Source organism: Mesorhizobium sp. M4B.F.Ca.ET.017.02.2.1, from assembly GCF_003998955.1.
Lineage (GTDB): Bacteria > Pseudomonadota > Alphaproteobacteria > Rhizobiales > Rhizobiaceae > Mesorhizobium > Mesorhizobium abyssinicae.
In genome coordinates, this window is the sequence record NZ_RZOF01000007.1 from 1 (window position 1) to 48730 (window position 48730).

Genomic DNA, 48730 nt, shown 5'->3' on the forward strand with positions numbered 1-48730 from the left:
ATGGCGGGGCGATCGGCATGGTCAACTTCAACGGCGACATGAACACCGGGCTGACGCTGCGCACCATCCGCATCAAGGACGGCATCGCCGAGGTGCGCGCCGGCGCCACGCTGCTCTTCGACAGCATTCCCGAGGAAGAAGAAGCCGAAACCGACTTGAAGGCATCCGCCATGCTCTCCGCCATCCGCGACGCCAAGACCGGCAATGCGGCCGGTGCCGAACGCGCCACCGCGCACGTCGGCGACGGCGTCAACATCCTGCTGGTCGACCACGAGGACTCCTTCGTCCATACGCTCGCCAACTACTTCCGCCAGACCGGCGCCAATGTCTCCACGGTGCGCACGCCGGTGCCGGAAGAGGTTTTCGAGCGGCTGAAGCCCGACCTCGTCGTGCTGTCGCCCGGACCCGGCACGCCGAAGGATTTCGACTGCGCCGCCACGATCAAGAAGGCGCGCGCCCGCGACCTGCCGATCTTCGGCGTCTGCCTCGGACTGCAGGCGCTGGCCGAGGCCTATGGCGGCGAGCTCAGGCAGTTGCACATTCCGATGCACGGCAAGCCGTCGCGCATCCGCGTCTCCAAGCCGGGCATCATCTTCTCCGGCCTGCCCAAGGAAGTGACCGTCGGCCGCTACCACTCGATCTTCGCCGATCCGGTGCGCCTGCCCGACGATTTCCTGGTCACCGCCGAGACCGAGGACGGCGTCATCATGGCCTTCGAGCACCGCAAGGAGCCGATCGCCGCCGTGCAGTTCCATCCGGAATCGATCATGACGCTTGGCCACAATGCCGGCATGCGCATCATCGAGAACATCGTTGCGCATCTGCCGCGCAAGGCCAAGGAAAAGGCAGCCTAGCAGCGATGGCCGCAACGGAAGACATGGCGGCGGCCGCGGCAAAAGCCGCAGCCAAGCGCAAGGTTGCCAGCCTTGCCTTCTGGTCGATCGTCATCGCCTTCCTGGTGATGGGGCTGAAGTTTGTCGCCTGGCAGATGACCGGCTCCGTCGCCCTCTATTCCGACGCGCTGGAATCGATCGTCAACGTCATCACGGCGACCGCCGCTCTCTGGGCCATCCGCATCAGCCACAAACCAGCCGACAGCGACCATCCTTTCGGTCATCACAAGGCCGAATATTTTTCGGCGGTGCTCGAAGGCGTGCTGATCGTCGTGGCGGCGATGCTGATCATAGCCAAGGTGTGGCAGTCGCTGCAGAACCCGGCACTGATCGAACAGCCCTGGGAGGGCTTGATGATCAACGGCGGCGCTGCTGTGGTCAATGCCGCATGGGCCTTGGTGCTGATCCGCAACGGCCGCGCCGAACGATCGCCGGCATTGGTGGCCGACGGTCAGCATATCATGACCGACGTGCTGACTTCGGTCGGCGTCATCGTCGGCCTTGTTGCCGCGGTGATGACCGGCTGGCGGATCCTCGACCCGCTGCTTGCGCTGCTCGTGGCGCTGAACATCCTCTACCAGGGCTGGAAGCTTACCGGAGAATCGCTGAGCGGCCTCATGGACCGCGCGGTGGATACGCAGGAGCATATGCGCATCCGCGACATCATCTCGGCCAATTCGAAGGGCGCGCTTGAGGTGCACGACCTCAAGACGCGCATCGCCGGCCGCGCCACCTTCATCGAATTTCACATGGTCGTCGACGCCGGTATGACGGTGGGCGACAGCCATGTCATCTGCGACCGCATCGAGGACGCGCTGAAGGCCGAAATCCCCTCGGTCCGCGTCACCATCCATGTTGAGCCGGACGATGAGGCGAAGCTGCCCAAGGGCACGACGGCGGTGCCGTTCGCTTGATCTCGAGCAAGGTCTGTTGATGCGAGAACCGGGGCGGAGCGTACTTGAAGTACGTGAGCACCGGAAGCGCAGGAAGTTGCCGTTCGCAGGCCGGCATCACCTGAAACGACAGACCTTACGGTGCGCAGGCCGACTGCGGCATTGGGTTCAGCCGATAGACCTTGTCGTCGGACTTCGTCTTGCCATCCGCCGCCTGCGAGCAGAGATCGACGATGGCGAGCGCGCTGTTGGGGTTGGCCAGCATCATCGTGCCGTTGGCGCCGCGCTTGAGGAAAATCTCCTTCTGCGAGACGTCGCAGGCAAAATCGCTCATCTTCGAGCTTGCCGCGCAGCGCCACTGGTCGGCCTCGCCCTGGCAGGAATAGGTCTGCGTGACCTTGCCCGTTTTCAGCCTGGTCGTCACCGAAACGGCGATGTCGGCACCGTCCGGCCAGTTGGCCACATCGCCGCCTGAAGCGTAGGAGGCGAGTTCGACCGGCCCGCGGAAAACCCGGATCGACTGAGTCACCTGGTCGGGGTGCGATTTCAGATGCGCGGCATCGTAGTCGCGGCCATAGCAGAAGGCCTGGTCGGGCTTCAGCCGCTCCCGCAACGGCGCCCCGAGCGCCGGATCGATCGGATCGATGCGCGCGAATTCCGCCTTGCAGGTCGCGGCCGGCATCGGGTCGAGGCGGAAATTGTCGTCCTCGCTGCCCAGCGCCTGCTTGTTGTACTGCGCCGTGCCGAGTTCCTCCTCCGCGCCGGCGTCGAGATAGACATCGGGCTGTACGTTGGAGACGATCAGCCGGCCTTTGTCGTCGACCTTGAGCGAAGCGAGCGTGCGGTCGCATTCCATGCCGCAATGGATCTGGCCGCTCTTGCCGTCCTCGGATTGACGCTTGCACCAGCCTGCTGCCCATTCCGGCTTCTTGGTGCCGCGCACCGTGGTGGTGAGAAAGCCATCATAGGCGGCGCCGCCAAACGTGCTCGGCTCCTCGTTCGGCCGGCTGACCGGATCGTGGCCATAGTAAAAGAAGATGCGCGCCACCTTCTGCTTTGGATGCGCCTTGAGGTGCGCCGCGTCGTAGACGCGTCCGAAACAGGCATCGGCGCCGTTGGGGCTGAGTTCCGTCAGCTTGGGAGTGTCGTCGGCAAGAGCCGCGCCGACAACGAACAATGCAGCGCCAAGCGCCGCGCCCACCGCTATCCTCGACGTCATGTGACCCTCCTCCCACCGACAGGACGTGACTGCGATTCATGCTAGTCTAGGAGCAGTTCCGGGAAAAGCGTGTAACGGTTTTCCATAGGGAATTGCGTAGAAACAAATGGTTAGCGAGGCCGGGGCCACGCAAGACCATAGTGCCCGGCTGGTGGAGGAAGAGCGATGCTGCGCCGAGATATTTTCCGTGCCGGTCTTGCCGGGGCCGCCGGCCTTTTCGGACTGCGCCAGGTCAAGGCGGCTACCGCGGAGGAGGAAAGGCTGAAGGTCGCCTATCACCTCAGCGACGTCGACAAGGCCAATTTCGTCCTCGGCAACATCAAGAACCACTACGAAGGCACCGGCGGCAATGTCGACATCGTGCTTGTCGTGCATGGCCCGGCCCTTGCGGCCTTTAAGACCAAGGCCGCATCCGGCGCCACGTCCGGCCGGTTTGCCGGGCTGGTCCAGCAGGGGCTGGTTCCGCAAGCCTGCGGCAACACCATGCATGGCATGGACATCACGCTTGCCGACCTGCTCGCCGGCTTCCAGGTCGCCGACAAGGGCGGCGTCGTCAAGCTCGCCGAGCTGCAGCGCCAGGGCTATGTCTATCTCAGGCCCTAGAGTCCCGGGATTACGACCGGAGGCTTGAATACCGGGGCGGCGAGGTCCTACCAAGGACGGGCGAAAATTCGGAGGATCGAAATGCCGGCGACCGCTAGCTCTGCCCTTGTCATCCCGGATCTCGCAGATAGAGCGGTGCTGGTCACCGGGGCATCGACCGGCATCGGCGCCGCCCTTGCACTGGCCTATGCGAAGCAGAAATGCCGCGTCGCTCTCCACTACAATGCGAGCCGCGAGGCCGCCGAGAGGCTCGCCGGCATCATCCGCGACCGCGGCGGCGAGGTCTTCCTCACCCGGGGTGATTTCTCGGTGTCCGCCGATGTCGAGCGTGTCGTCGAGGAGAGTGCCAGCCATTTCGGCCGCCTTGACGGGCTGGTCAACAATGCCGGCGGCATGCTCGGCCGGGTTGCCTATGCCGAGCAGACCCAGGCGCATTATGACGCGGTGATGGACCTCAACGCGCGGTCCGTGCTCACCGCCTCGCGCAAGGCGATACCCTGGCTGAAGCGCCAGGGTGGCTTCATCGTCAACACCTCCTCGATCGCCGCCCGCAATGGCGCCGGCGGCGGCGCCGGCCTCTACGGCTCGGCCAAGGCCTTCGTCTCCAACGTGACCCGCGGCATGGCCAAGGAACTGATAGGCTTCGGCATCCGCGTCAACGCCGTGGCGCCGGGCACCATCGCCACGCCCTTCCACGAACGCTATTCGACCGATGAACAGATGAAGGGCATGGTCGCCACCATTCCGCAGGGGCGCGCCGGCACCGCCGAGGATTGCGTCGGCGCCTATCTGTTCCTGTCGTCCGACCTGTTGAGCGGCTATATCACCGGCCAGGTGATCGAGGTGAACGGTGGCCAGTTGATGCCGTGAGGCGCCGACTGCATACTCTTGTCGCGCAACCGTAAGGAGACATGGGCAAATGTACGGACTGATCGGCAAGATGCGGGCGGCGCGCGGTCAGCGCGATGCGGTCATGGACGTGCTGCGCGAAAGCACCGGCGCCTTGCCCGGTTGCCTGAGCTACATCATCGCCACCGACCCCGCCGATGCCGACGCGATCTGGGTCACCGAGGTGTGGACCGACCAGGCGAGCCACAAGACGTCCTTGCAATTGCCCGAAGTCCAGGCGGCGATCGCCAAGGCGCGGCCCTTCATCGCCGGTTTTGAATTCCAGGTGGAGACCCATCCGGTCGGCGGCTTCGGCTTGCCCGCCGGCAACACCGGCTGACGCCCTGGAGCAACGCAAATCAGGACTTTTGCGCGGGAAATGGGTTCGCATTTGTCCCCGCCCGGTCTAAGAGCCGGGTATGGACTCCTCGCCGGAACAACCGCCCGTTGAACGCATGGCGCAACTCCGTCCGCCGCGGCAGTGGCTGGTGCTGCTGGCGCTCTCGCTGCTGTTCGCCGGCGCGCTGGAAGTCGCCGCCCTGCCGGCGGCGCTGCTGATCGGACCGATGCTGGCGGCGATCCTCGCCGGAACCAACGGCGCCACGGTGCGCGTGCCGCGCCCCCTGTTCGGCTCGGCGCAAGCCGTCGTCGGCTGCCTCGTCGCCGCTTCGATCTCCGCCGACATCTTCCCCGTCTTCTACAAGGAATGGCCGCTCTTCCTTGGCGCCGTGATTGCGACCGTCGCCGCCTCCAGCCTGCTTGGCTGGCTGATCAGCCGCTGGCGCATATTGCCCGGCACCACGGCAGTCTGGGGCTCGTCGCCGGGAGCGGCCACGGCCATGGTGCTGATGGCGGGCGCCTTCGGCGCCGACCAGCGGCTCGTCGCCTTCATGCAGTATCTGCGCGTCATCTTCGTCTCGATGACCGCGGCACTGATCGCCCGCATGTGGGTCGACACATCGGGCATCGAAGCCCCGGCCATCGTCTGGTTCCCGGCGATCGAATGGATGGCCTTTGCCGCGATGCTCGCTGTCGCGCTTGTCGGCGGCCTGCTCGGCCGGCTTTGCCGGCTGCCGTCGCCGTTCTTCCTCGGCACCTTCATCTTCGGCACCATCGTCCATCTCGGCTTCGGCGTGGAGATGCAATTGCCGCAATGGCTGCTCGCCGTCAGCTACGCCCTGATCGGCTGGTCGATCGGCCTGAACTTCACCCGGCCGATCCTGCGCCACGCGACCCGCGCATTGCCGCAGATCATCGGCTCGATCGTGGCGCTGATCGCCTTTTGCGGCGGCATGGCATTCGTCATCAGCCGCGTGCTCGGCATCGATCCGCTCACCGCCTATCTGGCGACCAGCCCCGGCGGCATGGACAGCGTCGCCATCATCGCCGCCGCGGCGCAGAACGTCGACATTTCCTTCGTCATGGCGCTGCAGTCGGCCCGCTTCCTCGTCGTGCTGCTCGTCGGCCCGAGCGTGGCGCGGCTGGTGGCGAGAAGCATCAAGGAATAGGGCAAAGCGCCCGAACCTGCCTGGAAAGGCCCTTGTGCCGCCGGCATCGGCAAGCTTCGCAAAACCGCGGACCGGGTCGGTGCGGTTCAATCCAGCCGCTTCATCAGGTCCTCGTCCAGCCAGCGGCCGAAGAAATAGACCAGCTGCTTGTGCCACCATGGCCAGTCATGGCTGACATCGCCGCCCCAATAGTCGACCCAGGCGGGGATGGACTTGTCGCGCAGCACCTGTTCCAGTTCGCGCGTTTCGACCAGCATGCGCTCTTCCCAGGCGCCCTGCCCGCAGCAGAAGATCAGCCTCAGCGCCCGCAGCCGGCCGAGCAGCTTCTGGTCCACGATGCCCGGCAGGTAGTCGAGCGGCGAGTTGAAGAAGATGCTGCCCTCGAGCGTCCGGCCGAAGAAATCGCGGGTCGAATAGACGCCGGACAGCGCAATGACGCCGCTGGCCAGCTCCGGAAAGCGGAAGACGAAGTTCGACGAATGATAGCCGCCCATCGAACAGCCAGAGAACAGCGGCTTCAGATTGCGCCCGCCATTGGCCTTGGCGGCAATCGACTGCAGTTCCGGCAGTGCTTCCTCGCGCACATAGCGGAAGTAGGCTTCATGACGCGCGATGCGCTGCGCAGGATCGCCATGTTTGTCGAAGAAGGATTCGGAATCGATGCCGTCGAGCGTGAACAGCTGGATGCGGCCTGTATCGATGAATTCGGCCAGCGCCCCCACCCCGCCGGAATCCTCGAACTGGTAGAAGCGCCCTTGCGAGGTCGGGAACACCACGACCGGCCGGCCGGCGTGGCCGTAGCGCTTGTACTCCATGTCGCGGCCGAGATTTTTGGCAAACCCCTTGTGGTAGGAGACGTCCATCGCTCACGCCTTTTCCGCGTGGATGTAGTCGACCGCCTGGCGCAGCGCCGTCTGGTCCTTCGAACGCATCTGGTAGGCGTAATTCCCCATGGCGCGGCTGAAAACCTCTTCGATTGCCTGGTGATGGACGATCTTGTCGCCATGGGCGGCTAGCACGTCCGCATGGCTGTGCAAATAGTCGAGGTGGCGTTTGCGGCTGGCGTAGGCGGTGAAATACTTGCCTTCGTAGGGTCCGCCGGCGGCGTCCTTGACCACCATGTCGGCCCATGCCGCATAGACGTCGACGTCGAACGTGTAGTTGATGGCATCCGTCATCCAGGCGCCCGGCGGGCGCATGTTGACCTCGAGCGCGATGACGCGCTTGTCCTTGGTCTCGAACAGCTCGATGTGGAAGAACCGCTCGCGGACGTCGAACGCCTTGAGGATTTTGCGGCCCGCCTCTTCCACCGCCGGGCTGATTTCGGGAAAGCAGGTGTAGCTCATGTGGCGGTCGCGGTTGACCACCTCCATGACGCTCTGATCGTAGCGGTGGCTGGCCGCCAGCACCACCTCGCCGTCGCGGTTGACCAGACCGTCGAACGTCACCACCAGCCCCTCGATGAATTGCTCCATGACGAAGGTCACGCCCTCCGGCTTGTCCCGGAAGAACTGGTCGAGCTCCTTCGCATTGGAGATCTTGAACGTGTTCGAGGCGCCCGAGCCGGAATCAGGCTTCACCACCACCGGATAGCCGACGCGGCGGATGAAGGTCATGGCGCCCGCCCGATCGGAGCATTTGCGCTGCGGAATGGTCTCGACGCCGCTCTTGCGGAAAAAGGCGCGCATGCGGCTCTTGCGCTTCAGGTTCTTCACGAAATCGAGCTTGGTGCCGAAGATATTGAAGTCGGTGCGGATGTTGGCTTCCAGCTCCAGCCAATGCTCGTTGAGCGACTCGAAACGGTCGATGCGCCCCCATTTGTGGATGAAATGGCCCATCGCCCGGAACACCGGCTCGTAGTCCTCCATGTCGGCGACGCGGTAATATTCCGACAGCGCCGCCTTCAGTTTTCCGCTCAGCGCCTCATAAGGCGCATCGCCGATGCCAAGCACGGTGGCGCCGGCCTTCTTCAGCCGATCGCAGAAGTCGGCGCCATTGGCCGGAAAATGCGGCGAGAAGAACACAAAATTCATGGATGGGCCTCCCCCGGCGTCGCTGCCTCGTCCGGCGAGTTTGGCGCATTTGCCGGACGTGGGGAAGAGCCTGGCCGCGCCGGCACTTGCCTCTCGAATGCTGCTCCTGTATGAGAACCGCCATGAACACGCGCGCCTCCTCTGTCGCTTCCCGTCCGACCGGCTTTGCCGGCGAGACCGTGCGCGCGCTTGCTTCCACTCTGCTTCTTCTCGGCCTTATCGGCGATCGCCGGGTTCGCTGAAGGAGCGCCCGGCGGTCGAAATCGCCGCTTACGCGCACGCTCCTTGGCCAGTTGGCAAGTCACATCAAGCGAACGAAACTTTGGTAAAGGCGCCGCTCGGCACCAATCCGTCTGAAGGCGGATCCGCGAGCCGCCGGGAGAGATGACGATGAACGCACGAGAAGACATTCAGGCTGACCATGCCGAGAAGGGCATGACGGACGCCGCCCGCAAATACCAACCCTACCCGACCGTCGGCCTCACCGATCGCACCTGGCCGTCGAAGGTCATCGACAAGGCGCCGATCTGGTGCTCGGTCGACCTGCGCGACGGCAACCAGGCGCTGATCGACCCGATGGGCCATGAGCGCAAGGCGCGCATGTTCGCGCTGCTGCTCGACATGGGCTTCAAGGAGATCGAGATCGGTTTCCCTTCGGCCTCGCAGACCGATTTCGATTTCGCGCGCTGGTGCATCGAGGAAGGCAACGTGCCGGCCGATGTCTCGCTGCAGGTGCTGGTGCAATGCCGCCCGGAGCTGATCACCCGCACCTTCGAGGCGCTGAAGGATGCCAGCAACCCGATCGTGCACTTCTACAACTCCACCAGCGAATTGCAGCGCCGCGTCGTCTTCGAAAAGGACGTTGCCGGCATCAAGCGCATCGCCACCGACGCCGCCAAGATGATCACCGACATGGCGGCAAAGGCCGGCGGCGGCTATCGCTTTGAATACTCGCCGGAGAGCTTCACCGGCACCGAGCTCGAAGTCGCGCTGGAGATCTGCAACGCGGTAACCGAGATCGTGAAGCCGACGGCTGAAAACAAGCTGATCATCAATCTGCCTTCGACGGTCGAGATGTCGACGCCCAACATCTACGCCGACCGTATCGAGTGGATGTGCCGCAATCTCGACAATCGCGAGAACCTGATCGTCTCGCTGCATCCGCACAACGACCGCGGCACCGGCATCGCCACCACCGAGCTCGGCCTGATGGCCGGCGCCGACCGCGTTGAGGGCACGCTGTTCGGCAATGGCGAGCGCACCGGCAATGTCGACATCGTCACGCTGGCGCTCAACATGTACACACAAGGCGTCGATCCTGAGCTCGATTGTTCCGACATCAACCGGATGAAGGACGTCTATGAATATTCGAACCAGCTGAAAATCCCGGAGCGCCATCCATATGTCGGCGAGCTGGTCTACACCGCCTTTTCCGGCTCGCACCAGGACGCCATCAACAAGGGCATGAAGGCGCTGAAGAAGGCCAACACGCCGCTCTGGGAAGTGCCCTATCTGCCGATCGACCCTGCCGATGTCGGCCGCACCTACGAGGCGATCATCCGCATCAACTCGCAGTCCGGCAAGGGAGGCATCGCCTATGTGCTGCAGGCCGACTACGGGCTCAATCTGCCGCGCAATCTGCAGATCGAGTTCAGCCAGGCCATCCAGGCGATCACCGACGCCGAAGGCAAGGAAGTGCCGGCCAAGCGCATCCATGAGCGCTTCCTCGATACCTATGTCGACCAGCCCCGCGCCCGGCTGAAATTCATCGACCACCAAACCTATCCCGACACCGAGGTGAAGGGCCGGCGCGTGATCGAGGCGGTGATCCTCGACAAGGGCAAAGAGGTGACCATCACCGGCACCGGCACCGGCCCGATCGATGGGTTCGTCGATGCGCTGTCGCGCCATGTCGGCGTCGAGATGTCGGTGCTCGACTATTCCGAACATTCGCTGCAGCGCGGCTCGAATGCCTCCGCCATCTCCTATGTCGAGATGGAGCACCCCGGCGGCAAGCTGTTCGGCGCCGGCATCAACACCAACATCGTCGCCGCTTCGCTGGAGGCTGTGGTCTCGGCCGCCAACCGCATCGTCGGCCGCAAGGCGGGCTGATCAATGCCTACCCGGAGCGTCGCACGTCCGCGGCGCTCCGCACGCATTGCGATACCGGCCCCGTTAACCATGGGCAATTATCCGGTGGCTTACGCGATAGCATAATACAAGTATGCTTGTGCGGCAGTCCCATCACTATATGATCGCGCCCTAACCTGTGCCGACTTCGAGAGGTTCGACACTTGCAGCATGCCACGCCTGCCGCCCCCGCAGTGCGCGAGACACTTGAGCGACTGCTTGCCAGCGAAACATTCGGACGCTCGGAGCGTGCCCGAAAGCTGCTGCGCTATCTGGTCGAGCGCGAGCAGGCCGGCGAAGGCGACCGGCTCAAGGGCTTCTCCATCGCCATGGATGTTTTCGGCAGGGACGGCGACTTCGACCCGTCGACCGATGCCGTGGTGCGCGTGCAGGCGGGCAGGCTGCGCGAGCTTCTGCAGCACTATTTCGCCAATGAAGGCATTGCCGAACCGGTGCGTATCGCCATCCCGCGCGGCGGCTATGTTCCCTCCTATGAGCTGAATGCCATTCGCCTGCCGGACGAACAAAGGCAGGCGGAGAGCGCCGCTTCGGCCATCGTCGCGCCGGGATTGCCCGAAGAACCCGGCCTTGCTCAGGCGCCGCTGATGTCGCCGCCTGCGGCTTCCGCGCCTGCTCCTTCGCTCACACGCCACCTGCGCTTTTTCTGGGGCGCGTTCGCCCTCGTCATCGCCATGCTGGGCGTGCTCATCCTTCGCCAGGGTGGCGATGCCTTGCTCGGCGGCGCGGATACCGCCTCGACGGTCGAGACGACGGCGACCAGCAGCGTCGCTTCGCCGCCGGCGGAGAACCTGCCTTTGATCTACATCGCCGTGAAGGCGGGCAGTCCGGAAGCTGCACGCGTCGCCGCTTCGCTGCGCTCCGGCCTTGCCGGTTTCGACACCATAGACTTCATTGGACGCGACGCCGACGGCACCCACGATCCGGCCGCCGACGCCACCAGCTTCGTATTCGACATCGTGCCTGGACCCACGCCGAGCGACGTAACGATCGAGCTGCAGAACGTCGCTACCGGCAGGGTGCTTCTGTCGCGCAACCTGACGGCCGAGGACAATGCGCCAGACGCCGTCGAGGACAGCGTCGCCAACATACTGACCTCGACCATTCCGGCCTCCGGGCCGATCTACGGCTATATCGATCAAGGCGGTCTCGGCACCGGCCTGACGCAATGCCTGGTGCTCAACGACAGATACTATCTCGATCAAAGCGCCACGACGCATGAGGCCGCCTACCGTTGCCTCGAGGATCTGGCCCGCCAGGGTGCACGATCGTCACTCGTCTATTCAGAGCTTGCCTCCCTGCATCTCGAGGCCGTCACCGATCACTACGCCTACCCCTCCGGCGCCACGATCGAGCAGGCGATGTCGTTTGCCCATCGCGCCGTGCAGATCGGGCCGACCAGCCCCTATGCGCATCGCGCCTATGGCTATCTCAATTCGCGCCTCGGCAATACGGATGAAGCGATACGCTGGATGCGCAAGGCCCACGAGCTGAACCCTTACGATCTCGGCATGGCCGCGGCCTACGGCTACGGCCTGGTCTTCGCCGGCAGGTACAGCGAAGGTACCCCTATCATGGCGCACGCCGTCGAGACCTTCAGCGGCCATCCGACATGGTGGGACTACGGACTTTTTGTCGGAGCATTCATGCTGGGCGATACGAGGCAAGCTGCCATCGCCAGTGAATCGTTGCGCACGACCGCAACCAAGTCGCATTATCTGGCCGCGCGCCTGATCGGCGCCAAGCTTGCCGGCCGCGACCAGTTGGCCGGCCAGTTGGTCGACGAACTCGTCGCCAAATTCCCGAAATTCGCCGCCGATCCGCGCGCGACCTTCGTCGACCGGAAATACCCCGCCGATCTCACCGACAGGTTGGTCCAAGCTTTGCATGCAGCAGGCCTTGGTAACCCCAGCTAAATTGTACTAGACTGGCGCGACTGATCGCAGAAAATTTACTGGCTGTTGCTCTGGACAAAGAGCAATCGAGCCACAATTTGACTACGGGCGCCCGTTCGGTCGCTTGGGCTTGGGCAAACTCATATTTTCATGGATTCTTCCGTTTATGCCGCCGAACGGGGCGCCGGCTCGAAGGTTGTCGTTTTCCTGCACGGCTTTGGCGGGTGCCATGATGTCTGGCGCCGGGTGATCTCGACGCTGTCTCCCGGTCTGCGGACGCTTGCCTACGACCTGCCCGGCCACGGCCATTCGCTCGGTGTCCCAGGCACATCGGCGCGCTCCGCTGCCAAGGCCATTCTCGCCGACCTGGCGACACGCGGAAGGAAGAAAGTGCATCTCGTCGGCCATTCGATGGGCGGCGCGGTCGCGACCCTGATGGCGTTGAGCGAGCCCGAAAGGGTAGCCTCGCTGACGCTTCTGGCGCCGGGTGGATTTGGCACGGAGATCAACGGGCCGCTGTTGCGCCGCTATGCGGCTGCCGCCGGCAGAAACGAGGTCCGTACCTGTTTGGCCGCCATGTCCGGACCAGGGGAACTGCCCCCGGAAGACATTGTGGATACGCTTGCCGAGATGCGCGAACGCCCCGGTCAGGTGCAGAAGCTTGTCGAGATCGCCGCCGTGATGACCAAGGACGATCGGCAAGGCGCCATTCCGCGCGAACAGTTGGGCACGCTCGCCATGCCGGTGATGGTGGTCTGGGGCACGGACGACGCCATGCTGCCGGTTGCCCAGGCTGACGACTTGCCGGAGCATTTTCACCTGCATCATGTGCTGGAAGCCGGCCATATGCTGGTCGAGGAAGCATCCGATCTGGTCGCTTCCGCCGTGCGTCGCAACACAAGTCGGCGCCCCAGGCGCTCGGCCATGGCGTAAGGGCGGCAAGGCTGAACCGCCATCTCGGCAGTGCATTTTGCCGGCGACTGTGTTAACCCGCTGTTAACCAACCGCGAGGCAGCCGCCGATGAAGGACGCAGGCGAGAAAACCACCCCGATCGAGGCGTCGCACAAGCTGTCCGACGCCATCCGCGACGTGAAGAACGCTTTCGCCGATCGCGACGATATCGTCGTCGACATGCGCGATGCGCACCGCATGCGGCTCGATCTGCTTGCCGCCGAGCTCGCCCCTGTCTTTGCCGAGGTGCCCACCGACATGGACAATTTCGACTTCGCGGTCTCGTCAGGTCTGCAGCCGCGCCTGTGGATCGATGCCGTCAGCCACGTCGCCATGGGCCGCGACCGTCGCACCTATCGCTTCCTCAGGGACACGCGCATCGGCCGCGTGGTCCTCGCTGAATCGAGCGAGATGAAGGTCGTCGCCGATCAGGTGACACGCTATGTGGCAGAGCGCGTCGTCGAGCGACAGCGGATGATGGAAGGCGGTGCCGAACATGCCATTCCGAGGCTGCAGCGCGCCTTGGTGACGGAAGCCGAACCGCCTTTGCGGGCGGCCCGGCGCGGCAGGGCCTGGTCGGCTGTCCTGTCCGGTCTCGGCCTGATTGCGGCCGGCGCACTGGTCGGGCTAGCCGTATCGCTCGTACTGTTCTGGGATCGTCTCGCGGCGATGAAGATCAGCTTTTGACCAATGGGCGCGATGCCTCGGCATCGGCTCCCAGTTCGATCACCTGCAGGTCCGACGGCGGCATTGCCGGTCCAGTCAGCCCGCGCCGGGTCAGGCGGACCTGCCAGTCGCCCTTTTCGCCTTCGATGTCGACCAGATTGTACTGCGCCGCCGGGTGCCTGCCGCCGAGCCCCTGCCCGGCCGCGGCGACACCGACGACCGGGATCCTGACACCGCGAGTGCCGATGAAGAACAGGCTCGGATCGTGCGAATGGCCGTGCAGGACAAGCTCGGCGCCATGCCGATTTACCGTCCGCTGGAAGAGCTCGATGCCGAACAGGCGCTTGTTTTGGGAAACGGCGCCGCGCACCGGCGGATGGTGGATCATGACCACCCGGAAAAGGCCGCTGCCGGCCGTTGCGTCCAGTATCTTGCCGAGCCTTCGCGCCTGGCCTGCCCTGAAGAAGCCGTTGGCCATGAACGGCGCGGTGGCGCGCGCCGTCGAAACGCCGATCAGCGCGACATTGCCGCGCACGCGCAGATAGGGAAAGGCATTGCGGTCGACCGGCCCGCCGGTGCCGTCGCCGCTCATCCACGCCGCCCATGACCGGCAGACCTTGTCGAAGGCGCCCGGCACATAGGCATCGTGATTTCCGGGCACGACCGAAACGTTGTCGGGCGAGCCCAGCGTCTCCAGCCAGTGCCTGGCCATCTCGATCTCGCCGTCGAGCGCCAGATTGACCAGGTCGCCGGTGACGGCGAGGTGGTCCGGCTGGCTGGCCTTGAGGTCGGCGACGATCGTGTCGATCACCGCGTCATGCATGTGGCGGCGGCGGTTGCGCTGCCAGTTGACGTAGCCGACCACGCGCTTGGAGGCGAGTTCGCGATAGGTTACACCGGGAAGCGGCCCCAGATGGACATCGGAAATATGCGCGAGCCTGAACATAGCTTCTTCATAAGCGAGCCGCTGCCTGCTTTCCACTCATGGTTTTGCGCCGGCTCGCGGTTCTCCCGGTGACGGAACCCCTCGATCCGGAACAGGCCATGCGTCAGACCGGCTGGCCGGGGCTCAGGGCAAGACTGTTCCATCTGTTGTTCCTGCTCAGGCGGCCGATGACGCTCGGTGTGCGCGGCCTGGTTCACGATCGCGCCTCGAACAGCGTCTTCCTGATCCGCCACACCTATGTGCCGGGCTGGCAGCTGCCGGGCGGCGGCGTCGAGGTCGGCGAAACGCTTCTGGAGGCCCTGGCGCGCGAGCTGGCCGAGGAGGGCAACATCACGATTGCGGCCGCGCCTGTGCTGAAGTCGGTGCATTTCAACCGTCGCTCCAGCAGGCGCGACCATGTCGGCTTCTATCTGATCGAGAGCTTCAAACAGACCGCGCCGAAAGCGCCCGACCACGAGATCGCCGAGGCGGGTTTCTTCCCGCTCGACCGTTTGCCGGAAGCGACGACGCCTGCAACGCTACGGCGGATCGCCGAGATTTTCGCGAAGGCCGAGATCTCGCCTTATTGGTAATTCTAGGCAGCCTTCCCGAACCACGCCCGATCGTGCGGCGCGCCATAGTCGAGCTCCGGCCCGACCGGTACGATGCCCGTCGGGTTGATCGTCTTGTGGCTGCCGTAATAGTGCGCCTTGATGTGATGCAGATTGACCGTCTTCGAGACGCCGGGCACCTGGTAAAGGTCGCGCAGATAGTTCGACAGGTTCGGATAGTCGGCGATACGGCGCAGATTGCACTTGAAGTGCCCGACATAGACCGGATCGAAGCGCACCAGCGTGGTGAACAGCCGCCAATCCGCCTCGGTGATGCGGCCGCCAACGAGATAGCGCTGCTTTGACAGCCGATCCTCCAGGTTGTCGAGGGCCGAAAACAGCTCTTCGAACGCCTCCTCATACGCGGCCTGCGTGGTGGCGAAGCCGGCGCGATAGACGCCGTTGTTGATGGCCGGGTAGACCAGCGCGTTGACGCGGTCGATCTCCGCGCGCAACGCCACGGGATAGAAATCGACGCTCTTGTCGCCCCATTCGTCGAAAGCCGAATTGAGCATGCGGATGATCTCGGAAGACTCGTTCGAGACGATCGTTTCCTCCTTCCTGTCCCACAGCACCGGCACCGTCACCCGGCCCGAATAGGCCGGATCGGCCTTGCTGTAGACCTGGTGCAGGAAATCGAGACCATGCAGCGTGTCGCCGGTGGCGCCGTCCTCGGCAAGGAAGGTCCATCCGTGCGCACCCATGAAATGGTGCACGATGGAGACCGAGATTGCGTCTTCCAGGCCCTTCAGGGCGCGGAAGATCAGCGTCCTGTGCGCCCACGGACAGGCGAGCGAGACATAGAGATGGTAGCGGCCGGGCTCGGCCTTGAAGCCGCGCGTACGACCTTCTGCCGGCGCGCCGTCGGGCGTGACCCAGTCGCGCCATTGCGACTGCGCCCGCACGAACCTGCCGCCATTGTCGGCCGTCTCATACCAGCGATCCTGCCACCTGCCTTCGACCAGCAATCCCATGCAAATCTCCTTGACGCTTGAGCTGCATGTAGGCGCGCGGCGGCGATCCCGAAGACGCGATCTGCTGAACAGACCGTCACTTTGCCGGAATCGAAGAACGAAAACGGCGGATTGCAGCGGCCGGAAATTGATGCTAGCGGAAAATCCGCATGTTGGACTTTGCCACAATCCGGTTCGACCGACGACGAAAGGGCGCCCGCGCTTGATGAAGCGCTGACTGGCGAACGCTGCCGCTTGCAGCAAACCTTTCCTCGCATACCGGAACGCGAAGACCATGAGCCTTGCCGACGTCGAATACCTGCCGGAAACCCCGGCGCATGACCCCGAGATCGAAGCCATTAACGACGAGGCCTTCGGGCCGGGCCGTTTCGTGCTTGCCGCCTACAAGATCCGCGAGGCCGGAGGGCATGATCGCGCGATGTCCTTCGTCGCCGTCGATGGCGACACCGTCGTCGCCTCGGTGCGGATGACGCGTATCGCCGCCGGCGCCGGGCGCGCGCTGATGCTCGGACCGCTTGCGGTGCGCCCCGCCTTCAAGAATCTCGGCATCGGCCGCCGGCTTGTGGCGATCGCGCTGGAAGCCGCCGCCAAGGCCGGCGCACCGGCCGTGATCCTGGTCGGCGACGAGCCCTATTATGGCCCGCTCGGCTTCAAGCGCTTCCCGCGCGGTCAGATTTCCATGCCGCGCCCCGTCGATCTCGACAGGCTGCTTCACCACGAAATCAAACCGGGCGCCGTGGCCAAACTGACGGGCGAGGTCGGCCATGCGGATCAGGCGCGTTTGCCCGAACAAATTCCGGCAATAGCCTGATCCACGGGTCAATCGACACGATTGATCCCGGTCAATCGGCACGATTGATCCCGGTCAATCGGCACGATTGATCCACGGGTCGATTGGCGCATGCCAATCGATCCCGGGTCAAACGGCGCATGCCGATTGATCTCGATTGAAACTTCGATTGACCCCGTCTGCCGTTGCGCCTTCGCGGCGTCCTTCGTAGCATGACCGGAAAAGCGTGGAGGATGCCGGCATGAACCCGAATGGCCAGATAGCGATCGTCACCGGCGGCGGCTCCGGCCTCGGCGAGGCGACGGCGCGTGCCCTCGCCGCCAAGGGCGCCAGCGTCGCCATCCTCGATGTCGGCATCGACCGCGCCAGGAAGGTCGCCGACGATATTGGCGGCATCGCCGTCCAGTGCGACGTCAGCAGCGGCGACAGCGCCGCCGCCGCGATCGCGGACGTGTCGCAAAAACTCGGCGAGCCGCGCATCCTCGTCAATTGCGCCGGCATCGCCATCGGCGTGAAGACGATCGGCAAGGACGGCCCGCACCCGCTCGGCCAGTACCGCAAGGTGATCGAGATCAACCTGATCGGCACCTTCAACATGATCCGCCTCGTTGCCGACCGCGCCGCCAAGCTTGATGCGCTGGATGGCGGCGAGCGCGGCGTCATCGTCAACACGGCATCGGTCGCCGCCTATGACGGCCAGATCGGCCAGGCCGCCTATTCGGCCTCCAAGGGCGGCGTGGTCGGCATGACGCTGCCGGTCGCCCGCGACCTCGCCCGTTCCGGCATCCGCGTCTGCACCATCGCGCCCGGCATCTTCCGGACGCCGATGATGGCCGGCATGCCGCAGGAAGTGCAGGATTCGCTGGGTGCGGCGGTGCCGTTCCCGTCCCGCCTCGGCGAGCCTTCCGAATATGCAGCACTTGCGCTGCACATCGTCGAGAACCAGATGCTGAACGGCGAAACCATCCGCCTCGACGGCGCCATCCGCATGGCCCCCAAATAGCCGCGATGGACACCGGCATTTCCGCTGCCGGAAAGACCGGTCCGCTGGCCGGTCTGACGGTGATCGAAATGGCCGGTCTCGGCCCGGTGCCGCTGGCGGGGCTGATACTGTCGGAAATGGGCGCCGAGGTGCTGCGCATCGAGCGCATCGGCGCAAGTCCGCCTTTGCTGGATCTGCCGGCCGAATACGATCTCGACCGCCACGGCCGCTCCGTCCTGCGCATCGATCTCAAGCGCGGCGAAGGCAGAGAACTGCTGCTCGGTCTGGTCGCAAAGACCGACATGCTGATCGAGGGCTATCGGCCCGGCGTCATGGAGCGGCTTGGCCTTGGACCGGATGCGGCGCTGGCGCGCAATCCCGCGCTGATCTACGGCCGCATGACTGGTTTTGGCCAGGACGGGCCGCTGTCGGGCCGCGCCGGCCACGACATCACCTATCTGGCCTATTCCGGCCTGCTGCACGCCATCGGCAGGCAGGCAAGCCCGCCGGTCCCGCCGCTCAACCTCGTCGCCGATTATGGCGGCGGCGCCATGATGCTGATCGCCGGCCTGCTCGCCGCCTTGTTCCAGCGCTCGCGTTCCGGCAAGGGCCAGGTGATCGACGCCGCCATGGTCGAAGGCGCTTCCATGCTGGCAACGCCGGTGCACGCCTTCATGGCCGCCGGCCTGTGGAGGGACGAACGCGGCGTCAACCTGCTCGATTCCGGCGCGCCCTTCTACGACACCTACGAGACGGCGGACGCGCGCCATGTCGCGGTCGGCTGCCTCGAGCCCCGCTTCTTCGCCGAATTCGCCAGGCTGTTGCCGCTCGACCAGCGTTTCGCGCATGGCCAGTACGACAGGAGCATATGGCCGGCGATGCGCGCCGAAATCGCCGCGCGCATGAGGCAGAAGACGCGCGACGACTGGGAGACGGTCTTCGCCGCGACCGATGCCTGCGTCGCGCCGGTGCTGTCCTTGCGGGAAGCCAGAGACCATCCGCACAATCGCGCCCGTGGCGCCTTTGTCAGATCGGGCGACCTCGATCGCCCCGCTCCGGCGCCACGCTTCTCGCAAACGCCGTCGACGATCGGCGCCGCGCCGACCGATCGTGATCTCAAGCCGGAGACGGTTCTTGCGCGTTTCGGCGTCGCCGGAAGCGAGATTGCGGCCCTTGTCAAATCCGGCGTGATCGGATGATAAGCGCAGCAGAAAAATCAGCTTAAACGGTGAGCGCTCTTGGTAGATCGTAAAAAGGACGTCATCCGCGAGACCGATGCCGAAGCGGTGAGGCTGGCGAAGACGCTGATCCGTAGCGCTCGCTTCGGCGCGCTGGCGGTGATCGAGCCCGGCACCAGGGCGCCGCTGGCGAGCCGGGTCGGCGTTGCCACCGACAGTGACGGCGCGCCGCTGATCCTGGTCTCGATGCTGTCGGCGCATACCGGCGCGCTGCTTGCCGACCCGCGCTGTTCGCTGCTGGTCGGCGAACCCGGCAAGGGCGATCCGTTGGCGCATCCGCGCATAACGCTGGTCTGCCGGGCGAGGCGGCTGGAGCATGGGGCGGAAGAGCACCAGCGCGCCGAGCGGCGCTATCTCAACCGCAATCCCAAGGCAAGGCTCTACGCCGGGCTTGGCGACTTCTCCATTTTCCGGCTCGAGCCCGAGCGTGCCAGCCTCAATGGCGGCTTCGGCAAGGCCTATCTGCTCGATCGCGCCGACCTCATCATCGCCGGACCGATTGTCGAGGACCTGGCCGCAGGCGAGCAATCGGCACTCGACCACATGAATGCCGACCATCTCGACGCGATCGCCGTCTATGCGCTTCATTTCGCCAGGGCCGAGGGTGACGGCTGGGTCGCCACCGGCTTCGACGCCGAAGGCATGGACCTTGCGGCTGGCGATAGCGTATGCCGGGTGTTCTTTCCTGAACCGCTGAAGGCCGCGCGCGATCTGCGAACGGTCCTGGTCGACATGGCAAAGACCGGTCGCGCCGCCGGCTATTCACAAGGGCGATAGTTAATCGCCTAGAATCAAAAGCAAGTCTTGAGATTTGGAAGAAATGTTCTACCCTTTTGGTGTGACGCTGATTCACGAGCGCGCACCCACACGTGAGTTTATGGAATCAGACGCTATTGCCCCCATAGCGTCTGGATGAGCTGAAAAGCATGGGGCATCGATGATCTCGAGCAAGCTAATCGCAAACGCCGAATCGGCAGCCACGTTTCTGACGCTCATGGGCAACGAGAAACGGCTGTTGATCATGAGCTATCTGGTCGACGGCGAAATGTCGGTCGGGGCCATCGCCGAAAAGGTCCAGCTGAGCCAGTCCGCCCTGTCTCAGCATCTGGCGAAGCTGCGCGGACTCGACCTCGTCGAGACCCGTCGCGACCGGCAGATGATCTACTATTCCTGCAAGTCGGAAGCCGCCCGCGAGTTGCTCCGCATGCTGGACGGCATTTTCGGCGACGGCGATCTATCGCGGATGGCCCATCGCCTGCGTCGCGCCGGGGCTTGACCGGCGCGTCCGATCACCCCTTACCTCGCTGACGAATTTTCGCCGGCCGAGGCACGCATGGACATTATCCGCATCGACGATCCGCGGGACCCGCGTGTCGCTGCCTATCTCGATATCCGCGAGCGCGATCTCGTTGGCCGTCACGGCCGTTTCGTCGCCGAAGGCAAGGTGGTGCTCGACGTGCTCTTCTCGGCGGGCCGCTTCGCCGTCGAATCGGTGCTGGTCCTGGAAAACCGGCTGGCTGGTCTCGAGAGCACCTTGCGCAAGGCTGCTCCTGCTCTCCCCGTCTATGTCGCCAGCGGCGAGATCATTGACAGGATCGCCGGATTCCACATGCATCGCGGCATTCTGGCGATCGGCAACAGGGGCGCCGGACAACCCGCCGAGAGTTTGCTGGCTACCCTGCCCGCCGGCGCGCTGGTCGTCGTCCTCGTCGGCATCGCCAATCACGACAATATGGGCTCGATCTTCCGCAACGCCGCCGCCTTCGGCGCCGATGCGGTCTTGATGGACGCGACCTGTTGCGATCCTCTGTACCGCAAGGCGATCCGCGTCTCGGTCGGCGCCGCGCTGAAGGTCCCCTTCGCATCCTTCGGCGACGCCGGCCACATCACCGCCCTGCTCGACCGGCTGGGCTTTGGCCAGTTCGCCCTGTCGCCGCGCGGCGAGACCGACATTCGCGATGCGCAGAGGACGGACCGGCTGGCGCTCTATCTCGGCACCGAAGGCGAAGGCCTGCCCGAGGCTCTGCTCTCCCGCTTGCGCACGGTGCGGATTGCCATGGCGCAAGGCTTCGACAGCCTCAACGTCGCAGCCGCCTCGGCCATCGCGCTGCATCATTTTTCGCGCGGCGGCTGACGCATATCGCCCATGAGGGACAGTCTGGTCGAAGGCTGACCTGGTTTCGGAACGATGCGTGTCGTGTCGATCTCACTCGGCGCGGCCTCAATCCTGAAGACTTCCATGTCATCTGCCAGCGGTACTGGAGCGCCGGTTGCCCTCGATCGCGCATCGCGGGCTGTTTCGGTGATATCCCACAGCGACGTCGCGACATCCAACAGCGCGGAAAGCAGCGGACAAAAGAGCCAGAGAGCGAGCAGGAAAATCGCGGCGACCGCACGGGAGATCATGGCATCGGACATGGTGATGCCCAGCCCTGAGTGCAAGCAGGTTGCGGCGTGCGCTACTTTCCGTTCGGCGAATGCGCCTTTTGCAGCGCCCGCACGCGATCGGCAAGGCTGGTGACGCCTTCTCCATTGGCCGGCCGCCCTTCGCGGGGCGGAGAGGCCAACGCCTTGGCGATGGGCGAATCCGGTCCGTCGAGCTTCATCGTCAGGCTGACGACTTCCGCCGCCAGTTCGTTCATCTGGTCGCGCAGCGCAGCGCTTGCGCCATGCGCATCGCTGCGAGCCCCGGACCTTGATGTCTCGTGGGCGGCAAGGTCGGTCTTGAGGCGCTTGTTCTCGCGCGCCAGCGCCGTCAGCCGCGCCTCCAGTCGCTCGCGCTCGCCGTCCAGTCTGGCGATCGCCTTGTCGATGTCGTTGCCGCTCACGCCGGCCGTCAGGGCCACGGGAGCGGGCGCCGTGGTCTCGCCCTTCGCCCGCTCGCGAAGCCGCGCCAGTTCCTTCTCACGGCGGTCGAGCTTCTCCTCGCGATCGGCAAGCGTGGCGAGTAGGCGCTCGACCTTCTTGTCCAGTTCGCCGGTTCTCTTCTTCTCCGACTTCAGCGCCTCGCGAGCGGCCTTGCTTTCGGCCGTCATCTCCTGGTTGCGCCTGTCCGCTTCCTTGCGCTGGGCGCGCAGCACGGCAATGTCGTTGGCGAGCTTGTCCAGCTCGGACTCGCGCGCCACCAGCTCGATCTGGCGGTTGCTCGAGGCGAAGCTTGCATCGTCATACATATGCTCCAGCTTTTCCAGCTCGAGCGCGCGCTTCTCCAGCATGCGTTCCATATGCGCCAGTTTCTCGGACAGCTGGTGCAACTGCTCCTCGCGCTGGTGCAGTTCCCCGGTCCTCGCCTCGAGGTCGGAAAGCGCCTGGTTCTTGTCCTTCCGCTCGACCGCCAACCCCTTGAGCGCCTCGTGGCCGCGCCCGATCTCGACCAGCTGCTCGGCTGCTTTCTCCTGCAGGGTCTTGACGCTCATCTCCAGGCGTCGCGTCGACATTGCGAACTCGGCTCTGACCTGATCCTTGTTCGCCTGGATTTCGGCCAGCGTCAGCGGCATCGAAGCCTCGACCCGCCTGCGCGTCAGCGCGACGGCCCGGCGCCAGATGGCCGGAGCGATCAGCAATGCCAAAAAGCCTGCGCAAAGAAAGCCGAGGGCGAAGAACAGGATCGACTGGACCAAGGTGACTATCCGCTATGGATGGCGGCTACCGCCAAAGCTCGACTTTGCCATCTTGGCATGACGGAAATCCAGTGCCGCGGCAAGAGCATGCCGCGGCAAGACCTGCAACAAGCAGTTCTGACGTTGGATTGGCACCGTCATGACCTTGTCAGAACGGATTCCAGGTCGGCCGCTGCGTGAGTTTCAGATAGCCGAGATTGACGCCCAGCCTGGCGCCGACGCCGGTCCGGATCGGGACGAGCAGGACCCTGTTGTTCTGCAGCACGTTGAAGCCGACGCCCGCAACGACATAGGCGGAGCCGGCGACACCGCCGAACCGGTTATAGAGATTGCCTATGTCGTCGAGGTTATAGACGAGCATCATGACGCGCGATCCCTCGCCGCCGAAGTCCCAGCCGAGCGAAGGGCCCTGCCAGAACACCTTATGGTCGCCGGCATTCTTGGTGTAGAGGGTGCCCTCGCCATAGGTCAGGCCGCCGATCAGCGCGCCGGACCCTTCCTCGCCGAGCAGGTAGCCGTTGGGCAGGCCGTAGGAGGCGAAGATCTTCTCGACGACCGTGGCCAGGCCGCCGGAGGTCGCGCCGAAGAACTTGTGGCCGGAATCGATGATCTCCTGGGCGGTATATTCCTGTGCCCGCAGCGCGGAGGTTGAGAAGACGAGAGCGCCCATGAGGGCAATCGCCATGGAAATGACACGGAAAAGATTCCGGTCGTAGAATCGGGAAAACATGCTTCCAATCTCCGTCAGGGAGCACTTTCGCCGACGCCTCGCACCCCCCACGGCTCTTGGCGGCCGCTCGAGGTGACTATCACTGGCAAACTATGCCGTAATCCTTTTTCAACCATTAAGCTCTCACATGAAGATGGCGGTTCGAAGGCCGGGGAACCCAGCTCTGGCCCCGAAACGCTGCGCGGGGCCCGGCATTTCCGCGCGAATCCACCATTTTCGCCGACGACAATTTTGGATTTGTTGCTGCACGCTCGGGCGCTGTGTATTCAGGGTGCCCAGGGAGAGCGCGTGATTCGTGCGGGCGGGGCGCGACGACTGATCGCTCGGCCGTGAATAACTTTAGCAGGGACTTCGCCTATGGCCGAGCTTTTCACCCTTTCCGCACCCGACCTTGCCGCGCTGCTCTGCAGCCGGGTCTGCCACGACATCATCTCGCCGGTCGGCGCCATCAACAACGGCCTTGAATTGCTCGACGAGGGCGGCGCCGACGAAGACGCCATGAAGCTGATCCGCCAGAGCGCCAGGAATGCCTCGGCCCGGCTGCAATTCGCCCGCATCGCCTTCGGCGCCGCCGGCTCGGCCGGCATGATGATCGACACCGGCGACGCCGAGGCGGTCGCCATCGCCTTCCTCAAGAACGAGAAGCCGGAACTGGTGTGGAACGGGGCCCGCGCGCTGCTGCCCAAGAACAAGGTCAAGCTGCTGCTCAACCTCATTCTCGTCGCCAACGCCGCCATTCCACGCGGCGGCAAGCTTGTCGTCACGCTGGAGAATCTCGACACCGAGCCGCGTTTTGCGCTGTCGGCCGCCGGTCCGATGCTGCGCGTGCCGCCGAAATTCCTCGAACTGCATTCCGGCCACAAGCCCGAGGAACCGATCGACGCCCATTCGGTCCAGCCCTATTACACGCTGCTCTTGGCGCGCGAGGCCAACATGACGATTTCGATCCACGCGACGGCCGAGGAAATCGTGCTGTCGGCCGCTTGAGCGGCCTGTTCTGTCGGCAAGAACAGATCAAGTATTTATTTCAAATAATATTTGCGGCTGGGCCTGCATTTCAGGCGTAGAAAGTTTTGTTGGCCTGACCAAAACCGAGTTCGCGACGAAAGGGGCGAACTCGCCGCATCTTTGCAAAAACTTTACCTAACGGCTTTTCCGCTTCTTTACCAGATTGAACTATGGTGGCTGCGGTTGCCCAGAGGTTGCCGGTTCGCCAGATGGCAAAGAGGACCCGGAAATGAAACGCTGCCTGTTCGTCGACGATTCGAGCGTCATCAGGAAGGTCGCAAAACGCATCCTCGGTGGCTCCGACTTCACCGTGATCGAAGCCGCCAGCGGCCTTGATGCCGTCGAGGTGTGCGCCGCCGAGATGCCTGACGTCATCGTGGTCGATGGCGGCCTGCCGGACATGCAGGCGGTCGACTTCATTCGCCGGGTTCGCGCCATGGAGAGCGCGGTCAAGCCGCAGATCCTGATCTCGCTGGTCGAAGTCGATGTCGCCTCGATCATGCGGGCAAAGCGGGCCGGCGCCCAGGGCTATCTCTTGAAGCCGTTCAATCGGCCGCAATTGCTGGAACGCTTTCGCGTCCTGAAAATCGCCGCCTGACGGCCGGCCCGGATCGGCAACAAAAAACCCGGCTGAAGCCGGGTTTTTTGTGTTCAAAAACAATCGACAGGGCGTGTCAGGCGCTGACGCGAATGTCTTCCGGCTCGCGCAGCACGTAACCGCGGCCCCAGACCGTCTCGATGTAGTTCTGACCACCCGACGCCGCATCCAGCTTCTTGCGCAGCTTGCAGATGAAGACGTCGATGATCTTCAGTTCCGGCTCGTCCATGCCACCATAGAGGTGGTTGAGGAACATTTCCTTGGTCAGCGTGGTGCCCTTGCGCAGCGAGAGCAGCTCCAGCATCTGGTATTCCTTGCCGGTCAGGTGCACGCGCTGGCCGCCGACTTCGACGGTCTTGGCGTCGAGGTTGACCACCAGGTCGCCGGTGGTGATGACCGACTGGGCATGGCCCTTGGAGCGCCGCACGATGGCGTGGATGCGCGCCACCAGCTCGTCCTTGTGGAATGGCTTGGTCATGTAGTCGTCGGCGCCGAAGCCGAGGCCGCGCACCTTGTCCTCGATGCCGGCCATGCCGGACAGGATCAGGATGGGCGTCTTCACCTTGGACAGGCGAAGCGTTCTCAAGACTTCATAGCCCGACATGTCGGGGAGATTGAGATCGAGAAGGATGATATCGTAGTCGTAGAGCTTGCCGAGGTCGACACCTTCTTCGCCGAGATCGGTCGTATAGACGTTGAAGCTTTCCGATTTCAGCATCAATTCGATGCTTTGTGCGGTTGCACTGTCATCTTCTATCAGCAGAACACGCATTTCATTCCCCTTTTCTGCTGCCGGACCATGTCACGACCCGTCCGGGACCCGGAGCAGTGATTGCCTGAACAGAAGGTGCCATTGAATGGTTAACAAAACCTAATTTCGTGCCGAGGACGATACCAGATTTTTTAACCCCTTTCTACACCCTCTTGAATCTAATAATGAATCACAGACCAAAACCGCTAATGCACCACATTAATAAGTCAGCCTAAGTGACTCCAGGGACTCGCTGGTCGGCTTCCCGTCGAAAGCCGGAATTTTTACCCGGCCTTAAGTCCTCGGCCGTATGATTAACAATGCCCGTAAACGAATGGTTACCAACGGCAAAAAACTTTAGGAGTTTGTTTCCCATAGTGGGGGGAAAGCCAGGGGATACGGGCAGCGCTTGGGCCTTTCCGGGCGGATTGGACGATATGTGCGGGTGTGCGTTTCCGGGAGTACCGAATCATGAAGTCACGTGAAAACCTCGTTCGGCTGAAACAGTTTCAGGTGAATGAGAAGCGGCGGCAGCTGCTGCAGCTCGACATGATGATCGCCGAGTTCGAACGCATGGCCGTCGAACTGGAGGTGCAGATCGCCGCCGAGGAGAAGAAGGCCGGCATCACCGACATCAACCATTTTGCCTATCCGACCTTCGCCAAGGCGGCGCGCCTGCGCCGCGACAACCTTAGAAATTCGCAAAGCGACCTCGCCCAACAGCGAAGCGCTGCCGAATCATTACTCGGCGAAGCTGAAGCGGAGCTTTCCAAGGCAGAGATGCTGGAATCGCGTGACACCAAGATTCGCGACGCCGAACTCGGCGGCCGCAGCGCAATGATCGGGTAAAGCCGCCGCCCAGCGCTACCTCCGCGACGCAAGCCGGCGAACCGCCGGCCAGGAGCCTGGCGGCCGCTCAGCCCAGCGTCGCAAGATCCGCTTGAGGATCCATCGATGCCCGGATGCGGGCCGCCTTGATGTCGGGCGCGTGCTCTTCCGACCAGGACCGTATCTGATTGAGCAGTCCCGCCAGGTTCCGGCCGAGATCGGTCAGCTCATATTCGACCCTTGGCGGGATCACCGGAAAGATCTCCCGCCGCACCAGCCCGTCGCGCTCGAGCACACGCAGCGTCTGCGTCAGCATTTTGGGCGTGATGCCTTCGAGCTTGCGGGCCAGCTCGCCATTGCGCATCCGCCCGCGGCGCAGCGCGCAGACGGTCAGGTAGACCCATTTGCTGGCCAGCATTTCGAGCACGGTGTGCGAAGGGCACGTCCGCCGGTACGCGTCATAGCCGAAGGGGGAGTCGTTATCGCTATCCATGAGGTGCCTATATATAGAAAAGGTACATACTGGACAAGGGAATATTACTATCCAAATGATAGCGGCACACCAACTTACGAGGAGCCTCTCATGCGTGCCGTTACCCAGAATACCGTCGGCGGTCCCGACGTCCTTGTCATCGCCGACCGGCCGGACCCGGCGCCGAAAGCCGGCGAAGTGCTGGTCCGCGTTAGCGCGGCCGGCATCAACCCTGTCGACGGCGCGGTGCGCGGCGGTCACTATCCGCTGCTCGGCGAGCCGCCCTTCATCCTCGGCTGGGACATTTCCGGAACCATCGAGGCGCTTGGCCCCGATGTGAGCGGCCTCAAGGTTGGCGATCAGGTGTTCGGCATGCCGCACTTTCCGAAGCAGGCGGCGGCCTACGCCGAACTAGCCGTGGCTCCCGCCGACGAGATTGCGCCAAAGCCCGACAGCATCGATCATATCCACGCCGCGGCGCTGCCCCTGGCCGGCCTGACAGCCTGGCAAGGCCTCGTCCGCCATGGCGGCCTGAGAAAGGGTCAGCGCGTGCTGGTGCACGCGGCGGCCGGCGGCGTCGGCCATCTGGCGGTGCAGATCGCCAAGGCGCTCGGCGCCCATGTCATCGCCACCGCCAGTCCCGACAAGCTCGACTTCGTGCGATCGATCGGCGCCGACGAGGTCGTCGACTACACCGCAGGCGATTTCACCGAAAAGGTCGGCGATGTCGATCTGGTGCTGGACGCAATCGGTGGCGATCATGCCGATCAGTCGCTGAAAGTCGTGCGAGACGGCGGCGTGCTGGTTTCGCTGCTCAACGTTCACGACGCCACCAGGGCAACGGCCGGCGCCCGTGGCATCCGCGTCGAGCGCATGTCGGTGGTGCCGGATCGCGACGGTCTCATTGAACTCGGCAAACTGATCGACGCGAAGAAGCTTGCCGTGCATGTGGCGGAGAGCTTTCCGCTGGCGCAAGCCGGCGACGCCCATGCCTTCCTCGCCGCCAGGCCGATCGGCAAGGTGGTGCTGGCGGTCTGAGCGCGGGACGATCCGACAGAAAACGCGAAGGGCGCGGTTTACCGCGCCCTTCGTTTAGCCTGAACAGGCATCAATGCCGGTATTGCTGGATGCGCGTCGTGCGCAGCCCGGCAAGGCCGTATTCGTCGATCGACGCTTGCCAGGAGAGGAATTCCTCGGTGGTGAGCTTGTAGCGCTGGCAAGCCTCTTCGAGGCTGAGCAGTCCGCCACGCACCGCGGCCACAACTTCCGCCTTGCGCCGGATAACCCAGCGCCTCGTATTGGTCGGCGGCAGATCGGCAATCGTAAGAGGGCTGCCGTCAGGCCCGATAACATACTTGACTCGCGGTCTAACCAGATCGGTCATCGTACTCTCTACAAAAAACTCAAAGACCCAATCCCCGCCACAGTACCGCCACAGCTTTAAAAATTGCCTAAGCGAACCCTAATGACTAGGTAAGGATCGTGAACGTCGCGTTAGCGTTTTCCTCGGCATTTGAGAGATGCGCCGCCGGGCATTGATTTTGCAGGCAAAAAATCGACCCGTCCGGGAGACGCTGGCGCCACGCGGGTGCTTGACCTATATTCCGGCCATTGGCATTCAGACGCCACGCAGAACGAAAGAACCATGAACAGCCTCGACCTTCCCGGACGCCCCGAAAACACCCGCGTCGTCGTCGCCATGTCGGGCGGCGTCGATTCCTCCGTCGTCGCCGGCATCCTGAAGCACGAAGGCTATGACGTCGTCGGCGTCACGCTGCAGCTCTATGACCATGGCGCGGCGACGCATCGCGCCGGCTCGTGCTGCGCCGGCCAGGACATCGACGATGCCCGCCGTGTCTCCGAGACGCTCGGCATCCCGCATTATGTGCTCGACTACGAGGAGCGCTTCCGCAAGGCGGTCATCGATCCCTTCGCCGATTCCTATGTTGCCGGCGAGACGCCGATCCCCTGCGTCTCGTGCAACCAGACGGTGAAGTTCGCCGACCTTCTCGCGACCGCGCAGGACCTTGGCGCCGATGCTCTGGCCACCGGCCACTACATCCGCTGCGGCGCCAATGGCGCCCATCGCGCGCTCTACCGCCCGGTCGATGCCGACCGCGACCAGAGCTATTTCCTGTTCGCCACGACACAGGCGCAGATCGACTATCTGCGTTTCCCGCTGGGTGGCCTGTCGAAGCCGCAGGTTCGCGCCATCGCCGAGGAGATGGGACTGACGGTCGCCGCCAAGCAGGACAGCCAGGACATCTGCTTCGTGCCGCAGGGCAAATATTCAGACATCATCGCCAAGCTGAAGCCTGCCGCCGCCAATCCGGGCGACATCGTCCACATCGACGGCCGTGTGCTCGGCCGCCATGAAGGCATCCTGCGCTACACGATCGGCCAGCGCCGCGGCATCGGCATCGCCTCCGGCGAGCCGCTCTATGTCGTCCATCTCGACGCCGACCGTGCCCGCGTCATCGTCGGCCCGCGCGAGGCGCTGGAGACGCACAAGATCTATCTGCGCAACATGAACTGGCTTGGCGACGGGCCGCTCACCGACGTTCCGGCCGGCGGGCTGGAACTGTTCGCCAAGGTCCGCTCGACGCGCCCGCCGCGTCCGGCGGTGCTGCATCACCGCGACGGCATCACCTCGGTGGAACTGGTCGACGGCGAGTCGGGCATCGCGCCCGGCCAGGCCTGCGTGCTCTATTCCGACGACGGCAACGAGGCGCGCGTGTTCGGCGGCGGCTTCATCGAACGCTCGGAGCGCGGCGCCGAGGCCGAGGCCATGCTGACGCGGCTTGCCGCCCGCCCGGCGCAGATCCCCGCCGAATAGCGACGCGCTTCGCCGCGATTTCCGGACGTCAAAGGCGTTTAGCCCGGGCTAGGGCCGGAGTGGGTGACGGTGCCCGCCGTCAGGATGCGCAGCACCCTGATCGCTTCCTCGCCGCTGGTGCGCGGTTCGGCCCGCGTTTCGATGCATTGCATGAAATGCGCCAGCTCGCGCGTCAGCGGCATGCCTTCGCCGACCGCCACATAGGACGGCTCGTTGGCGGTGAAGGCCCACTGTCCGCTGTCCTGCCACACCGCATGGCGGTAGACGGCGAGCTTGCGCTCCCACGGCTCGACATCGTCGAACACCGCCATAGCTTTGGTGCCGACCACCGTCAGCCGCCGCTCGCGATAGGGATTGAGCCGCGAGGCGAAGAGATGGCCGCGCAGCCCGTTGGGAAAGCGCATGTGCAGATGCGCGAAGTCGCTGAGATTGTCGAGCAGCGCGGCGCCCTCGCCCCTCACCTCGATCGGCTCCGTGCCGGTGATCGCCAGGATCATCGACAGGTCGTGCGGCGCAAGGTCCCACAGCGCGTCGTTTTCGGTGTGGAACTTGCCGAGGCCGAGGCGATGCGAATGGATGTAGCGCACCTCGCCGAGCTCGCCATTGTCGATGAGGCCCTTGAGCGTCTCGAAAGCCGGGTGGAAGCGCAGCACATGGCCGACCATGAAGACGCGGCCGTGGTCCCTTGCCGCCTGCACCGAGCGCTCAGCGTCGGCGACCGTCAGCGCGATTGGCTTCTCCACCAGCACGTCCTTGCCGCCCTCGATGGCGCGCACCGCCATGTCGGCGTGGAACTGCGGCGGCAGCGCCATGACGATGCCGTCGACGTCGTCGCGCTTGAACAACTGCTCAGGTTCGATCGCCAGACAGTCCTGCTCGCTGGCAAAGCCTTCCGCGCGCGCGCGATTGAGGTCCGAAACCGCGTGCAAGGCGCCGAGCGCCTTGAGAGTGCGGATATGGTTGCTGCCCCAGTATCCGCAACCGAGGACTGCAATGCGCGGCTTCATTCGCTCAAACTCTAGAATTTCGTGGCCGAGACATAGCGACGTGCCCCGTCGAACTCAACCCCGCGCCCCAGATCAAATGCCTGTCCGGCAAAGCTTTTGCTGCAGCGCAAATAAGCCGGGCGGGCGGTCGCTTCGAAGCTTGACAGGCTTGCCCTCGCAACCTTATATCCGCGCCGACCTTGGTGAACGCTCCGACATGCCTTTAGATTTAGGTGGATTTCGGGCTTTTCGCCGCCCTGGCGGGGTAGCTCAGTTGGTTAGAGCACGGGAATCATAATCCTGGGGTCGGGGGTTCAAGTCCCTCTCCCGCTACCAAATCATCATAAGCCATTGAAATCATAGCGAAAACGGGTAGTTGTGGTGGCGCCCCGTCCAAGAATCTTGAATGATTTCAAGGGTTGAGGCGTCCGCCTGGTGCCGCACATTGCCTAACGTTTGTTTCTGCATGCCGCTTAGTCCGACTTGGCAAGTGCTTTCAGGATAAAGCCAATCTGCTCTCGCAAGCTCGCCTCGGTGTCTTCGCCGTGTTGGACGCAGTGCTCGATCAGAACCGGATGGAAGAACGACATGAACGCGGTCTTGACCGCGCGCGCCGCCTCTGCCGGGTCGCTGACCTTGAATTCGCCCGCTCCAATGCCCTCGCGGATGATCGCCTCGAAGATCGTGACCATCCACTCAATATGAGCTTTGACGATCTCCCGGTCCTCCCGCATGACCGCGACAATCATGTCGTGCATGTGCTTCTGCTCGATCAGTGTCGCCTTGCCATGATTATGAATTGCGATCAAAAGCCGACTGATTTTTTCCGACGCCGTGGCGTTCGTACGTGCGATCGCAAAGGCGATATCGGCAGCCTCGTCCAGGATCCGCTTGCAGATGAACCCGTTGATCGCATCCCTAGAGGGAAAGAAACGGTAGACATTTGCCCGGCTCATGCCGAGGTCTGAGGCGATGTCGTACATCGACGTCTTATGGGAGCCGATGCGGCGAAAGTGCTTCTCCGCTACCTCAAGAATGCGCGCGCGCACCGAGTCGAGATCAGTTCGCACTCGGATCGGGTGATTCATTGATCTCTCCGGGACTGATCAATCGGATCTGCAAGACTTGCCCGTCGAGCATCTGGAAGCGGGCACGATCGTCCCGCCCGCAAGGCAAGTCCTTTGGGCCGGCCTCGACCCCATTTCATCCGGCACGAGTCCTATTCCGCGGCCATTGCCAGCCGCAGTTGCGGTTCTGGCTCTTGCGTTGGGGCGGCCTCATGGTTCTCGTCCGCGGTCGGTTTGATCCGGAACCACGCGGTATAGAGCGCGGGAAGGAAGAGTAGGATCAATACCGTGCCAACCGCCGTGCCCCCGATCAGCGTATAGGCCATCGATCCCCAGAAGACGGAGTGCGTGAGGGGTATGAAGGCCAGCACTGCGGCAAGCGCGGTTAGGATCACGGGCCGCGCGCGCTGCACTGTGGCCTCGATGACGGCGTGATAGGCGTCGAGGCCTGCGGCGCGGTTTTCCTTAATCTGTTCGGTCAGGATCAGCGTGTTGCGCATCAGGATGCCGGCCAATCCTATCAGGCCCAGAATGGCGTTGAAGCCAAAGGGCTGGTGGAAGACGAGCAACATCGGCACGACGCCGACGAGGCCAAGCGGCCCCGTTAGCACGACCATGAACATCGTCGAGAAGGATCGCACTTGGAGCATGATGACGATCAGCATGGCGGCGATCATGGCCGGGAAGATCTTGCCCAACGCGGTGTTGGCCTTTTCAGCCTCCTCGATCGATCCGCCCATTTCGATGCTATAGCCAGCCGGAAGGGATGCGATCAGCGGCTGAAGGGCTTTCACGACCTGTTTTGAGACCTCCGGAGGCTGGGTCGCTTCGTTGATGTCGGAGCGGATTGTGATAACGGGCGTGCGGTCGCGGCGCTTCAGGATCGGCTCTTCAAGACGGATTTCGGAATGGCCGATCTGGTCGAGCGGAATCTGCCGGCCGTCGCGGCTCATCAATGAGAAATCCGCCAGGTGCGCCGGATCCAGCCGCTCGCCGCCGGCGCTGCGCGCCACGATAGGGACATTGCGGATGTCCTCGCGGACCTGCGTGACCGGGATGCCGGTAAGGAGGAATTGCAGCTGCTGAGCCACCTCGGTCGGCGACAGGCCGATGAGGCTCAATCTATCCTGGTCCGGGACGAAGCGAAGCACGGGCGTGCGATTGCCCCAGTCGCGGTTGGCCTGCCGCACGTCCGGGACGCCCCGCAAGATGCCGAGGGCCTTCTCGGAGATACTGTAGAGTTGCGCAGGATCAGGTCCCATGACCCGGAACTCGACCGGGAACGGCGTGTAGGGGCCGAACACGAGCTGCGTGACGCGCACATTGGCTTCCGGCGCGAGGCCCTGTGCCACCGCCTCTCGAAGCCGGTGCTTCAATTCCTCGCGCGCCTCGGCATTCGGGGTCAGAACGACGATCTTGGCAAAGGCGGGATCGGGCAGCTCAGGCGCCATCGCGAAGAAGAAGCGCGGGGCGCCCTGACCGACATAGCTCGTGACGATCTTGGCTTCGGGCTGTCCGTCCAGCCAGTGCTCGAGCTTCTCGACCGTGGCGGTCGTCGTCTCGATGCTGGTGCCTTCCGGCAGGCGAACCTCCACCAGCACTTCCGGGCGGTCGGATGTGGGGAAGAACTGCTGCTTGATGGCACCCATGCCGACAACGGAGAGCGTGAAAGCGATGCCGACAATACCGGAGGTCACGAACTTGTGGCGCACGGCAAAAGTGATGAGCCGCCTCAGGCGCCGATAGTTAGGCGTGTCGTAGATCGCGTGGTGACCGCCTTCGATCGGTTTGATGGCGGGCAGCATCTTGACGCCGAGATAGGGCGTGAAGACCACGGCGACGATCCAGGAGACGATGAGGGCGAAACCCACAACCCAGAAGATGTTGCCAGCGTATTCGCCGGCCGTCGAGCGAGCGAAGCCCACCGGCAGGAAGCCGGCTATCGTGACCAGCGTTCCCGACAGCATCGGTGCCGCCGTGTGGCTCCAGGCATAGGCCGCCGCCTTGATACGGTCCATGCCCTCTTCCATCTTGACCACCATCACCTCGATCGCGATGATGGCGTCGTCGACGAGAAGACCGAGCGCCAGGATGAGCGCGCCGAGCGTGATGCGATCGAAGAACCGTCCCGTCTCCAGCATAATGAGGAACACGGCGGCAAGCGTCAGGGGGACGGCGGCCGCCACGACGATGCCGACCCGCCAGCCCATGCTCAGCAGGCTGATCAGCAGCACGACGCCCAGCGCCATCGCGAACTTCATCATGAACTCGTCGACCGCCGAGGTAATGTTGACCGCTTGGTCTGACACCTTGTCGAGCGTCATCCCGAGCGGCAATGTCCGTACGATGGCCGCCGTCCTGTCCTCCAGCGCCTTGCCGAGTGCGCGACCATCCCAGCCCTCCTGCATAACGGCCGCGAGCATGATCGTGGGCTCACCCTGGCGCCGGATGAGATACGTGGGAGGATCTTCATAGCCGCGGCGGACCTCGGCGATGTCGGAAAGTTTGAGCGTCCGCCCGGAGGCAACGATCGGCGTGTCGGCGATCGTCTGGACACTGTCATAGGCGCCATTGACCCTGATGAAGACCTGCGGCCCGTCAGTGTCGATCGAGCCCGCCGGGGTGACAGTGTTCTGCCGCTGCAAGGCGGCAATGATATCCTGGGCCGACACTCCGAGCGTAGCCAGCCTGGCGTAGGAGAACTCGACGAAAATCTGCTCGGGACGTTCACCGAGGATGTTGATCTTCTTGACGCCGGGCACGTGCAAGAGGTCCTGGCGGATCGCCTCGGCCTGCCTGGCCAGCTCACGCATCGGCATGCCTTTGGCCTTGAGCGCATAAAGAGCGAAGCTGACATCCGAGTACTCATCGTTGATGAAGGGCCCGTAGACGCCGGGCGGCAGGTTGCGGGCTTCATCCCCGAGCTTCTTGCGGGCCTGGTAGAACTCTTCCTGCACGGCGGATGGCGGCGTGCTGTCCTTCAGCGTGACCGTCATATACGCATAGCCCGGCCGCGTAGTCGTCTCCACCCGGTCGTACCAGGTCAGCTCCTGAAGCCGCTTCTCCAAGGGTTCGGCGACGAGGTCCTGCATCTCGCGCGCTGTCGCGCCTGGCCATGTCGTCGTGACGGTCAGGGTCTTGATGGTAAAGTTGGGGTCCTCCGCTCGGCCGAGCATAAGGAAGGCGTAGGCGCCGGCAGCCACCAGCAGGAGGATGAAGAACAGAGTGACGGCCCGTTCGCGAACGGCGAGCGCTGAAAGATTGAGGGTCATCCTCAGTTGCTCCCGATTTCAGAGGCAGTCCTCACGCGAGCACCCTCTTGCAGGAGATGAGCGCCGAGCGACACGATGGGAACACTGGAGCTTAGTCCGGAGATCACAGCGGTTTCGCTGGCTACACGAACAAGCTGGACGGGTTGAAAGTGCACGGTCGACGTGCCCTTGTCCAAGACCCAAACGCCAGTCTTCCGGCCGTCGTCGAGCACGGCTCCCAACGGCACCTGGACCTCAGGCTGACTCGCCTGGGTTGCAACCCGAATGGTCACCGTCGCGCCAAGCGGTGCCGCCGCAGCCTCACCGTCAAGCACGTAGCGGGCCTCATAGGTGCGGGTCTGGGTATCGGCGGAGTTGGATAATTGTCGCAGATGTGCCGCATGGCGGTGCTCATCGCCACCATACACGCTGGCCTCGGCCGCCGAGCCGATCGCCGGCCTGATCGTTTCGGGAAGTGATACCACCGCTTCGCGGAGGCCGGCCTGGGCGATCCGGACCACTGTCTGGCCGGCGGAGACGACCTGACCCGGCTCACCGAGCGTATCGACCACCGTTCCATCGGCGTCCGCCACCAGGACTGCGTATGTCGCTTCGTTCTCCGCGACCTTCGCTTCCGCTTCGGCGGCGGCGAGCTGGGCCGTAGCGGTATCCAGCGCGGTCTTGGCCTGTTCGTATCGCTGCGGAGTTGCAGCCAATCCGTCTTTCACCAAAGCCGCATAGCGTTTCTCGTCTGCTGCCGCCTGGATTAGGACAGCGTGTGCCGCGGCGACTGCGTTGCGCTTTGCCGTGAGCGCAAGTTGTAGATCGGTCTCGTCGATCCGCATGAGCGGCTGTCCAGCCTTGACCTGATCGCCAGCATCCACGAGGCGCTGGACAATCTTGCCGGGCACGCGAAAACCAAGGTTGCTCTGCACTCGCGCCGCGACAATGCCGGTAAAACTGCGCGCAGACCCGGTGACTTGCTCTCCCGTCACCAGTCTGACGATCGGAGGTTCCTGCCTCGGGTCGGCAGCGACGGCGGCTGCCTGCGTGCGGTCAGAAAGTGTCACGAATGCCAGTGCCGCTGATCCTGCGATCAGGATACTGCCCAGCACAATTAGGGGTCTCTTTTTCATGCCCATCGCCTCACGTCAAAATAGATTGCATTCACACTCTATAACTGGCATAGATTACGAACGCAATCTAAAAAAGGAGATCGATGATGCGCGTGAGTCGCACTCAGGCTGCGGAAAACCGCGAGACGGTGATCGATGTGGCAAGCCGCCTTTTCCGGAAGCATGGCTTTGACGGCATCGGCCTTAAGGATCTGATGAAGGGCGCCGGGCTGACCCAAGGCGCTTTTTACAAGCAATTCGCATCAAAGGAGGACTTGGAGGCGCTGGCCTCCAGGCGGGCACTGGAGCACGCATCGCGTCGATGGTGGGACGCGGCCGCGAAAAATCCCAAGGACCCGCTTGGTGCAGTGATCGAGTTCTACCTCAGCGCCGGACATCGCGAAGAAAGGATGGACGGCTGCCCGGTCGTGGCGCTGGGCTCGGATGCTGCCAGGCAGGGCAGCGACGTAAAAGCATCCTTCGAAGCCGGGATCAGGGAATATCTCGGGCTGCTCGACGGATGGGTTGGCGATGCCCACGGCGAGGATCCCGATGGAAAGGCCATGGCCGTCCTATCGACGATGGTCGGTGCGGTCGTCCTTTCACGGGCCGTCAACGACAAGCAACTGTCGAACCAGTTTCTGCAAGCCGCAGCCGAGAGCGTGCTGCAGCGATCATCGTCCAGCAATGCTCAGGAAGAGCCGCCCCTATGACGGTGGTTTCTCCAAGCGGGATGCACTTCTATCCACCTCTTTAGGCTGATGGGTAAGCGGCAATCCAACGTCCGTCAGGATTGTGCCAGCGCGTGGGGCAGAGCCTCGCGGCGCAAGCGATTTGATAGGTGAGTATATGCGACGCATAGTCGTTACAGGCATGGGAGCGGTCACGCCGCTTGCTGCAAACGTCGAGGCAACCTGGACGCGGCTCCTGAGCGGTCGCTCGGGCATCACGAGGCTTGCGGACGAGGTCGTGGGAGAGTTGCCCGCAAAGGTCGGCGGCGTGGTTCCCTCCCTGGAAGACGATCCCGAGGCCGGCCTCGATGCCAATGCCTTCGTGGCTCCGAAGGACCAGCGCAGAATCGACCGATTCATTCTTTTCGCGTTGGCCGCGGCGGAAGAGGCGCTTGCCCAGGCGAGATGGGAGCCGAGTTCGGAGAGCGATCGGGTTCGCACCGCAACGATCATCGCTTCAGGTGTCGGAGGTTTTCCGGCCATCACGGAGGCGGTGCGGACAGTCGACCAGCGCGGAGTACGGCGTCTTTCACCATTCACGGTCCCATCCTTTCTGGTCAACATGGCGGCCGGCCACATCTCGATTCGCTACGGATTCAAGGGGGCGCTCGGCGCGCCTGTGACGGCCTGTGCGGCAGGTATCCAAGCAATCGGCGATGCCGCCCGCCTCATCCGGGCCGATGACGCGGATGTCGCCGTGTGCGGTGGCACCGAAGCTTGCATGAACGTGGTCAGTCTGGGCGGCTTTGCGGCGGCACGCTCGCTTTCGACCTCCTACAATCATCGCCCCGACCAGGCCTCTCGTCCATTCGACATGTCACGGGACGGCTTCGTCATGGGCGAAGGCGCTGGCATCCTGGTCATCGAGGAGTTGAGCCATGCACTGGCGCGCGGCGCGGAACCGCTCGCCGAGGTCGTCGGCTACGGCACGACGGCGGATGCGTATCACGTCACTTCAGGTCCCGAGGACGGCGATGGCGCGCGCCGAGCTATGGAGATTGCAATCGCTCAGGCAGGGATTTCGGCGCGCGAGGTCCGTCATCTCAATGCCCATGCAACCTCCACGCCGGTGGGCGACCTTGGTGAGATCGAAGCGATCAAGAGCGTGTTCGGGCACGATTTCGGGATAGCCGTCAGCGGAACGAAGTCGGCGACAGGCCACCTGCTCGGCGCCGCCGGCGGGCTTGGCGCGATCTTCACGATCCTTGCGCTCAGGGATCAGGTGGCACCGCCTACTCTCAATTTGAATACCCCGGATCCAGCGGGTGAAGGGATCGACTTCGTCGCAAACCGGGCTCGGCGAATGGAGATGGAGTACGCGATCTCCAACGGTTTTGGCTTCGGAGGGGTCAACGCCAGCGCCCTATTCCGGCGCTGGGACGGAGAAGGTGCCAGGCGTGAACGCTGGAGCCCTTCATGATTGACGCTTTTGCTCCGGTCTTTCTGCCTTTCTCCACTCTACTCCAACCCAAGAAAGTGATTTCCATGAACAAGATCAATCCTGGCGTTGCCATCGTCACAGGGGCATCCTCGGGCATCGGACATGCAACGGCCAACGCCCTACAGGGCGCGGGCTTTCGCGTATTCGGCACCAGCCGTCGCGCGGTCTCTGGAAAAAGCGGCGGCGTAACCATGCTGACCTGCGATGTGACCGACGACACGTCCGTATCGCAACTGGTCGACGAGGTGCTGGACGAAACGGGGCGCATCGACCTGCTTGTCAACAATGCCGGCATGGGCCTGTTTGGCGCGGCCGAGGAATCCTCGACTGGTCAAGCCCAGGCGCTGTTCGACGTGAACGTCTTCGGCGTTTTCCGCATGACAAACACGGTCCTGCCGACGATGCGACGCCAGGGCGAGGGCAGAATCGTCAATGTGAGTTCGGTGCAGGGGTTCATCCCCGCTCCCTATTTCGCACTTTACGCCTCGACCAAACACGCGATCGAGGGCTACTCCGAATCGCTGGACCACGAAGTGCGCCCGTTCGGAATTCGCGTGGCATTGGTCGAGCCCGCCTATACCCGCACGTCATTCGAAGAAAGCCTCGCCACCCCGGATCAATTGCTCGATATCTACAACTCGTCGCGGGCCGGCATGAAAGAGGCGGTTCGGAAAGCGATGGAAAAGGGTGATACGCCCGAGGTGGTGGCCAAGACAGTTCTGGCGGCTGCGACCGACCCAGACCCGAAGCGGCGCTACACGGCCGGAAAAACAGCTCGCCAGGTCAGTTTCCTGCGCCGTTTCGTTCCCGCGTCCGCATTTGACAAGAGCCTTCGAAAGCAACTCGGCCTTCCGGTCTGATTCGACGGAGCAGGAACCGTCGATCTGGTAGGTGGGGGGGGGAAAGGCGGTAGCGCTCTCCCGCTACCAGTCCACCGACAGATGGGCCGGTGCCGAATGTTGAAGCGGAGAGAACGGTCCTCCGCCACCACCGCTAACAACACCTAGGCTTCCGAAGCCTCTCGCTGCTACCCACCAGTTGCCGCGGATCGAGCGCCTCACAGACGCCACCGGAAACCAATGCGCCTTGCGACGCTGTAAAAACGAGCGGCACGGGATACAATTGCCGGAGCGAATGCGTCCTCGGGATGGCTCAAATGTCCTCCGTCGATTCTCTCGCCGCGAGACTATTGTCGGCGACATTGATGTTCGATCGTGCGTCGTTGCTGGCGCTCGAGGCTTTGGCCGCCGAATCCGACCGTCTAGTCCTAAGGCGCGGTGAGGTCCTGGTTCGCGAAGGCGATCCATCGGACAGGTTCTTCGTCGTGCTGTCCGGTCGCTTTACGGTACACAAAGGAGATCGGATTGGCTCGGTCGCCGAGATCGCACAGGGCGAACTGGTCGGCGAAATTGGTTTCTTTGCAGGGCTGCCCCGTACGGCCACTGTCCTTGCAGCGCGCGATTCGATCGTCCTTGAAATCAGTCGCAATCATTTCGAGAAGGCGGCCGAGGCTCTGCCGAACCTGAGAGAGGCGGTCACAACATCTCTGGCGCGCCGGTTCGCCACGCAATCTCCGATTTTGTCACGTCAGAAACCTGCCAAGATCCGAACGCTTGCCATCATCGCAGCCGGCGGAAGCCGCATCTCACCGGTTTTCATCGGGCACCTACAGCAAGAGTTCGGTGCGCTCACGCACGCTCAGTTCGTTTCCCGGCATGACGTCCACGCGAGGTTCGCGGGTCGTCCGATCGACGACCAGCCGGTCCTTAACTGGTTGAACGAACTCGAGGCGCAAGCTGAATTCGTTGTCTACGTCGCCGATGAAGAACCTAATGAATGGACACGAGTCTGCATTCGCCAGGCCGATACCGTCCTGCTTGTAGCGAACGCATCCTCCTCGCCTCGCTTGAACACGGCCGAGGAATTGGCGCTATCGGTCCATCCACCATCGACCGGTCGGCTTGTCCTAGTTCACGACAATCGCTCGGCTGCGGTCTACGGAACCTCTGCGTGGCTCGATGAGCGTCCCCATGTCGGCCAGCATCATCATGTTGCGCTGGAGGACGTGTCTGATATCCAGCGCCTGGTCCGATTTATTTCCTGCAAGGCCCGTGGCTTCGTGGCGGCGGGGGGTGGGTCCCTGGGCAGCGCCCATCTGGGCGTCTACAAGGCCTTCGTCGAGGCGGGCGCGCGCTTCGACTATCTCGGCGGGACGAGTTCCGGAGCCGCGATGATGGCCGGCTTCGCAAGAGGGTTGGACGCGGAGCAGATCGACCGCGGCACGCACAACGTATTTGTTAAGAGCAGGGCGTTTCGGCGCCCCACCTTGCCGCGTTTCGCGCTTCTAGATCACAAAGCCTTCGATCGAGCCCTTCGGGAAGAATACGGCGACGTCCTGATCGAAGATCTTTGGCTTCCGTTCTTTGCGCTTTCGACCAATCTGAGCAGCCGTCAGCCCCATGTCCACCGTCGTGGGAAACTCTGGCAAGCCGTTCGGGCATCCGGCTCGCTCCCGGGTGTCCTGCCGCCGTTCTTTACGGCTGACGGCGATATGCTGGTGGACGGCGCCATCATGAACAATTTGCCGCTGGAACAGATGAGGGAACTCAAGACCGGCCCCAATGTGATCGTGAGCTTTGGGTCCAATGGACCGCAAAAATACCACGTCGACTATGACCGCATCCCCGGAAGATCGGAACTGGCGGTCGCCCTGCTGAACCCTTTCGGCCGTGCCCGCCTGCCGCAGGTTCCGAGCATGCTTCAGGTTATTGCCGCGAGTATGCTGGCACACGGGCCGCAGGACATTGCCGTCGGCGACGAGGATGTCTTGGTCTGTCCGCAGGTCTCGAGCACCTTCATGGATTGGAGTCGGCATTCCGAGCTGTTTTCGGACGCCCACGGCCGCACGGCGCAATGGATCGAGGAACGTCTCCGCCAGAACGACTCAGGCCTCCGGGCGATGCTAGGTAACGCACATACTTAGCGCATCACCACTAGACTTTGCGCCTTCCGTTGCTGCCCTGCATCGCGGTCCCCATTGCCGAACTTACCGGCCCGGCGACTGAGCGATCATGTTGCAGTCGGCTGTGCGGTCGGAACGCGTCGTGTAGGCGGCGTGGATCACCTGACCCATGTTCATGGAAATTTCACGCACCAGCTTTAGCCGGACCGCGGTAGCGAACATGGCGGCCTCGGTGACGCCGATCGCAAATGCGTCTGGTCCGCCAATGACGCAGCGTTCGAAATAGGATTGCAGATAGGAACGGTCGTAGATCGCAAACCCGCCGGCCCAGCCGATGCGGGGCAGTGCGATCGGCAACCCGTTGATCGTCACGCCTTCCGCCAGAAGGACCTGCCGGATGGGATCAAGCGGCGCTCCGGCATTGTTGGGTCCATCGCCGGATACGTCAACAACCCTGCGCGGGCTTCGCAAGCCACTCTTCGCGAACAGATCATGCGCCGCCCACAATGCGCCGGAGATCGACGTTCCGCGACCTACGGTCAACGGCAGCGCCGCGAGCCTGTCTGCCAAGATCAGGGCGTCCTCGCGGCCTTCAACAATTGTCCACGGCATGATGACTGTTTGCTGGTGTGGCCCTGCCCACTCCAGATAAAGCACTGCAATTCTGCCCCGCTCTCCCGACTTGATGGCCGTCGCGATGTCCGCGTGGCGGAAGGCACTGACGTAGCCGTCGCGTTGCACTCGTTGCTCAACGTTGCTCATCGAAGGCGAAACGTCCACGGCCAGGATCAATTGCAGATCGACTTCGGCCAGGTGGTCAGCGGGACGGTCGGTCGCGTGAGCCTGCGACGCCATCGCGAAGAACAGCAGGCAGACGGCCGTGAGCCGCAGCACCGGTCTTGCACCCGCACATCGAGCAATCCGCACCAGGTCGTCCATGGCGAGCCTCTCGCTGACATGCAATTGTCGGTCCGAGGCGTCCCGCGCGTCACGAACAGCTTCCGATCATTCGCCGAAATCTGCGCTCCGCGCCCGTCGGATGGTGATGACGCTTCGCAGTCCGTGCTAATATCGAAGCATTGGACTGCGGCCTCCTGCGTGAGGAAACCGGCTTGGATAGCTCGCCGCCCACGACGTTCGTACTCAACGGCATTACCGCCGACGTGAGCAGCGAGACCTTGCGCGACAAGTCCAACAGGACGATCGCACTTCGCCAGCAGACCTTTGCGGTGCTTCGTCACCTTCTGGCGAACGCGGATCGCGTCGTCACCAAGGACGACCTGATGAGGGCGGTCTGGAACGGGATAGCCGTCACCGACGACAGCCTGGTGCAATGCATTCACGAGATCCGTGCGGCGCTCAACGACAGCCGGCAGACCGTCGTGCAGACAGTGCCGAGGCGCGGCTACAGGCTGGTCCTTCCCGCAAATGCCGGACCGAGGATGGCGACCATCCTGGCAGCCGAATTGGCCTCCGAGAGCCGGCCGACAGTCAAGCGGATTTCCGCCACATCTCTCCGGGAGTACCAGCAGATCATCGATCGGCTGCTGGTCCAACATGCGGGTCGCGCGTTCTGGAACGGCGAAGGGAGCCTGGTCGCCGAGTTTGCCGGCCCTGTCGAAGCGATGCGGTGTGCGAGCGAGATCCAGCATGAGGTCGACAGGCGGGACTGCGAAGTTCCCGAGACAAAGCGCCTGCGCTTCCGCATCGGCGTTCACCTGGCCTATGTCGTCGCCGAGGGCGACCACCTCGCAGGCGAGGCCGTCGAGGTCGCCGCGCATCTGCAAATTCTGTCACGACCGGGTGGGATTTGCGTCACCGAAGCGGTCCACGCCCAGGCGCAAGACCGGCTCTCGCTGGAATTCGTCGATCTCGGCGAGCACAAGCTGAAGAGTGTCGCGCGCGCCTTGCGCATCTACCGCGTACCGCTTGCTTCGGAGGAACCGGTCAAGTCGCCATTTCGCGGCCTCGATGCCTTCGAATTCGAAGATGCCGACCTGTTCTTCGGCCGGGCGCGGGCGATTGCTGCCTGCACTGCAAGACTGGAGCAGCAGGCAGCCAGCGGCCCGGCATTCCTGCTCATCTACGGGATGAGCGGTTGCGGCAAGTCTTCCCTGCTGCGCGCCGGCCTGATGCCGTCTTTGACGCGGCCTGGAGCCGTGGCGGGCATATCCCTGTGGCGGCGCTGCCTGATCCGCCTATCCGAAGGACCGGATGCGTTCGCTGTGCTGGCTGCGGCCCTGCTTGGCGAAGCTGCTGTGCCGGAACTGTCGCGCGACGTAACAGCCGCGGAGCTGGCGCTGCTCTGCAGGAACGCGCCGGACCGGGCGCTGGCGATGATCCGGCAGGCACTTGGCAAGGCCGCCGGATCGGCCCGCTCGCAGATCAGATTGCTGGTTGCCATCGATCAGCTCGAGGAGCTTTTCACCACGCAGAAGCAGCCGGCGACGCGCGAGGCCCTTGTGCGGCTCATGGCGGTGCTGGCCGCGAGCGGACTGGTCTGGGTGATCGCGGCGATCCGTTCGGACTTCTTTCACCGCTGCGGCGAGGTGCCGGGCTTCTCGGCGCTCAAGGACGGTCTCGCCAGCTACGAACTCCTGCCGCCGACCGGCCCGGAGATCGCGCAGATCATCCGCGAGCCCGCGGGCGTTGCCGGGCTCCGCTTCGAGCAGAATGCCGAGTTGGGGCGGCTCGATGATGTGCTGCAGGAGGCAGCTGCTGCCGATCCCGGATCATTGCCGCTTCTCGAGTTTGTGCTCGACGCGCTGTACGAGGCCGGTCGCGAGCGCCGGCTCCTCACCTTTTCGCATTATCGCGCGCTCGGCGGGCTCGAAGGCGCAATCGCGCGCCGCGCCGATGAAGTCGTAGATCTGCTGGCGCCCAAGATCCAGGAGGCCTTGCCCGCGGTGCTGGGCGCCCTCACCACGGCAAATCCGGGCGATGAAACGGTGACGGCGCGTCCTGCCCTGCTCACCGAAGTTGCAGGCACTCCCGCGCGATCGGCCCTCGTCAGGGCCCTGATCGACGCCCGGCTCCTCGTCAGCGATGAGGACGCCGCAGGCCATGTCGTCGTCCGCGTAGCACATGAAGCACTGCTGAGCCGTTGGCCGCGCGCCGGTGACATTGTGAACGCAAACCGGAACTTCCTCGAGACACGCGACCGCCTCAGGGCCGACGCTCACCGTTGGCACCTGGAGAACAGGAATAGAGAGCTTCTCCTTCCGTCCGGCAAACGCCTCGCCGAAGGCGAAGAGCTGATGCTGTCACGACGGGAGGAGGTCGACGATGCCGTCCTTGAGTACATCGAAGAGTCCTTGCGTGCCCATCGGCACAAGGAGGAGAAAGACCGGCACGCGGAGCTGGCGCTGATCGAGGCCGCCGAAGAGGCAAAACGCGAGCGCCTGGAGCGCGAGGCCGAGCGCCGGAGCCTCGCGGCTGTCGCAGCAAACCGGCTCGCCCGACGGACGCGCAATGCCGCGATCGTGGCGATCGCGCTCGCTCTCATGGCGGGCGCAGGCGCGCTGGTCGCCTTCAAAGCGCGGGAGGAGGCAAGGGGCCAACGCGATCAGGCGCTGCGCAATCAGTCTCTTTCGCTCTCGTTTCTTTCGGAGCAGTCCGCGTCGAGAGGCAACACCGAGGCTGCGATCCTGTTGGCGCTCGAAGCACTGTCCTCGAAAGACCAGCCCAAGCGGCCCTATCTCTTTGAGGCTGAGACAGCCCTCTACAAGGCTCTGCTGGCGCACCGACAGATCAAAATCTTCCGGCATGGGGCCGGCGTGACGGATGCGGCATTCAATCCGGCCGGCGATCGCATCGTCACCGCATCCCACGACAAGACTGCAGCCGTCTGGGACATCTCCAGCGGCGCCGAAACCGCAGTTCTAAAAGGACATGAAGAGGCCCTGGAGAGGGCTGAATTCAGCCCGGATGGGAGCCGTATCCTGACGGCCGCGAGGGATGGCACTGCACGCCTTTGGGAGGCCACATCGGGAGAACAGCTCTTCATCCTGCGGCCTGTAAGCAACTATCCGACGGCAATCTTCAGCCCGGATGGCACCCGGGTGCTGACGGCGGGGGAGAACAGCGATGCAACGCTCTGGGATGCTCGGACCGGAAAGAAAGTCCTAGGTGTAAGGAGCGACGCATATACGCGTGCTGCTTTCAGTTCAGACGGCCGCAGCTTCGCGACGGCAGGCAGGCATTTTGTTTCGATCTGGAATAGCGCAGACGGCGCGCTGACGCGGTCAATCCGAGTGACCTCCTGGCCCTACAGCCTGGCGTTCAGCCCGGACGGAAGCCGGATGCTGGCCGGCCCGTGGGGTTGGCATTCACACCGCGACACTTCCAGCCTTTTCGATGTGTCGAAAGGAACGGAGATCGCAAAGTTGGCCGGCAGCAAGAGCGACACGCAATTGAACGGCGTGATTTTCAGTCACGGGGGTCAGCGAATCGCCACTGTATCCCTCGATGGCACTGCCCGGATTTGGGATGGAGTGTTGGGAACGCTGGATGATGTGCTCGGCCAGGAGGTTTCGGGATTGAAGGCAGACATCGACACGGATGAACGTGATGTGGAGATGACCGGTGCTTTCACCCCGGACGACCGCTTCCTGGCGACCGCCTCGGTCAATGGGCCGATCCGCATCTGGGACGTTGAACGCGCCTCGTTGGTGACGACGATCGCCGGCCATGAATCTTTGGTCGAGCATCTGGAATTCAGCCCGGTTGACAGCAACATTCTTCTCACTGCTTCACACGATGGCACCGCTCGGCTGTGGGATGTCGACGGCGCCCTCACGACCGCGCTCTCGCATGAATACCGGCCGACTTTCGCGGTCTTCAGTCCCGACAATGTCCACCTGCTGACCGGCGGCGGCGACAGCGCGGCGCACCTGTGGGATGTCGTGAGCGGGCGCGAGACAATCCGGCTCGATACACATGAGATCGTTCAAAGCGCGACGTTCAGCCTAGATGGAAGGCGCGTCGCGACGGCATCGCTTGGGGGCCAGGTCCGAATTTGGGATGTGGCCACGGGACACGAGACCACCCAGTTCCGATCACATGGCGGCCTGATCCAGATCCAGTTTGGTCGCGATGGCAAATCGCTTCTCTGCGCATCGATGAACGGCACCGCGCAGTTGTGGGACGCGGCGAACGGCACCAAGCTGGCCGTGATCAATACAAGCAGCAATCTGCCGCAGGCCATTCTCAGCCCTGACGGAAATCTGATCCTCTCGGCCAGGGAAGACAATGCGGGCCACTTGCTGACGACGGGCGGAGCCGAGCTCAGGGTTCTTGTGGGGCATCAGGATCGCATCACGGCAGCGGCCTTCAGCCCGGACGGTCAAATGGTCGCCACGGGCTCACTCGACCACACGGCTCGCATTTGGTCGACCGCGGACGGAGCAAACGTCGGAACGCTAGTGGGACACACCGGCGCGCTAACGGTCCTCGCCTTCAGCCCCGACGGTCAGTCGCTGCTGACCGGCTCGCGCGATGGAACCGTCCGCATCTGGGGCGTCGCTGGCGGACTGGAAAGGGCCGTTCTAAGGGGCCACAGCGGCGCCGTCGACAGCGCCCAGTTCAGTCCCAACGGTTTGTATGTCGTGACCGCGTCCTCGAAAGATCGCACGGTGCGGCTATGGGCGACGCAATCGGGGCGCCAAATTGCCGTCCTTGGCAGCCACGACGAAGCAACCGTTCTACTGGGCTTTACACGCGCAGCTTTCAGTTCCGACGGCACCCGCGTCGCAATTGTTGCCGGCGAAAAAAGTGTCCCTATCGTTCGTGTCTTCCAGGCGCCCAAGGACCTCATCGACTTCGCCCGGCGCACCGTGCCTCGCGAGCTCACCGCTTGCGAGCGGCGAAGCTTCTTCCTGCCTGCGGACCCTGCAACCGGCACCTGTCCGGGCTGATGTCGGCAACGGGCCAGATGTTGCCGCTTGAGCCGTCCGAGTGGCTCACAGGTTGCCGATGCAGAGATATTTGATTTCCAGATAGTCGTCCGCGCCGTGGCGGGAGCCCTCGCGGCCGAGGCCGGACTGCTTGATGCCGCCGAACGGCGCCGCTTCGCTGGATATCAGGCCGGTGTTGATCCCGACCATGCCATATTCCAGCGCCTCGGCCACCCGCCAGACCTTCTTCAGGTCGCCGGCGAAGAAATACGCCGCAAGTCCGAATTCGGTGTCGTTCGCCTGCGCGATCACGTCCTCGACGGTGTCGAAACGGAAGAGCGGCGCGACGGGGCCGAAAGTCTCCTCGCGCGCCACCTGCATGCCGCTTGTGACGCCCGTCAGCACTGTCGGCGAGAAGAACGTGCCGGCGCCTTTGATGCGCTTGCCGCCGGTCAGCACCTTGGCACCCTTCGATACCGCGTCCTCGACATGGCTCTCGACCTTCGCCAGGCCCTTGTCGTCGATCAGCGGGCCGACCATCACGCCTGCCTCGAAGCCGTCGCCGACCGGCATCGCCGCCACCTTTGCCGCGAGCCTGGCGGCGAAGGCGTCATAGACGCCGGACTGGACGTAGAGGCGGTTGGCGCAGACGCAGGTCTGGCCGGCATTGCGGTACTTGGAGGCGAGCGCGCCTTCGACCGCGGCGTCGAGATCGGCATCGTCGAAGACGATGAACGGCGCATTGCCGCCGAGCTCGAGGCTGACCTTCTTGATCTGGTCGGCGCACTGGCGCATCAGGATGCGGCCGACCTCGGTCGAGCCGGTGAAGCTGATCTTGCGCACCTTGTCGTTGCCGCACAATTCCTTGCCGATGGCCGGACCGTCTTCGCCGACGATGACGTTGAAGACGCCCGCCGGCACGCCGGCCTGCTCGGCAAGGACGGCCAGCGCCAGCGCCGAAAGCGGCGTCTGCTCGGCGGGCTTCGAGACGACCGTGCAGCCGACGGCGAGCGCCGGCGCGACCTTGCGGGCGATCATCGCGGCGGGAAAGTTCCACGGCGTGATCGTGCCGACGACGCCGACGGGCTGCTTGATGACCATCATGCGCTTGTCATTCGACGGTGCGGGGATCGTCTCGCCATAGATGCGCTTGGCTTCCTCGGCATACCACTCGACATAGGCGGCGGCGTAGAGGATCTCGCCGCGCGCCTCGGCGAAGGGC

The 48730-nt window shown here is 63.6% G+C and carries 44 protein-coding genes and 1 tRNA gene; 28 read left to right on the top strand and 17 right to left on the bottom strand.

Translation table 11 applies throughout. The annotated features are described in order from the left end of the window. Positions 1–854 (top strand): gamma-glutamyl-gamma-aminobutyrate hydrolase family protein (locus tag EN738_RS02030; protein ID WP_189605712.1); only part of this gene is annotated, 854 nt, incomplete at its 5' end. A gap of 5 nt (positions 855–859) precedes the next feature. Further along, a complete protein-coding gene (locus EN738_RS02035; protein ID WP_127282246.1) occupies positions 860–1807 on the top strand; it encodes a cation diffusion facilitator family transporter in 948 nt (315 codons plus the stop codon). A gap of 115 nt (positions 1808–1922) precedes the next feature. On the opposite strand, the gene EN738_RS02040 is transcribed toward EN738_RS02035, so the two are convergent. Then, positions 1923–3005 (bottom strand): hypothetical protein, encoded by a 1083-nt coding sequence (locus EN738_RS02040; RefSeq protein WP_127282247.1) that lies wholly within the window; start codon positions 3003–3005, stop codon positions 1923–1925. Between the two features lie 165 nt (positions 3006–3170). On the opposite strand from EN738_RS02040, the gene EN738_RS02045 reads away from it, so the two are divergent. From EN738_RS02045 to EN738_RS02060, 4 genes are all read left to right on the top strand, one after another. Then, complete coding sequence (locus tag EN738_RS02045) at positions 3171–3608, top strand: DsrE family protein (protein WP_127282248.1); 438 nt, start codon at positions 3171–3173, stop codon at positions 3606–3608. Between the two features lie 81 nt (positions 3609–3689). Next, on the top strand, positions 3690–4478 hold the full coding sequence (locus tag EN738_RS02050) for an SDR family oxidoreductase (RefSeq protein WP_127282249.1): 789 nt from the start codon (positions 3690–3692) through the stop codon (positions 4476–4478). A 49-nt stretch (positions 4479–4527) separates the two neighbouring features. After that, positions 4528–4836, top strand: coding sequence for a putative quinol monooxygenase (locus EN738_RS02055; RefSeq protein WP_127282250.1), 309 nt, complete (start codon positions 4528–4530; stop codon positions 4834–4836). 79 nt (positions 4837–4915) lie between these two features. After that, complete coding sequence (locus tag EN738_RS02060) at positions 4916–6004, top strand: AbrB family transcriptional regulator (RefSeq protein WP_127282251.1); 1089 nt, start codon at positions 4916–4918, stop codon at positions 6002–6004. Positions 6005–6090: 86 nt separating this feature from the next. On the opposite strand, the gene EN738_RS02065 is transcribed toward EN738_RS02060, so the two are convergent. Continuing rightward, on the bottom strand, positions 6091–6867 hold the full coding sequence (locus EN738_RS02065; RefSeq protein WP_127282252.1) for an alpha/beta hydrolase-fold protein: 777 nt from the start codon (positions 6865–6867) through the stop codon (positions 6091–6093). A 3-nt stretch (positions 6868–6870) separates the two neighbouring features. Next, entirely contained in the window at positions 6871–8037 is a 1167-nt protein-coding gene (locus EN738_RS02070; RefSeq protein ID WP_127282253.1) for an ATP-grasp domain-containing protein, read from the bottom strand. A 390-nt stretch (positions 8038–8427) separates the two neighbouring features. Here EN738_RS02070 and leuA point away from each other — a divergent pair, with 390 nt between their 5' ends. From leuA to EN738_RS02095, 4 genes are all read left to right on the top strand, one after another. Continuing rightward, positions 8428–10149: a 2-isopropylmalate synthase gene (leuA, locus tag EN738_RS02080; protein ID WP_127282254.1), complete on the top strand. Its 1722-nt coding sequence runs from the start codon at positions 8428–8430 to the stop codon at positions 10147–10149. Between the two features lie 182 nt (positions 10150–10331). Beyond that, positions 10332–12101, top strand: a complete 1770-nt coding sequence (locus tag EN738_RS02085) for a hypothetical protein (protein ID WP_127282255.1) — start codon at positions 10332–10334, stop codon at positions 12099–12101. Positions 12102–12230: 129 nt separating this feature from the next. After that, positions 12231–13013 (top strand): alpha/beta fold hydrolase, encoded by a 783-nt coding sequence (locus EN738_RS02090; protein ID WP_127282256.1) that lies wholly within the window; start codon positions 12231–12233, stop codon positions 13011–13013. An 88-nt stretch (positions 13014–13101) separates the two neighbouring features. Beyond that, the gene (locus EN738_RS02095; RefSeq protein ID WP_127282257.1) at positions 13102–13719 is read left to right on the top strand and encodes a hypothetical protein; all 618 of its coding nucleotides are present in this window, start codon (positions 13102–13104) and stop codon (positions 13717–13719) included. On the opposite strand, the gene EN738_RS02100 is transcribed toward EN738_RS02095, so the two are convergent. Next, entirely contained in the window at positions 13709–14644 is a 936-nt protein-coding gene (locus tag EN738_RS02100) for a metallophosphoesterase (RefSeq protein WP_127282258.1), read from the bottom strand. The genes EN738_RS02095 and EN738_RS02100 overlap by 11 nt on opposite strands. Positions 14645–14742: 98 nt before the next feature. On the opposite strand from EN738_RS02100, the gene EN738_RS02105 reads away from it, so the two are divergent. Then, on the top strand, positions 14743–15216 hold the full coding sequence (locus EN738_RS02105) for an NUDIX domain-containing protein (protein ID WP_189340357.1): 474 nt from the start codon (positions 14743–14745) through the stop codon (positions 15214–15216). Between the two features lie 2 nt (positions 15217–15218). Here EN738_RS02105 and EN738_RS02110 read toward each other — a convergent pair whose 3' ends face one another. Beyond that, positions 15219–16208: a glutathione S-transferase family protein gene (locus tag EN738_RS02110; protein WP_127282260.1), complete on the bottom strand. Its 990-nt coding sequence runs from the start codon at positions 16206–16208 to the stop codon at positions 15219–15221. A gap of 274 nt (positions 16209–16482) precedes the next feature. Here EN738_RS02110 and EN738_RS02115 point away from each other — a divergent pair, with 274 nt between their 5' ends. From EN738_RS02115 to EN738_RS02140, 6 genes are all read left to right on the top strand, one after another. Continuing rightward, entirely contained in the window at positions 16483–17019 is a 537-nt protein-coding gene (locus tag EN738_RS02115; protein ID WP_127282261.1) for an N-acetyltransferase, read from the top strand. Between the two features lie 220 nt (positions 17020–17239). Then, positions 17240–18001 (top strand): 3-hydroxyacyl-CoA dehydrogenase, encoded by a 762-nt coding sequence (locus EN738_RS02120; RefSeq protein ID WP_127282262.1) that lies wholly within the window; start codon positions 17240–17242, stop codon positions 17999–18001. 5 nt (positions 18002–18006) lie between these two features. Then, complete coding sequence (locus EN738_RS02125) at positions 18007–19179, top strand: CaiB/BaiF CoA-transferase family protein (RefSeq protein ID WP_127282263.1); 1173 nt, start codon at positions 18007–18009, stop codon at positions 19177–19179. Between the two features lie 39 nt (positions 19180–19218). Continuing rightward, positions 19219–19995 carry a HugZ family protein gene (locus EN738_RS02130; RefSeq protein WP_127282264.1) on the top strand — a complete coding sequence of 259 codons (777 nt, stop codon included), beginning with the start codon at positions 19219–19221 and terminating at the stop codon, positions 19993–19995. A 160-nt stretch (positions 19996–20155) separates the two neighbouring features. Further along, positions 20156–20494 (top strand): metalloregulator ArsR/SmtB family transcription factor, encoded by a 339-nt coding sequence (locus EN738_RS02135; protein WP_127282265.1) that lies wholly within the window; start codon positions 20156–20158, stop codon positions 20492–20494. 57 nt (positions 20495–20551) lie between these two features. Then, complete coding sequence (locus EN738_RS02140; RefSeq protein WP_127282266.1) at positions 20552–21352, top strand: RNA methyltransferase; 801 nt, start codon at positions 20552–20554, stop codon at positions 21350–21352. On the opposite strand, the gene EN738_RS02145 is transcribed toward EN738_RS02140, so the two are convergent. The 3 genes from EN738_RS02145 to EN738_RS02155 form a co-directional block, all read right to left on the bottom strand. After that, positions 21331–21636, bottom strand: a complete 306-nt coding sequence (locus EN738_RS02145; protein WP_127282267.1) for a hypothetical protein — start codon at positions 21634–21636, stop codon at positions 21331–21333. The two genes, EN738_RS02140 and EN738_RS02145, sit on opposite strands and share 22 nt — an antisense overlap. A gap of 41 nt (positions 21637–21677) precedes the next feature. Further along, positions 21678–22838 carry a hypothetical protein gene (locus EN738_RS02150; RefSeq protein ID WP_127282268.1) on the bottom strand — a complete coding sequence of 387 codons (1161 nt, stop codon included), beginning with the start codon at positions 22836–22838 and terminating at the stop codon, positions 21678–21680. A gap of 148 nt (positions 22839–22986) precedes the next feature. Next, positions 22987–23523, bottom strand: coding sequence for an EipA family protein (locus tag EN738_RS02155; protein WP_245478323.1), 537 nt, complete (start codon positions 23521–23523; stop codon positions 22987–22989). 402 nt (positions 23524–23925) lie between these two features. Between EN738_RS02155 and EN738_RS02160 the strand changes: the two genes are divergently transcribed. Beyond that, entirely contained in the window at positions 23926–24555 is a 630-nt protein-coding gene (locus tag EN738_RS02160; protein WP_127282270.1) for a histidine phosphotransferase family protein, read from the top strand. Positions 24556–24805: 250 nt separating this feature from the next. Then, complete coding sequence (locus EN738_RS02165; protein ID WP_127282271.1) at positions 24806–25174, top strand: response regulator; 369 nt, start codon at positions 24806–24808, stop codon at positions 25172–25174. Positions 25175–25250: 76 nt separating this feature from the next. Here the strand turns inward: EN738_RS02165 and ctrA are convergent, their stop codons facing one another. Next, positions 25251–25946 carry a cell cycle two-component system response regulator CtrA gene (ctrA, locus tag EN738_RS02170; protein ID WP_006203583.1) on the bottom strand — a complete coding sequence of 232 codons (696 nt, stop codon included), beginning with the start codon at positions 25944–25946 and terminating at the stop codon, positions 25251–25253. A gap of 450 nt (positions 25947–26396) precedes the next feature. On the opposite strand from ctrA, the gene EN738_RS02175 reads away from it, so the two are divergent. Beyond that, complete coding sequence (locus EN738_RS02175; RefSeq protein ID WP_127282272.1) at positions 26397–26774, top strand: flagellar export protein FliJ; 378 nt, start codon at positions 26397–26399, stop codon at positions 26772–26774. A 67-nt stretch (positions 26775–26841) separates the two neighbouring features. On the opposite strand, the gene EN738_RS02180 is transcribed toward EN738_RS02175, so the two are convergent. After that, positions 26842–27171, bottom strand: a complete 330-nt coding sequence (locus EN738_RS02180; RefSeq protein WP_245494308.1) for a helix-turn-helix domain-containing protein — start codon at positions 27169–27171, stop codon at positions 26842–26844. A gap of 165 nt (positions 27172–27336) precedes the next feature. On the opposite strand from EN738_RS02180, the gene EN738_RS02185 reads away from it, so the two are divergent. After that, positions 27337–28263 carry an NADP-dependent oxidoreductase gene (locus EN738_RS02185; RefSeq protein WP_127282274.1) on the top strand — a complete coding sequence of 309 codons (927 nt, stop codon included), beginning with the start codon at positions 27337–27339 and terminating at the stop codon, positions 28261–28263. Between the two features lie 70 nt (positions 28264–28333). Here the strand turns inward: EN738_RS02185 and EN738_RS02190 are convergent, their stop codons facing one another. Continuing rightward, entirely contained in the window at positions 28334–28609 is a 276-nt protein-coding gene (locus EN738_RS02190) for a DUF1153 domain-containing protein (protein WP_006203587.1), read from the bottom strand. A 261-nt stretch (positions 28610–28870) separates the two neighbouring features. Here EN738_RS02190 and mnmA point away from each other — a divergent pair, with 261 nt between their 5' ends. Continuing rightward, the gene (gene mnmA, locus EN738_RS02195; protein ID WP_127282275.1) at positions 28871–30061 is read left to right on the top strand and encodes a tRNA 2-thiouridine(34) synthase MnmA; all 1191 of its coding nucleotides are present in this window, start codon (positions 28871–28873) and stop codon (positions 30059–30061) included. Positions 30062–30099: 38 nt separating this feature from the next. Here mnmA and EN738_RS02200 read toward each other — a convergent pair whose 3' ends face one another. After that, positions 30100–31068 carry a Gfo/Idh/MocA family oxidoreductase gene (locus tag EN738_RS02200; protein ID WP_127282276.1) on the bottom strand — a complete coding sequence of 323 codons (969 nt, stop codon included), beginning with the start codon at positions 31066–31068 and terminating at the stop codon, positions 30100–30102. A 238-nt stretch (positions 31069–31306) separates the two neighbouring features. Here EN738_RS02200 and EN738_RS02205 point away from each other — a divergent pair. Further along, a tRNA-Met gene (locus EN738_RS02205) sits at positions 31307–31383 on the top strand. A 137-nt stretch (positions 31384–31520) separates the two neighbouring features. Here the strand turns inward: EN738_RS02205 and EN738_RS02210 are convergent. From EN738_RS02210 to EN738_RS02220, 3 genes are all read right to left on the bottom strand, one after another. Further along, complete coding sequence (locus EN738_RS02210) at positions 31521–32135, bottom strand: TetR family transcriptional regulator (protein ID WP_127282277.1); 615 nt, start codon at positions 32133–32135, stop codon at positions 31521–31523. A gap of 131 nt (positions 32136–32266) precedes the next feature. Continuing rightward, positions 32267–35386 carry an efflux RND transporter permease subunit gene (locus EN738_RS02215; RefSeq protein WP_127282278.1) on the bottom strand — a complete coding sequence of 1040 codons (3120 nt, stop codon included), beginning with the start codon at positions 35384–35386 and terminating at the stop codon, positions 32267–32269. A 2-nt stretch (positions 35387–35388) separates the two neighbouring features. Then, on the bottom strand, positions 35389–36501 hold the full coding sequence (locus EN738_RS02220; RefSeq protein ID WP_127282279.1) for an efflux RND transporter periplasmic adaptor subunit: 1113 nt from the start codon (positions 36499–36501) through the stop codon (positions 35389–35391). 86 nt (positions 36502–36587) lie between these two features. On the opposite strand from EN738_RS02220, the gene EN738_RS02225 reads away from it, so the two are divergent. The 4 genes from EN738_RS02225 (at position 36588) to EN738_RS02240 (ending at position 41635) form a co-directional block, all read left to right on the top strand. Next, positions 36588–37193: a TetR/AcrR family transcriptional regulator gene (locus EN738_RS02225; RefSeq protein WP_127282280.1), complete on the top strand. Its 606-nt coding sequence runs from the start codon at positions 36588–36590 to the stop codon at positions 37191–37193. A 136-nt stretch (positions 37194–37329) separates the two neighbouring features. Further along, on the top strand, positions 37330–38631 hold the full coding sequence (gene fabF / locus EN738_RS02230; RefSeq protein ID WP_127282281.1) for a beta-ketoacyl-ACP synthase II: 1302 nt from the start codon (positions 37330–37332) through the stop codon (positions 38629–38631). A 65-nt stretch (positions 38632–38696) separates the two neighbouring features. Beyond that, a complete protein-coding gene (locus EN738_RS02235) occupies positions 38697–39512 on the top strand; it encodes an oxidoreductase (RefSeq protein WP_127282285.1) in 816 nt (271 codons plus the stop codon). Positions 39513–39808: 296 nt separating this feature from the next. Beyond that, a complete protein-coding gene (locus EN738_RS02240) occupies positions 39809–41635 on the top strand; it encodes a patatin-like phospholipase family protein (protein WP_189605714.1) in 1827 nt (608 codons plus the stop codon). Positions 41636–41698: 63 nt separating this feature from the next. Here the strand turns inward: EN738_RS02240 and EN738_RS02245 are convergent, their stop codons facing one another. Further along, positions 41699–42553, bottom strand: coding sequence for a DUF1194 domain-containing protein (locus EN738_RS02245; RefSeq protein WP_127282283.1), 855 nt, complete (start codon positions 42551–42553; stop codon positions 41699–41701). 173 nt (positions 42554–42726) lie between these two features. On the opposite strand from EN738_RS02245, the gene EN738_RS02250 reads away from it, so the two are divergent. After that, positions 42727–47529 carry a winged helix-turn-helix domain-containing protein gene (locus EN738_RS02250; protein ID WP_127282284.1) on the top strand — a complete coding sequence of 1601 codons (4803 nt, stop codon included), beginning with the start codon at positions 42727–42729 and terminating at the stop codon, positions 47527–47529. 45 nt (positions 47530–47574) lie between these two features. Here the strand turns inward: EN738_RS02250 and EN738_RS02255 are convergent. Further along, positions 47575–48730: NAD-dependent succinate-semialdehyde dehydrogenase (locus EN738_RS02255; RefSeq protein WP_145966822.1), on the bottom strand; the 1156-nt coding region annotated here is incomplete at its 5' end.

Bases quoted from the DNA above. Each gene is read 5' to 3' on its own strand.
- EN738_RS02035 (WP_127282246.1), top strand. From the start codon at position 860: ATGGCCGCAACGGAAGACATGGCGGCGGCCGCGGCAAAAGCCGCAGCC.
- EN738_RS02040 (WP_127282247.1), bottom strand. From the start codon at position 3,005: ATGACGTCGAGGATAGCGGTGGGCGCGGCGCTTGGCGCTGCATTGTTC.
- EN738_RS02045 (WP_127282248.1), top strand. From the start codon at position 3,171: ATGCTGCGCCGAGATATTTTCCGTGCCGGTCTTGCCGGGGCCGCCGGC.
- EN738_RS02050 (WP_127282249.1), top strand. From the start codon at position 3,690: ATGCCGGCGACCGCTAGCTCTGCCCTTGTCATCCCGGATCTCGCAGAT.
- EN738_RS02055 (WP_127282250.1), top strand. From the start codon at position 4,528: ATGTACGGACTGATCGGCAAGATGCGGGCGGCGCGCGGTCAGCGCGAT.
- EN738_RS02060 (WP_127282251.1), top strand. From the start codon at position 4,916: ATGGACTCCTCGCCGGAACAACCGCCCGTTGAACGCATGGCGCAACTC.
- EN738_RS02065 (WP_127282252.1), bottom strand. From the start codon at position 6,867: ATGGACGTCTCCTACCACAAGGGGTTTGCCAAAAATCTCGGCCGCGAC.
- EN738_RS02070 (WP_127282253.1), bottom strand. From the start codon at position 8,037: ATGAATTTTGTGTTCTTCTCGCCGCATTTTCCGGCCAATGGCGCCGAC.
- leuA (WP_127282254.1), top strand. From the start codon at position 8,428: ATGAACGCACGAGAAGACATTCAGGCTGACCATGCCGAGAAGGGCATG.
- EN738_RS02090 (WP_127282256.1), top strand. From the start codon at position 12,231: ATGGATTCTTCCGTTTATGCCGCCGAACGGGGCGCCGGCTCGAAGGTT.
- EN738_RS02095 (WP_127282257.1), top strand. From the start codon at position 13,102: ATGAAGGACGCAGGCGAGAAAACCACCCCGATCGAGGCGTCGCACAAG.
- EN738_RS02100 (WP_127282258.1), bottom strand. From the start codon at position 14,644: ATGTTCAGGCTCGCGCATATTTCCGATGTCCATCTGGGGCCGCTTCCC.
- EN738_RS02105 (WP_189340357.1), top strand. From the start codon at position 14,743: ATGCGTCAGACCGGCTGGCCGGGGCTCAGGGCAAGACTGTTCCATCTG.
- EN738_RS02110 (WP_127282260.1), bottom strand. From the start codon at position 16,208: ATGGGATTGCTGGTCGAAGGCAGGTGGCAGGATCGCTGGTATGAGACG.
- EN738_RS02115 (WP_127282261.1), top strand. From the start codon at position 16,483: ATGAGCCTTGCCGACGTCGAATACCTGCCGGAAACCCCGGCGCATGAC.
- EN738_RS02120 (WP_127282262.1), top strand. From the start codon at position 17,240: ATGAACCCGAATGGCCAGATAGCGATCGTCACCGGCGGCGGCTCCGGC.
- EN738_RS02125 (WP_127282263.1), top strand. From the start codon at position 18,007: ATGGACACCGGCATTTCCGCTGCCGGAAAGACCGGTCCGCTGGCCGGT.
- EN738_RS02135 (WP_127282265.1), top strand. From the start codon at position 20,156: ATGATCTCGAGCAAGCTAATCGCAAACGCCGAATCGGCAGCCACGTTT.
- EN738_RS02140 (WP_127282266.1), top strand. From the start codon at position 20,552: ATGGACATTATCCGCATCGACGATCCGCGGGACCCGCGTGTCGCTGCC.
- EN738_RS02145 (WP_127282267.1), bottom strand. From the start codon at position 21,636: ATGTCCGATGCCATGATCTCCCGTGCGGTCGCCGCGATTTTCCTGCTC.
- EN738_RS02155 (WP_245478323.1), bottom strand. From the start codon at position 23,523: ATGGCGATTGCCCTCATGGGCGCTCTCGTCTTCTCAACCTCCGCGCTG.
- EN738_RS02160 (WP_127282270.1), top strand. From the start codon at position 23,926: ATGGCCGAGCTTTTCACCCTTTCCGCACCCGACCTTGCCGCGCTGCTC.
- EN738_RS02165 (WP_127282271.1), top strand. From the start codon at position 24,806: ATGAAACGCTGCCTGTTCGTCGACGATTCGAGCGTCATCAGGAAGGTC.
- ctrA (WP_006203583.1), bottom strand. From the start codon at position 25,946: ATGCGTGTTCTGCTGATAGAAGATGACAGTGCAACCGCACAAAGCATC.
- EN738_RS02175 (WP_127282272.1), top strand. From the start codon at position 26,397: ATGAAGTCACGTGAAAACCTCGTTCGGCTGAAACAGTTTCAGGTGAAT.
- EN738_RS02180 (WP_245494308.1), bottom strand. From the start codon at position 27,171: ATGCTGGCCAGCAAATGGGTCTACCTGACCGTCTGCGCGCTGCGCCGC.
- EN738_RS02185 (WP_127282274.1), top strand. From the start codon at position 27,337: ATGCGTGCCGTTACCCAGAATACCGTCGGCGGTCCCGACGTCCTTGTC.
- EN738_RS02190 (WP_006203587.1), bottom strand. From the start codon at position 28,609: ATGACCGATCTGGTTAGACCGCGAGTCAAGTATGTTATCGGGCCTGAC.
- mnmA (WP_127282275.1), top strand. From the start codon at position 28,871: ATGAACAGCCTCGACCTTCCCGGACGCCCCGAAAACACCCGCGTCGTC.
- EN738_RS02200 (WP_127282276.1), bottom strand. From the start codon at position 31,068: ATGAAGCCGCGCATTGCAGTCCTCGGTTGCGGATACTGGGGCAGCAAC.
- EN738_RS02210 (WP_127282277.1), bottom strand. From the start codon at position 32,135: ATGAATCACCCGATCCGAGTGCGAACTGATCTCGACTCGGTGCGCGCG.
- EN738_RS02215 (WP_127282278.1), bottom strand. From the start codon at position 35,386: ATGACCCTCAATCTTTCAGCGCTCGCCGTTCGCGAACGGGCCGTCACT.
- EN738_RS02220 (WP_127282279.1), bottom strand. From the start codon at position 36,501: ATGAAAAAGAGACCCCTAATTGTGCTGGGCAGTATCCTGATCGCAGGA.
- EN738_RS02225 (WP_127282280.1), top strand. From the start codon at position 36,588: ATGCGCGTGAGTCGCACTCAGGCTGCGGAAAACCGCGAGACGGTGATC.
- fabF (WP_127282281.1), top strand. From the start codon at position 37,330: ATGCGACGCATAGTCGTTACAGGCATGGGAGCGGTCACGCCGCTTGCT.
- EN738_RS02235 (WP_127282285.1), top strand. From the start codon at position 38,697: ATGAACAAGATCAATCCTGGCGTTGCCATCGTCACAGGGGCATCCTCG.
- EN738_RS02240 (WP_189605714.1), top strand. From the start codon at position 39,809: ATGTCCTCCGTCGATTCTCTCGCCGCGAGACTATTGTCGGCGACATTG.
- EN738_RS02245 (WP_127282283.1), bottom strand. From the start codon at position 42,553: ATGGACGACCTGGTGCGGATTGCTCGATGTGCGGGTGCAAGACCGGTG.